Raw genomic sequence first — 57,671 nt, 5'->3', positions numbered from 1 at the left:
TCAAACCCCACTCCGTCATCTTCAATCGTCAATACAATCATATCCGGATGCTTCAACAACTGTATGGTGCATTGAGAAGCTTCGGCATGTTTGATCATATTATTGATACTTTCCTGTACAATTCTATACAACGTCATCTCTACAGAAAGTTTCACTCTTTCTTCCCCTAAATTTTCATAAAAATGAATTTCCGTAGAGGTGGTACCTTGCAAAGCAGAAATTAAAGCTTGAATTGCCGATACCAAACCGTTAGCACTAACTACTTTCGGCATTAAGTTGTGCGCCAAAGTTCGGCTTTCTTGAATGGCTTTTTTGAGATAACTGTAGGCAATATTAAAATGCTTCTCTTCTTCATCATTCGTAATCACCGCTTCTGCTCTTACCTTTTCAAGGTTGAGAATGGCCGTTGACATGGTTTGTTGCAGATTGTCGTGAATCTCACGAGAGATACGACTCCTTTCTTTATCTTCCGTTTCGAGAATAGCATCCACTATTTTTTCATCCTGATGGAGTTGTTCGGTGATATCATTAAAAGTACCGACAATGCGTGCGAGTTCCCCTTGCTGATACACGGGAGCACCGTGACATCTGTACCATCTCAGTGTTTTATCTTTCGTATAAAAACGGGCATCAAAATAGATTTTCTCTCTTGTGGCTTTATGATGTTCGATCTGTTTTTGTAAAATCTCCAGATCATCTTTATGTATATGTTCTCTAAGAAAATCTAACGTTGGAATGATCTCCTCATAAGGATAATCAAACAAGCTACAGCCTTTGGGAAACCAATTGATGGTTTTGGTTTGTGTATCAAAATCCCATATCAAAAGACCAGTGCCTTCCACGGCCAATGTGAAACGCTCATCACTTTTCTCTAGTTCCTGTTTGACTTTTTTGAGATCCTCAACGCTTTCTTTAAAACGAAAATCAATGACTTCTTGTCGCTGTAATCTTTTTCGAATCAGATAAAATGAGATGCACGAAAAGACCAGAATGAACAACAAAAATGTAAGGGAGGAATAAAAATATTGGAAGCCTTCTGCTCGGTTCAACTCCCAAACATTCTGGGTTTTTCGTATCATATCACTTTCAAACTGATCCAACTCTCGATGAAGTGTAGTGATCAGTTGCAAATAACTTTCTTGATATAAATATTGAAAAGCTGAATCACGATTGTTTTGCTGATAATGCTGGAGGATTTGTGCTTCTTTTTCGAGTTGAAGGTCTAACATTTGAAGCCCTTTCTTGATCTTTTGTTCTTCCGTTTGATCCAATCGTAATGTATCAATGCTGATGAATTGAATGTCGTTTTTTAGCTTGTTATACTCTTGGTGGTATTTTTCATCTTCACTTGTAATGTAATGCAACAACAGTTGATGCAGTTCCCGGCTACTGTCTTCAATCTCATTTTTGACGATAATACTTTCATGACGATTGAACTGCATTTTACCAAACTCTTTTCTGTTGCTTAATAAAGCGAGAAAAAGCAGTGAAAGGAAAAGGAGGGATAAAATGATTACTCCAAAGAGACCGGTAAAAGTGGTTTTGATTTTCATCATGCTTTCATTCAACTAATTTTAACACTAATGTAGAAATGTTTTACTAGAAGTCAGAGACTTCTTTTCATCACTAAAGCACAAACGACGCTCTGCTTAACATTTGCGCTAGGAAGAGGAAATCAGAACCACTGGCGCGGATGTTAAGCGACAGCGTCATTCGTGCCTAAAAGATCACTAGAAATCTCCTGATTTCTAACAAAATTATAGCATCCATCAGAACTCTTATACATGAAGAGCATGCATTAAATATCATAACGAATATACATCTGAAATCTCCAAGCACTGCCTCTTTGCCCATCTTTATTGAATCTTTCTCCTTGAACAATACTTAATCCCGTTCTGCAACGGTCAAAAGGAAACCAAAAGAGGTTGGCACTGGTGTAATAACTTTTCTCAAAAGTATGATCGGGTTGCCACTCAGCATTGTCGATCCAAGAGACGCCATTAACGAAGTTGAGGAATAAATTAGGTTTAAAATAATATTCGTAGGTGAAATAACCGCCAGCAGAAAACGGTACATAAATATCATTGGTAGGGCTTGCTACTGCATCAAGATTATAAGAAGAGAAAGCTGAAATGTATCGGGTGACACCACGGCCTCCAATGATCTGATAGTAGATCTTATGTTTATCCTTGAAAGAATTTTTACCCGAAATCATCAACCCATAACCGATTTTAGAAATCACTTGATCATCGGGGTTGTGTTGTGATAATACTCTGAAAAGCCCTGCCGCTTGAATCTGACCTCTAGGTAATGTGATTTTATATCGAGAGGCAACATCGGGCCATAATTGCCTTTGGTCAATGGCAATTGTATCAGAGAAATTGCGGGTAGGTGTTTCTAAACTTATTGCAAACTCATTGTCACTTTTACCTACTTTCTTTTCGTATCGAATTACACCTTGTCTGGTGGAAGACGAACTGCTGGGACCTTCATTATCAACTGTCAATGGGGTAGAGTAGAGGTCCGTGAAAGTGGTCCAGGTTTGCCCAACGGTGAGGTAGCCGTATTGGACATAAGCATGCCTCAGTCGAACGTAATCCAATGCATTTCCTCCACCAACAAAATCAAGTTCAATAAAAAGTTTGATATAGCCTTGGTCCGTGAGAATATTGGAAGAAATACCCAATCTTGATTGACGGGCACTTAAGTAAAAACCGGGATTCAGAATATTATCTTCACCCACTGGAATGTCGTAGGGTGGAAAACCGCCTGTTCTAGCCAGACCATGGAAATCATATAAACCATTGAGTTTGACGTAGCCTCGAATGTCAAAAGGGGTTTGAGCCATTTCAAGATCCTGAGGGTGTTTATTGTCTACAATTTTGGTGGTATCAATCTTTATTTTTGGAAGGAAAGTCAATGTCTTTTCATAGCGATTTTCCACAATTACGGTATCTACCACATGCTCTACGGGTTGAATATCCGCCATGATCACATCTTCATCTTCCGTTGTTTTGATTTGGATGATATACTCAGAACTGTCTTTTAATTCGATATCACCCCAAAATGGCAATGCACCATCTCTGTAAGCCCAAATGCCATGTTGTCCTTCGGGTAAAGCCAATTTGATTTCTTTGTAAGGAGCAATCTCATAAGGGTATTGATCTATCTCTACAATGATGGAATATTCTTCAATATTTTCAATATGAAGCAATGCTTCTTTTCTATGAATCTGTCCTTGGAAGTTGGGAACAAATAAGTCGGCCTTGGCGAGAGTATCAATGTACACTAGCTCTTTGCTTAATACAAAACCTCTTTTTCCAGTTTGATAATCCCACACTTTTACAAATTGACTTTCCTCGTGCAAGGGCAGGGCTAAAATATCTCTTCCTTTTTCCAAACGCATCAAGGCAGGGCTGTTGATGGAACGATGATCACGGAGATGTGTAGAATACTCAACAGTAGAACGCATCCATTGCCCGAAGGTATTTTGATGGATGAAAACCATTAAAAGAGTGATGAAAAGACGATATGTAGGGGATGAAAACTGCTTCATGATCATCATTAAATATCGTATCTAATGTACATTTGGAACCGAGAAGCGTAGCCTCGCTCATCGTTTTTATTTCTTCGGATTCCATAAATATATCCAACCCCTAATTGCATACGATCGAAGGCGAACCAAAAACTATTGATACTGCCGTAGTAACTACTTTTATAGCTATCTTCCGCTTGCCATTCCGCATTTTCCAACCAAGTTACACCACCCGTAATGTTACTGAAAAGCTTTTCCGACCAATGGTGTTCAAATGAAAGGTATCCACCGGACGTTTGAGGAATAAAAACGCTGTTATCGGCAGGATTCACAAAAGCGTCCATAGAATAGTTTCGAAATGCTCTAACATATCTGCTGATGCCTTTTCCATATACCGCTTGAAAATACAGGATATTGTCTTTGTTTTCGATGTACTGTTTACCACTCACCATAATGCCATAACCGGCCGTGTTGGTAACATGATTGGTATTGATATCTGTATGGGAAATGATTCTGAACAGACCAGAAAGTTGTACCTGCCCTTTGTCATATTTGACCTTATAACGGGAACTGATATCAGGATATTTCTGTCGTTGATCTACAGCAATGGAGTCCGAAAAAGCAGTAGTGGGCGTTTCAATTGCCACTCCAAATTCATTGTCTGTATATCCCACTTTCTTTTCCCAACGGACCATCCCCTGACGAATGGCAATAGAACTGTTCGGTCCTTCTCTATCTACCGTCAAAGGAATTGCTTCAAGGTTGGCGAAAGTGGTCCATGTTTGTCCGATGGTAAGAAAACCGTATTCCGCATAAGCCTGCCTCAATCGGAAGAGCATCTGAATAGTACTTCCTCCCGCAAAATCCGCTTCAATATAGATTTTCAAATAGCCCGTTTTCGCTTTGATATTAGAATAAAACGCCAAACGTGACTGCCTAGCCCCCATATAAAAACCTCTGTCGATGGTATTTCGCTCATCACCAACAGGAATTTCAACCGGCACAAAACGGTCCACATCCGAAAGCCCATTGAAATCATAAATAGCATTTAATTTTACATATCCTCTGATTCCGATTTTGGATTTCGATTCCTCCAAATCCTGAGGGTGTTTATTGTTGACAATCCTCGCCGTATCCACCCTCACTTTAGGAGTGACATTTACCGTGTCTACAGAATAATACTCCGTCAGCACTGTATCCTGATGCGATAAAATAGGATACAGTTCACTTACCAAAACCTCTTCCGTTTCATTGATTTTTAGCACATATTCCGCACTGTCGGCCAGCGTCAAACTTCCCCAAAAAGGAAACGCACCATCCCGGCTGATCCAAATACCATGTTCCCCCTCACGAATCCTCAAAGTGATTTCCTCATAAGGCTGTAACTGATACGGAATCTGATCCAATTCAAAATTAATATCCTTCTTAAACTGATTTTCCAAGTGCAAGGTCGTCCCCCCACGTTTCAGCGTACCATGATTGGAAAGCTCTTTCAACTCTACCCTAGGCAGAATCTCATACAAGGTCAGGTATTTTTTATACACAAAGCCCCGCTTTCCCGTCTGATAATCCCAAACACGTATATAAGACTCGTTACTATCAATAGGAAGTGCCAATAAGTTTCTCCCGTTTTTTAAGGTCATCATCACATGCCCATTAGGTCCATGACTATCACGCATAAATACGTCATGATTTACCTGCGCTTTCATCCATTGAGAAAAAGCTTCATTAGAAAGCAATAAAAAAACAGGAATTAGATAAATATATAGTTTAAGAGAGAATCTCATTGAAAACGAGTTAATTCAGCGTTTAGATTGATCAAAAGAAAGAAATACCTCATACAAAATACATCATTTTACCTTGAATTTGAAAATTATCCTATTGTTTGAGTCTGCTCAAGGTCGTATATTCGCACAAAACAAAAAAATGGCTCCATAGTACAACGGATTAGTACGTAAGCTTCCGGCGCTTAAGATCTGGGTTCGATTCCCGGTGGGGCTACTAGGTATGTATTTAATATGCTTAGAAAAAATGCAAACTGCGTAAACGGTATCGTTAGGGCGGTTTGCATTTTTTTGTTAAAGCCCAAAATGACCCAATTTCACCCATTTTAACAATAGTTCTGTCGCAAATCTGTCGCAATTTTTTGAAGGTATTTTGCCCTTCATTGACACAAATTTTTATTTATACTTTTGTGATCCTACGTTCCTACAGTCCTACAACTATCTTATTATTTAATTATATATCTATTTAAAGTAATATAAAGAAGATATATAGAAGAGAAAGTAGAAAAATGATGTATGATAGTGTAGGAAGTGGTTTTTTGATTGGATTGGAGGAGTTGAAGTTTTGAATTGAGGAGGTTTGAAAATGATAGGCTTCCTTTTTCCAAACATAAAATATATACACAAGCATCATTAATATTTTTGAAAAAGTATGAAACCCATCAGAAGTAAAGACAAACTTTTTGCAGTAGTCATTAACACTTTGACCGAAATAATAACCAAAAAGAATTAATGAAATTCATTGGTGATGATTCAAAGTTGTACTTTAGAATCAATATCATCTTGAAGATTATAGAAGAATAGATCACTCATTCCAAAATACTCAGATAATTTTGAGCTTATTTCTTTATCCATTTTAGCTTGATTATTTAGTAGAGCTTCCAATATGGATATTGAAATATTAGTATCTCTAGATAATTGATCAATAGTTATATCTAAAGGAGTGATAAACTCTTCTTTTAGGATCTCTCCTAAAGAGACTTTTATAGGTTGAGTTGCTTTCATTTTTTTATTGAGATATAATGAGTATAAGGTTAAAAATTAAATTAGTCCCCCAGCTTGGGGGACAAAGTACTTCAATGATAGATAAAGTACAAAACTTAGTGTTCGTAATATATTCATCATACATTCTAACTTATCCATCTTTACTACAATAACATATTATTATTGACTTTATGTTATTACCTGCCAATTTCATTAAATATCTTAAGCTCTAAAATCTGCAAAGTAGGTGGTATATGTAGCAAAAATTGTGAATGCAGAGATGTGGTTTCCTTATTTTACGATTTTGGAATTAGTATGAAAGTAGTTTTATTCATTTTCGTCACAAATTTATCAAAAAATTGTGACGATTTTTTTTGTCCTGTTTCCAATTACTGATTATTTACCCAATAAAATAAATACTAAATATTTCACGCATTTTAAACATCCGTATACGCAAAAAACTTCTAAAAAACGTAAAATGGGTTGTTTTATGTAGCCTGTTGAAATAGCCCTAGTATTGCATCATACAATAATTGTTTAATAAAAATTGATGTAATGATTTATGTAAAATCAGAACTAGGAAAAGAAAGAAAGGATGGTTTATCACGTGTTTATTTTAGATTGATCCTTGAGAAAAAGTATCATCGTATCACGACTAATATTTATGTCCCTACAACATGGTGGAAAAAAGATAGTTTGGAAATACCCGTGATGAGAAATAGGAAAGATAATCACTATCCCACTTCTATTTCTCCAAAAGTACTTAATCGTAAAATTAAGAATGAGAGAATCAGAATTGAGGAAGCTATTACTGAACTGGAGTTGAAAGGTAAAGCCATGACTTTTGAGAATCTAAATAAGCAACTTAGAGGGTTTGATGATGATAGCTTTATTGACTTTATTAATGAAGACTTTAAAAAATATGCCAAGGGTGTAAGTGATAGAACAGTAAAAGGGCAGCAAAGTAGGTTAAATGCTTTTAGAAAGTATATTGATATGCACCATCAAGGGAAAATCACTTTTAAAGAAATGAACCTTGATTTATTGCATAGCTATTTTGCATGGTGTATAAACTACTTGAAGAATAGTGAGACGACAAGCTATATCAAATTAAGGACAATCAAAGAGTTTTTGACTAGAGCAAAAAAACAAGGTATAGTTCATAATAATCCATTCAAAGATTTTCCAATCAGACAACCTGAGGTGATCAAAGAATATCTCCTACCTGAGGAGGTAAGAAAGCTTGAAGAACTATTTAGGGAAGGTAAACTACCAAGAAGATTAATGAATGTACTTACACTCTTTCTTCGTGCACTGTATTTGGGAATACGTTATAGTGATTATGAAAATGTAAACAAGCTAGAGAATAAAATATATAATCACCTTATGAAACAAACAAAAACAAAAGATGCTGTAATGTTATACTTCCCAGATCATGCGAAGGAATATTTCCTAAGAGATTGTGAATTAATCTCCAATCAAAAAATGAATGACTATTTAAAAGAAATTATGAAAATCGCAGGGATAGATAAAAATGTAACAACACATACTGCAAGACATACACTTGCTTCGATTTTAATATCTAGAGGAGCAACTTTAAAAGAGGTGCAAGAGATTTTAGGTCACGAAAGTATTTCTTCAACGATGAAATATGCGAAGCTCATGCCTAAAAGAAAGGAAGAAATCATGAAAAAATTCAGCTATTGATATTTGTAAGTTAATGTATGTTAATTTTTTAAATGCTGATTTTTATTGATTTTTGGATAGGGTATTTGGGATACATAGTTACCATAATAAATGTTGAACTCCACCTACATTTCATCCTATTTTGTCGTATTCATCCTGTTTGGTTCTTTTCATCCTGATTTGTCCTATTTGTAAATATATCAAAGTTACTGATTATTAATTAGTTGTATGTTATTGTGCGATATTTTGAGTTTTTTTTAATTATTTTCAATTGAAATTTAGTGCTTCATGCCTTTTTTGCATTTAGGCGTTGTACCTCTATGTTTGTAGTGTCAGTTCATCAGTTGATGAGCATTTTATACACAAGTAAACCAGTAATTTATGGTTAAAATTAAATTAGAGGTATCAGATATTTTGATTCAAGATGAAAGTTCAAAAAAACTAATTGAAAGCATTGCTGAGCAAGTTGTTTTAAAAATGAATCAATCTTCTGGGCAAAGGCGACAAATAGAGAAAAAGATCTACTATTTGACAGTAAAAGAAGCAAGTGAAATGGCTAAGGTGAGCAAGTCAAAAATCAGAAACCTAATTCACAAAGGAGACTTAGAAGCAGAGAAGGTAGATGAAGGACTAACTAAGAGTAAATTTTTAATCAATTATGAATCATTTAAACAGTATTTTAACCTAATGTAGAAGTATATGGAAATAGCATATTTTCCTACACTATATGAGACTTCAGCTAGCAAAGTAATAGATATCAATCAATTATTCACTTTGATTAGAGAAGGTATAGATGAGGAACACAGACAAAATTGTCTAAAAGCAAAAACTGCTACTAATAAGGAAGAACTAAACAAAATAAAGCGACGGCTTCCTTGTGTAATGATCTCAGGCACTTGTAGTTCACGTAACCTACAAGGATTTAAACAACACTCAAACTTAATTCAACTAGATTTTGATCATGTTTCAGATGTTCATCATAAATTTCATCAAATAAAGGAAGATAAGTATTCGTTCCTTTCATTTGTAAGCCCAAGTGGGAAGGGTTTAAAAGTTATAAACATTATTGATGGAAATAAGCATACTGAATCTTTTGAATTTTTAGCTAATTATTATCATGAAATGTATCAGATTAAAGCAGATCAATCCTGTAAGGATAAAACAAGATTAATGTTTATACCTTACGATACTAATATCTATAGGAACGACTCAGCAATTCAATCTAAAGTTATTAAGAGAGAAACTCAAAAAACACCTCTTCAATATCGAAGTTCACCTAGAAGCGTAGGTGATATTACTATTGAGACTTTAATTCATAAGATTGAGTCTTCTAAAAAAGATATTACTTCAGAGAGAAGTGATTGGATAAAAATAGCCTTTGCGTTAGCAAATGAGCTGAATGAATCTGGTAGAGAGTACTTCCATAGAATTAGTCAGTTTTATGAGAACTATTCGCCAGCAGAAGTAGATAAAACCTATTCTTATTGCTTAAGAGCAAATAAAGGGAAAATCAATTTGGGGACAATCTACCATATCGCAAAACAGCATCAGGTTATGTTGTTTTAAAAAGCAGACATAAAAAAATGTAATACATGAAAAATTTAAAAAAATCAAAATATTTTGAGGTGGAATCATACTGCCTAAACAATGTATTCAAATTGTTTAAAATATTCAGAAATCACTTTAATGAAGTATATGTATTTACGTTTTTCGAAAGTCAGTTATAAAATAAAAAGAGCAATGATATCGCCAAATATCATTGCTCCATTTGCAAACTCGTAATGATTAAAAGTAATATTTCCAGATACCTTTTTAATCATTACTTAAATAAAAGTAATAATGATTGAACAAAGTGACAAATCTTCACGGCAGAATAACATAGAATATCGTTTGCTAAAAGGTTGTGACGTCAAAGATGTATCAAGTGACATCTATAATTATGAATGTTTTAATTATAACAATAATACATACATAACATACAAAAAGAAAGAGGACGAAATACTAGTAATAACTGCAAAGCGGTTTGCTAATTTTATAATAGAACCGTTGTTTATGGTAAGAGATCCTAATTCACCTTTGAGGGTAATCAAAATCGTAAATGTTGAAGGGCAAACTGAGATAATGACAGTTGCTCCAAAAACATTCTCTAATTCCAATGAACTATCGGCTAGTTTTAGTGCTTTAGGAAATTTCCATATGGAAGGTACTAAAGCAGATCTTTATAAAGTTTTAAGAAAAGTGTACGATAACGTTCCTTTAGTATCTAAAGTGACACAATTAGGTTGGAACAAAAAGTATGATTCATTTTTCTTTTCTAATGGAGCTTATAATGTTAAAGAAGGGTTTAAACCTGTAAATGAGGAAGGGATTGTAAAGACAAATGAACATAAAGTAATTCTTCCCTTTGAATCTCCACTTTTTGAGGAGGAATTTGAAAATGCTGTAGAGAAAGATTTTCGTTATCAATACAGCGAAGTGAATCCTAACGAATGGATGTTAGCTTTTAATAGAGTATACAAAGAGAAAGCTATGATTGCTATTCCTTTTTTGATAGCGTCTGTTTTTAGAGATATTACTTATAAAAAACTTCATTTTACTCCTATCTTATTTTTATTTGGACAACCAGGGTCTGGGAAGAATCAAATGGGATTAAGTATGATGAGCCTGTTCGGAAAAGCAAATAATGGGTTTCAGTTAAACTCAGGTACAAATGTTTCCTTTTTCAGAAACATGTCATTGTTTAAAAATGGTCTTGCATGGTTTGATGAATACACCAATGATATTGAACCCAAAAGAATCCAATCTTTAAAAGGGGCTTATGATGGGATTGGTCATTCTAGAGGAAATAAGAACAATGAAAGTATAAATACGACTGCCGTCAACTCAACTGTTTTGATAAGCGGTCAGCATTTACCTACTGCCGATGTCGCATTATTTACGAGGTCAATTACCTTAGACTTTTTCAAGACTAATTTTTCAGAGGAAGATCGGTCAAATCTCAATCGTTTACGAGAGATTGAAAACGAAGGTTTGTCAGAGGTTTTAACTAAGTTTTTGTCCTGTCGTGAAAAAGTAGAAACACATTTTCAAGATACATACGAGGAGGTTAGAGGGGCATTGGATGAGGCTTTGAAAGGCGAATCAATTAATACTCGAATGATCAATAATATGTCTGTTGTGCTTGGTGTGTACAAAATTGTAGATGATCAATTGTCCTTTCCAATTGAGTATGAAAAAATCTTTAAAACAGTAGTTGCACAAATCAAGCAACAATCAAATATGATTTCAAACACCAAAGAAACAACCGTATTCTGGGACACATTTGAATATTTGGTTGGCCATCAAAAAGCTAATCCAAACATTGAATACAAGATCGTAATGCAAAAAGAAGTCAGAGTATTTAGTGGTAAATCTCAAATCACACTTGACTTTCCTGATGGTGCAGATATTTTGTATATCCGCTTAAACCAAATTCACCCCATGTACAAACAACATCTAAGAGCACAAGGTGATGCTGGTTTAGAGAAATCAGCAATGGAGAATTACTTGAAGCATGATCGTGCATTTATTGGGACAGTAAAAAACACAAGGTTCAACTCTGGGTCAACATCAGCAATGCTGTTCGATTTATCTCAACTTTCTATTTCAATCTATCAAAATTCAGACATCAATGGAAAATAAATTCTATGAAGAAGACAAAGCCTCTACCTCAAGATATATCAATAAGGCAGAGCACTATGGAAGGCTGTTTAGGCAACGTCCATACGGTGAGAAAAACAAATCAATCTATCAATTAACACAGTTTCTTCGGTGTGCACTGCCAATAATCAGTGTGCTAACGGGTGTGCAATTTATCAAAAATATATTTGCACAGGTTAGCACACCCCTTATAGCATGTGCAATAGCGGTGGTTTTGATCTTTTTGGTTGAATATATAAAATCACTTGTACTGATGATGTCATTTCAGAATAAGTACAGAGGTGAATCATCCTTCCTTTTATGGATAATCGTTTTGACAATAGGTTTGAGTAGCCTATTCTTATCGACAAGAGGTGGCTTTGAGTGGTTTGTCCATCAATCCAATCAAAATATACAACAGGAAAGAATACAGACTTTTAATGAAGTCCGCTATGATAGTGTGCAATTCACAAAAGCACAGGAGTATCAAACAAAAATTGATGAATTGAACCAACATCGGAAAAAAAGATGGGGAGGAATGCTAACGACAGAAGAGAATCAGCAGATTCTTTTTTATCAAAAAAAGCTAGATCAATTGGAGACAGATAAAAAATTACACTCTCAGAAGATTGATGCTTTTATCACCCACAAACAAGACGATTTATTGATTCCGATAATAGTAATTTTGTTGTGTTGTACAATCAATGATCTGCTCATATTTTGGAGCAATTGGTATGTAGTGTATTACAAATACAAAGTAGTAGAGGAAGTAAAAATAATAACCAATACATCCTTTACTTCAAAACACAGTTTCCATTCATTATTTAATGAGGTACTCAGTGTGCAAACGGATAAAAACCTTGAAAAACAAGTGATTGTACAAGGAAATCAAGGTGTGCAATCAACTAATGATACAAGTAGTGCACAAGATGCACATCAAGAACAGAAGATAATCGCTTTGAAAAAAGCAATTCAATTGGGGTGTAGAGACATGCGCAAATTATGCGGTCTTGGTTTTAATCCCAAACAAGTGAAAGAGGCTTTAAATGAGCCTAATTATTAACCTAAAAATTCACAATTAGAATGAAAACAATCAAAGAAGAAAAAGTAATCGAGCTTCATCGAAATGGTAAATCATACCGAGACATTGCCAAGATAATGGATATCTCCTTTTCATCGGTAGGTAATATTATCCGTTCAAAAAAACATGTAATCCAGCCTGAGAATATTTCGATTGAGGCTAAACTTTCTACAAACGAGGAGGTAATAACAACTCTTCCTGAACAAGATCTAGAAAGCTTGAAAAAGACTAAGTCGAAAAAGGATAAGAAAGCGAAAGCCATGAAAAAGAAAATGGTTAAGGTGCAAAATGACTTATTAAATTCTCAAAAGGAATTAGAAGAAAGTCGATTTGAGATGAAACGTTTGAATCAAACATTAGAAAGTAGAGAGCAGGAAATCAGACTTCAACAAGAACTGTCAGATTTTTTTGAAAAGGTATTAGAATTTGAAGGCAAAGCTCTTAAGTATAATACACTATTAGATGCCTATAATTTTTTATGGGAATGGAAGGAGGAAATTTCAACAGCATCCCTTTTCAAAACATTTAAAGAGGAGTATATCCTTGCTACGAAACTTTCAGACTACTTCGAAAAAGGATTACTAAAGTTTGATGAAAGCACACTTTTAAAAGAGGTAAGGTTTAATTTCTCACCCAAATTTATTTCTCAAGTTCAATCATTATTTAATTACTAATCACAATGTTAAATTTATTCATAAAGTGCTCAAAGGAGCAAAAAGAGGAATTCAGTAACGAAGAAGAAACAGTAGATACTGGAATAGAACAACCTGAAGTACTAGAGGAAACTTTTGAAGAAGATACAGAAGAAACGCTATCAGGAGGTTTTACTGATGAATATTATCGGTTAATGGAAAAGAAAAGAATAGTAGATATTTATATTGACTAATCATTGATTTATTGTTAGTGGCAGGCTTCTCGGAAGGGAGTCTGTTTTTTTTAATGTTTTATATTTATATTACAAATTATAATTAAAAATAAATAGTAATATGAAAAGATGTTTTAAATGTAATAATGAACTTGTCGATGAATCTTATTATGAAGAAAATAAATCTCAATTTAATAATGAGCCTTGTTTTGATCATAAAGAACATATCATTCAAAATGGACTTCATGGTAAATTAAAAGTTGAAGGTATATTATGTTCATCTTGTGGGGGAGAGTTAAGTCAAAGTATAGACAACAAATTCTGTAATTTATTCTCTGTATTTACAGAGCAATTAAAGGATATCCTTGTAAGAAAAGATCACGGAGCTAGTAATAAGGATAAGGATTTAAAAGGGTATTTTTATGAGGATAAGGATTTTAATGCTAAAATTGATATTACTAAAAAAAGAAATACTATATCGCCTAAACTTTCTTATAAATACCATGAAAACGATCATAAGTTAGTAATTTATGGTAAAAAGAAGATAGCTGAAAATTATAGCAATAAGGCTCTTAATGATTTAAAAGAACAAGGAGTAGATATTTCTGATATTGATGTTGTGATAAAATCTGATATTGATGATGATGAAATGGTAGCCTTACATTTTTCTGAAGGTATTATTGATTTCAATTCTATCTTTCAATCAGGTTTTGTGAAAATTGCTGTTGAATTTGCCCTTTCAAAAGGTATTTTTAGAGAAAACTTAAGTAATGCATTAAAGATAAATGCAGATGGCACATCAGAATTTATTACTCAAAATAATGTAACTCCTTTTTTCCCATATGGTGGATTTGATTTGATATATGAGTATAGTAGAGATTTAATAGAAGCTCATTATCCTTCACATGAACTAGTTCTTTTCACTGAGGAATTATCAAATGGAACTAAGCGACTTTATTGTTTTATTTCTTTGTTTAGTACTTTTCAATATTATGTCCTTCTTAATGATGATTATAAAGGAAAAGATATTTATGAAACTTATTATCAAAGTTTAATTAAGCAATCTAATTTAGAGTATGATATTGAGAAAATTAGGCTTCAATACAAAAAATCTAAAGGTTTTAAAATCGTTGATGATTCACAAAAGAACATTTATATTCTTAACCATGAAAATGAATTAAATAGAATATTAGGTGATGTGAAACTTCTTTATTCTTTTTTCAAAGATAAAAGATTAGATGGAGCTACAAACTTAAAAGAAGATGCAAAAGAGTTATTTACAATGGTAGATGAACAAGCTTTAAATTTTGATTTATCTAAATTAGAATATGAAAAATTTAACAGTTACAAAACTGTATTCTTTGAGGATGATGCTAATGGAGGACATGAATTATTATCATACCCGATTGAATTAATAAAATATTTTTCCTCTGTACAAGAGAAAGAAGGTTACAAATTATATGGTACGATAAAATTTAATCAATTAAGTCAATTTATTTTTAGGTTAAATGAATTGAAAAAGGAGAAATTTAAGAAAATAAATAAGTAAGGTTTACCTTACTTATTTGTTTTCAAAAAGGGTTATAACATATCAATTAGTTCTCCTTCATCACCAATTAATATTTCCATCTTATCTAAAAACTCTTGAGCAATTGGTTTTATCGTAGAGTTTGGTGTTATTTCAAATATATCTTTAATTCTATTATCGAAATTGGGGACAAAAAGTATTTTGATTATATCTGTTTTTTCGTTTTGGTGTAAGAATAAATAATCTTGGTATTCCACATTATTTATATTGTCTACTATTTCTTCATAAGTATCATGATCTTGAAGCCATTCTAAAACCCTTTTTTCACGTAACTGATTATAACTTGGACTTGTAGGCAAATAAGGTTCTAAGAGTCTAAATGGCTTATTTAAAAAGGGTGAATTTACTATAGTTTTATCTCCTCTTGTTAAGGTTCCTATTAATTCAAATGTCAGAGTTCTAATATCACTTCCATTTACAAGTATAAAAGCTGTATCATCTAGTGGTGTAGGAATGTCATGATGGACTATACCGAAATATGTTCCTCCAATCCCTAATTCGATTGTCTGTAGATAATGAAATGATTGAAGGTAAGCAGTAATAAGTTTCAAATTAGTTAACCTTTGTAATTCAGGTGCTAAACAATTGACATCAAGTATTACATGAACCTTTTTTTCAATGTCTTCATATAGTTCTTCTTTTATTTCCTCAGGATAGCCTCCTAAATGCACAATCTCCCCCTCTTGACATATTGTGACTTGTCCGTCATTAAAAACATTATAACAATATAAGACGACTGGCTCTCCAGTTTTTTTGATAGAGAAAAGTAATTGAATATCTTTTCTTTTTTTAGTGAAATGCTCAATAGTTCTAATAGGATCAGAATCTATCTTGGGAGATTTAACTATATTTTCAATAACACCATATGCGATATTGGCATTACCTGCAAATGCTGTTACAATTTTATCAGATACAATATTAATTTTCTTGGTAGATTCTTGCATTACAGTTAAATCATCCACATTCTTAATTGTACCCTCTCCAAAAGCAGATGCATCATGAGGTGTGTGAATTTCTTTAAAACTACTTTGATCATTAGTAACACTTGTGATTACTGAATCACCAACGATATAAACAGTATCGTTCTTTACAGTACCTAAAATATAAGTCATTTGATTAGTTTTTAGTTTAAAACAAAACCACATAACACCAAAATGCTATGTGGTACTTAATATCTATAGCTCAATATCTTCTACACTCACTTGACCATTCATTAACATTGGTAATAACCAATCTCGTAGCTTATGTAATTGTCGGTCTTCCTTTGCTGTAATTTTAAATTTTTCTAAAATTGGATCAATATGGTTATTAAATTGATGAAATACTTTGTTGTCTAATGGAGTTGGTATTAGAAGATTTTCTAAACCATTAATCCATTTGGCGTATGGTATTGAAGAACCTGTTGAGTTTTGTGTTGCAAATTCAATAGAGTCTTCTTTATTTAGAGTAAATAAGATGTAATTTTTTAAATTTTCATCCAAACTTCTTATTACCATTAATGTAGACCTTGAAATACCATCTTCTATAGCATTACAAACTCTATGGAAATAAACCCTCATTGCCCCTAAAAGAATATCATCTTCATTAAATTTTATTAAAGAAGATTTAGCTTCTTCACGATTTTCATATTCACTATAATATAATTGCTTTCTAGGTAACTTATCAATTGGAAGATAAGGTAAATATTCCTCTTCTTCAGGTTTTATCGAGTTACTAACATTATAAGCTATTTCATTAATCTTTTTAACTTCCCACCCCTCGGGAATCTCTCTTTTTAACTCCTCATTATAAACCATTTGACCACCAGATGATCTATAAGGCTTACCATTTTCATTGGGGAAATCAAACTGTACAAACCAATAATCATAAAGCAGTTTTGCCATACTTTCTAATTGGTTGTTGATTTTGTTATTGATCTCTATCTTTAGATCTAAATTTGAAAGTACTTTAGCAATTGCTTTTTGTGTATTGAAACTTGGAAAACTGAACTCAATATTCTTTAGATTAACGCCTGTTAAATGTTTAATGGTTGATCCAATAAAATATCGATCTAAACCATTTGTCCTGCCTGCTAACAACATTCGATAATACAGAAATTCATATGAAAAACCCTTCTTTACTCTAAGTCTATGTAGTGCTTTTTGGATCTTCATATTAGGCATATTATTTCGCCATATAGCACATCTTCCAGGTTCTCCACCCTCACAGATAATTAAATCACCATATTCTAATCCATATCTTTCCTCTTCATGTACCTCAAATTTCATTTCAGATAAAAAATCAAAATCAAAACCACCCCATCTTACACATTTATTTGATAGATATGGTTGGTATTCACCTTTGTTTTTTTTCTTGTCTAGCATCTTTCCTAGACAAGAGTCTGAGATTTCACCTAATCTAAATATTTGCCAATTATTCATATTTAAGACTGGTTATATTTTTAACTATTTCCTTTTCTAAGTCTTTTGACTCTTTGAACATGTATTCTAATGAATTTTCAAAATTATTCATCTTAGAAGTAAATTCATCATGAGTAATGTTTACATATTCAATCTTTACCTCAAAATATTGTCCTGCACTTAAAGAATAATTTTTAGAGGTAATATCATCATAGGAAACCTTTACAGAAAAATCATCTATTTCTTCTTTTTTATTAAAAGTATCAATGATTTTATTTTCTTCTATAGTAGTTAAAACAGTCTTTTGATTATTATTATCTTTAATTGTTTCTCCTAATTTTGAAGCATCAATTAAAACGACTTCATCTTTATTTTCTTTATCTAGGAAGAGAATACTAACATTTGTACCAGTTGTAGCAAAAATATTAGACGGCATACTAATTACTCCTGACAACATTTTTTCTTTTACCATCTTTTGTCGGATCTTTTTATCAATACCACTTTGGGCAGTGATAAATCCAGTAGGCACAACAATAGCAGCCTTACCATTTTCTTTTAGTGAAGACATGATGTGTTGAATAAACAAAAGATAAATAGCCATTGATTCTTTTTTCTTAGCAGGAACTTTTGGTATACCTGCAAAGAATCTATCATTATTTTCTTTAGAATCTAAATCATCTCTATAGTCTGAAAAATCAAGCTTAAAAGGAGGGTTACTAACAATATAATTAAACTTTCTTAGTGCATTATTTTCCTTATGATAAGGATCTAAAATTGTATTCCCTTTAATGATATTTGGAATAGAATGTACTAGGTTATTTAAAATTAAGTTTAGGCGTAAAAGGTTAGATGATTTTTGTGAAATATCTTGAGAATAGATAGTACACTTATCTTCTCCAATTTGATGTGCTAAGTTCATCAATAAAGTACCGGAACCAGCAGAAGGATCATAGCAAGATACATTTTGAACTTCTCCATGAACTAAGCATTTCGCCATAATTTTAGCTACTGCATGAGGAGTAAAATACTCTGCATATTTACCTCCACTGTTCGTATTGTAATCTTTGATAAGGTATTCAAAAATAGTAGCGAAGAAGTCAAACTTCTCATCGAACACACCTTCAAAACTAAAATTAATTAGCTTATTGATTATTGCCTTGCAAAAATCATCTCTTTTGTCTGTAACATACTTACTTACATCTTCAAATAGAGTAATTTTTTCACCTCCTTCTGTTTTTACAGAGAATAAATCAATGTTTAATGCTCCAATCTCTAATAAAGTAGTATCAAAAATCTCATGAAATTTATCTTCATTTTGTTGTTGAAATACTTTTGAGATTAGATGTTTTGGTTTTAGATGAGCTGTATTTTCATCAAGCATCATCATATTCATCTCAAGTTCATCCTCAGGGATTGAATCTAGTGCTTCATTGAAATTTTCTGCTGTAGCTAATTTTTCATCTTTCTTTTTGATCTCATGAATGAATTTGTCATTCATGAACTTATATAAAAATACTTGGGTAATTATTTTGAATTCATTCCCATCATTTCCTAATCCATAATTTGCACAAACACTTTTTAAGTCATCAATTAACTTTTTGGTTTGTTTTTCAAACTCTACTGTAGTATTCATTATTTTTCTTTATATCGTTTTACCTTGATATTCATTCATGTACTCATTGACTAAAAGGTGATTAATTCTTTTAGTTTTTGAAGGATCTAATTTTATCTGATGCTCTTTATATAACTTTTCCAGAACAATTTTCATCATCATTTTCTCAACATAACTATCGTTATCAAGAATATTTGAATTTTGAAGTACTTGGTTATCGACTTCTTTTTTAAGGCTTTGTAAAGCATTTAATAATTTAGACTCACTTTCTGTAATAGGATCCTTTTCAATTAATCTTTTATGTAAACGAGCATACTTTTCATCGTTCTCATATTTTGCTAAAAGTAACTGATTCTTTCGTTCCAATTCTTTAGCTTTATCATATATAAGATTGATCTCTTCAATATTTTCTTTAATCCATGAAACATCAATTTCAGATAAGTTCTTCTTTTTAAAAATTCTTTCTAATTCTTCTTTTAAAGAAATAAACTCAGGGTCTTTTTGATCAAAGTTATCTTGTAAAATTTCTCTAGTTTTTTGAAGATCATCTCTAAATTTATCTGCTAACACCATTTCCTCTTCACTAATCTTTGTGAAGGTAAAAACAACATCCTCTAAAGCCTGATTCAACAAGTTTGTATTATCAGTATCATTTTCTAAAGCTAACTTAGTGTTGATGTGAGCTAACCTATTATTAGCTTCACGGGCAAGAACATTTAGTTTGTTAAAATCTAACTGATCTAATAACTCGAAATTACCGGATAAACGAATAAGATTATATAAACTTTTAGCATCATTTAGAACTTTGGTAATCTCCAACATTTGTCCTCTATCATTGATCTCTGAAATTTGAGTTGAAAAGTTCTCAGCATTTTCAGTGTCATAATGCAGTAATTTATCTGATATCTCTGTGATACGTTCTTCAATTTGTTCTTCCGTAAGGAACAAGTCAGAATAAGAACTTATTTCATCACCCAATTCATTCTGGAGTTCATTGAAATAATCTTGACTAGTTTTTTTGAATTGTTCTTCAATGCCCGCAAAATCTACCACATACCCAAACCTAAAATCTTTATAAGTTCTATTGACACGAGTTAGAGTTTGTAATAGGTTATGTGCTTTAATTACTCTTCCTACGTATAGTTTTTTCATACGAGGAGCATCAAATCCAGTCAATAACATGTTATAAACAAAAACAAAATCATGCTTGCCATCTTTAAACTCCTCTACCCAATCTTTACGGTTTTGATTTGTTCCAACATCATGAAGTATAAGAATAGCAGACTTTACCTTTCTTTCATTTTCTTTTTTCTTTCCATATGTAAAAGGAGCCTCATTTAAAGACAAGGGATCATTTGAAGGTTGTGCATAATTATTCTGAAAGATTTCAAACATCATCTTTGCTTGATCAGAAGAATCACAAACTACCATTCCTCCAATTGAGTTATCGTTCATCGAAATTCTACTTCTTTCAAAATCTTCTACTATATACTCAAGCATTGGTTCAACAAACTTCTGATGAGCATAGACAAACCTTTTATCAGCGTCTCCTTTTAGAATCTCAATTTCTTCTAATGTTTTCTGGAGCTTGAGTTTATAGTTGGTCTCCACTTCTTCCCTAATCAAACGAAGAGTATAGCCATCAGCAATAGATGAATTGTAATAGTATTTATGTATGTATTCTCCAAATAAAGAACGTGAGTTATATTGATCTCCTAATAATGGTGTACCCGTTAGACCTATCTTTATAGCATTAGCATCTGATTCATTTAAGTTAGATAGAAAACTACCTTTCGGATTATAACTTCTATGTACTTCATCCATAAAGTAGATACGCTGAATATTCAAATTGTAGTCTGTATTTCTAACCACATTTGGATCATTCTCAAACTTCTGAATATTTACAACAGTTATTTCCGCTTTTCCTTGATCATTATGAATGACACTTGTTGATTTTATATCTGAAGCAAATTCTTGTTTGGAATTTACTTTATGTACTATTAAACCTCTAGCTGTAAATTCTCTTGATGCTTGAATTAATAGATCTAATCTATCAACGATAAAATAGAATTTTGGAACTATCCCTTTGTTTTTAAAATAATCTGTGAGATGTTTTACATTATAGTAGGTTAATGCAGTTTTACCACTCCCTTGAGTATGCCATATAATGCCCTTTTTTAAACCTTCCTCTAGTTTATTCTCAATTGCTTTTGTTGCAAAAATCTGAGGATATCTCATGATATGCTTTTGTAAACCTGATTTTTCCTTTACGTAAGCAATAGCATATTTCAAAATGAATTTTAGTCTTTCTCTTTGAAAAAGGGATGTACAAATTCTATTTGTAGGTTTGTCGGGGTTCTTATTTACAGCATATTCCTTTTGGTTCTTAATCGAAACAAGATTATTATCTTTTAAAAGTAAGTTTTCAACATCTTCATTTAAAGGACTCAATATTGATGATAAATCAAATGACTCTTCTTCTCTGAAATAATTGAAAATAGGTTTATAATAAGATGTTGATGAATAGAAAGCACCTTGAAGAGGAAGAGGTGAACTATCATCATATTCCATATTATTAGAGAATACCATTAACTGTGTGATATTAATGAACTTTCTAAACTTCTTATTCTGAAATCTAGTTGCCATTCTTTTATGTTCAGCCTGAACCCCATCTAAATTATTAGGTTTCTTGACTTCAATAAAACACAAGGGCATTCCATTTATTAAAAGAGTGATATCAGGCCTAAAATTATCTTCATCTTTATTTCCATGTGTTAGCTCAGTAACAACATGGAATGAGTTATTATCAAAATCTTTGAAATCAATTAATTTGAATCCAGACTGATCAACAAGTTTCTCATAGAATACTTTCCCTAAATCTTCATTTTCTAAACATATAGCAACATCACTATAAACTTTATTGATCTCATTTGGAGAGAGAGAGGGGTTAATTCTAGAAATACTTTCATTAAAAATATCTGTAAAGATATTTGTTGAAGTATCCCACTTTGCGTCTTTTAGTGAAATATAAGTATATCCTAATCGTGTAAGATGGAGTAGAGTAGGAATTTTAACTCTAGTATCTTCATTATGCTTCATTTTTGTCAGTTTTAGTACTTTCCAGTAACAGTCTAATATCTACATCTAAGATCATAGCTATCTTATATAAAATTTCCAATCTAGGTTGCTTTCTATTCTGCACATATCCATTCACCATGTTGTAACTTTTACCTAGTTTTTCAGATAACCAGGCTTGGGTAAGACCTTTTTTGCTATGATCTCTTTAATTCGATTCATTGTATTATTTGTTGAATTACTAAGATAATAGGAATATTGAAATATCTTGTTTTTTGATATTATAAATAGTTAATTCGTGTAGGTAATGTTATAAAAAACATATTAGCTAGCAAACAATTAAGCTCTATTAAGAAATGAGTACAACTGAAATCAAAAAACAAATAGCAAACACTTCTGAGGAGATACAGGAATGGTTTGAAAATGTTCAAATTAACGTATCCTATAATTTCGAAGAAACCTATAAAGAAATTAATGGTTTTATTCCAATTTTACAGTTCTTCTCAAAACAAGCCAAGGGATGGCAAGAACTAACAAGAGTACCTAATGACCTTGAAGACTCAAGTAGGCATTTTATTAATAACAGTAACTCTATTAAAGATTTTTTTGAGAGGTATAAAAATAATATGCATGCAAACAACTTAGAAAATCAATGGCGTGGCATTCAACAACAGATTTCAAGATCTGATGTATTTACATTCGATTCTTATCAAACAGAAATTATTACACATCTAAATGAAATCAACCAAGAACAAGCAAGAGGAGCATTTAATTATTTCTGTAATAGAAGTTTTCAACAAAATAAACACCATTTTATAGGTGCTATGGTAGCCTATGAAAAAGAGTACAGTGACAAAACAGCTATACCTTCTAGAAGAAAATCTGAACGTAAAGCTCTTTCTAAATTGAAAGGAGAGTACGAAGAACATACTTCAAGATTAGAAAATGACACATCAACTTTCTTTAATCAGTCCCAAGAAAAATTTAAGAATTATGTTGGTAAAATTGATGAATTTAAATCCGAAAAAGAAGAAGCTTTCAACTCTTGGTTTGAAGGAGTCGAATCTGATAATGAAGAAGAAAGAATTATTGGAGCTAAGAACAAAATAGAAGAATTAGAAAACCTTTATGAAGAGCAATTACGCTTAAAAAAGCCTGCTGAGTATTGGGCAACAAGAGCAACTAAATTACATAAAGATGGTCAAACCGCTTTAAAGTACATTGTTGGCTTAGTTATTTTTTCATGTATCACTCTATATCTTTTGCTATGGCTAACTCCTGAAGGAATGTTACTTAGTTTTCTAAAAGGAAATGCTCAAGCAATTAAATGGTCTGTCATATATGTAACCTTTATCTCGTTCTTAGGATACGGTATCAATTTAGTAAGCAAATATATGATGAGTTCATTTCATCTAGCAAGAGATGCAGAGGAAAGGGAACAACTCACTTATCTCTATTTAGCGTTGATCAAAGATGATGCACTAGAAGAGACTGATAGAAATTTAGTATTACAATCTCTATTTAGTAGATCAGAATCTGGTTTATTAAAAAGTAGTGATTCGAATGTGAAAATGCCTAATGATTTGCTTAAGATATTATCAAAAGGTAAGGTTTAAAAGGGTAATAATCGAAAAAAAATAAACTAAAACAGACAATTAATGGCAAAGAAAAAAAGAATTCGAAAAGGAGTTCCTCAAAAGAAAAACCTAAAATGGTATGATGCTTTTAATGAATTGACAAAACTTTTACTAAAAGAAAGTATAGATTCAGTTGGGTATAAATTATATAGGTTAATAATGGATTATAAATCTAATGGAGACACCACTCTTAGTCTATTTTTGAAAGACTATCAGGGTTTTAAGGAGGTAGATCCAGTTTTTATTTACTCCGTTATTAGCAGTGAACAATTTAATTATAAGAGTGCTGACTTTTTGACTTACCTCATTAATAAACTTAGCAAAACAAGAGATATCAAAATCAATATTGAAGATGACTGGTATGGACATGTTGTAGCACCTAATTTATATGAATATAACCAGAGAGATATACATGAAATTAAAAGACTTTGGAAAAACTTTTACAGACTTTTCAAAAAAGAAGATTATGAACGAGTATTTGATTATCAGGAATACTTTGGTATTAAAGGGTTGGATTTGTCTTACAGTAGTTTATTTGTCTATTGGGTAGTACCACATCAAACATTACCTTTTGTCAATTACGTAAATGACTTTCTTGAAATTGCTTCATTTCACAATGGACCAGTTAATCCTCGTACATATCATACATTTTTTGATAAAGCAAATTCCTCTTTTAAAGAAGATATACAATTTAGGTTAGATGTAGTGGATCTAGCAAATCAATTACTCAATAATTTTGAAGGTATTTCTGATAATGCTGAATTTAAAATAAAACTATCAAAGCTTGATGAATTAGATTTTTTAAATAAAGCTAATGTAGATTTTTATATCAATACTATAAGAGATACGTCATTTAAATTAGTCGCTTTAAAAGTTCATGAAAACTGTAGTTCCAATATAAGAAAAATATTGAATGAAGATGATTTATATCTATTTGATGAATCTTTTCATTTTGATATTGAAGGAGATCAAACAAAAGTTTCTATTGATAAGAACAAATTAATCGATTTATATTCTAAGGGAGACAGAAAAATTAATGTGACAGCTGTAGTAGGGAAGAACGGGAGTGGGAAAAGTACATTAATTTATTTGTTGTATGGATTTATAAATAACTTATTCTCTGCATATAGAAATAATTCATTGGATTTAGTAAATGACCTAGATTGTGAAATCTACTATACATCTCTAAATAAACTATATTCATTAAGAATCGATTTAGACTTTAATGTAACTAAAAAACAATTTACTCTTCGTCCTGATTTAACTTATAAATTGGATGAAGATTTATTGACTTTATGGGACTCTGACATCAATTTAGATGATTTCTTCTACACTATATCATTAGATTACTCACATTACTCATTAAGTAATAATGATATTATTGATTGGGCTCATAATCATTATCATAAGGTTGATGGCTATCAATCTCCATTAGTAATTAATCCAAATAGAACTAAAGAAAAGAAAACTGGTGATATAGGTAATATTGATATTAATAAAGAAAGGGAAATTTCTCAATATAGATTACTATCTCTGATTATACTAAATTCTGATTTTTTCGAAAAGGGAGATATACAGTTTATCGATGAATTATCTATTAAGAGAATTGAATTAAAATTCAAAAAGAATCCATCACTAGAGCAAAATTATTCGAGTTATAAAAAGGAAATATTATTGGTAATTCGTAAATATAATTTACCAATAAATGCAAGGAATATTTCAAGGATTAATAAAATTTTGTTATGCTACCTAATTGACAAACTTATTAATATTTGCTCAGAACATTTCTCCTTTGATAGATATATAGGTAAAGATGAACAGTTTATTGATTTTGATTTATTACTAGATGCAATAGATGAAAATAATAGTCATATCACTTTAAAAGTAAGACAAGTACTTAATTTTATAAATAACTATTCAACAAATGAAAGTACTGATAAACAATATATTGTAATTAATGATACGATTATATTAGAAAATTTCAAGGAGTTACGTGAAAGAATTTTGAGTATAGATAAAGAAAGTAATTCAGTTTTTGAGTTAGAAGAATATTTACCTCCAATGTCTTTATTTGATCAAGAAATATATTTTAAGTCAAATACTTCAGAAGTTACTTTAAAGCAGTTATCCTCAGGACAAAAACAGATGTTTTTTTCAATGGCAAGTATTTTATACCATTTGAAAAATATTGATTCTGTTGTTAAAAGCCAAGATAATATTAAGTATAATTTTGTGAATATTTTATTGGATGAGATTGAACAATATTTCCATCCAGAATTACAAAGGAATTACATAAAGAATTTATGGAGAGCGGTATCTTCATTGCGTCTAAAAAATATAAAAGGTATAAATATATTACTATCAACACATTCGCCTTTTATTCTTTCTGATATACCATCTCATAATGTTTTGAAACTAAACGAAGGTAGAGTTGAAAAAGGTAAAAATAATTCAATAAACTCTTTTGGTGCTAATATTCACGAAATGTTAGCTACTGACTTTTTTATGGGAAAGCATGGAACTATTGGAGCATTTGCACAAATAAAAATAAACGAATGTATAGGTTTTCTTAATGATGATGAAAAGGAAGGTATACATTTAACCAAGGAAAAATGTAAGATAATTATTGATAATATTGGAGAACCAGTTATCAGAAATATTCTAATTGAACAATGGAATGAAAAGTTTAATGAAGCATTGTCAGAAGAAGAAAAGCAAAAAGAAGTAATAAACTTGGCTCAGAAGTTAGGTGTAGATATTAATAAAATAAGGTTATGATTTATATTGACCCAGAACAGGCGAATATCATAGAAGCAAGAACCATTCATTATAACAATATAAAATGTTATTTATTGAAAAAGGTTGGTTCAATAAATAAGAATTGTAAAATACCAAATTGTAAAATATGTGCAAATACATTAAGAGGATATAAAAAAACGATAAGTAAGAAAAAAGGCAAGAAAACAGTTAAGACAAAAGTTACATTTTATTTTAATAAAATAATAGAAGACAAGATTAAAGAGAAAGGCTTTATAGATAAATTATTGAATAGTGATCCAGCTAGTCTTGCTTTACTAGAAAAGAAAACAATTGATGATCTAAAGAATACAATGTATTCACAGGTTTTATCAAATAATAATATATCTCCGTCAGGAATTTGTTTAGCAACATTTAGAATTGGTAAACTTACCAGCATTGATGATATAAATAAAGAGTTAGAAAAGTTGATAAATTATGAAACATGGTTTAAAAATAAAGAACCAAGTTACCAATATTCACCATACCACCTCGCAAAAAAATTAGATAGGAGAACATGTACATATTGTAATAGATTATTTACAAGTACCATAACCGAACATGGAGATAAGAAAGTAAGTAAAGTTACGAGACCCCAATTTGATCATTGGTTTCCTAAATCAAAACATCCCTTATTGGCTTTATCATTTTATAACCTTATTCCTAGTTGTTCAGTTTGTAATAGTAATATAAAAGGAAGTATTGACATGGATTTAGATATCCATCATCACCCTTATTATTCAGAGTTTTGTAACGATTTTGGTTTTTCAATAAAGCACATCCCAAAAAATATGATTAAAGTTATTACAGTGGGAGGAACTCAAAAGACAAAGGATACTGCAAAACAATTAAAGTTAGAGGAACTGTACTCAGCACATATTCCTGAGGTTAAAGATCTTATTAATTTAAGAAAGTCATATTCAGATATATACATAAAGTGTTTAGCTACATACTTGAATAAAATTAAAAAGTTATCTGAAAGTGAAATTCATAGAATAATCTTTAATGTAGAAAGTAAAAAAGAAGATTATCATAAAGTTCCTTTGAGTAAGTTTAAAAATGATATTCTTAAGGAGTTAGGTGTGATAGAGATAAAATAGATTATTGTAGGACTGTAGGAACGTAGGTTACTCATTTCCATACCTTAGTACTTTCTTGAAATACCAAAACTATGGGATTAACACTTCTACTTTCAATCTTTCTGAAAATCTGTCGCAGTTTTACTGTAAGTGCTTGAAAATCAGTTTTAGTTTGAATCCCGGTGGGGCTACTTTACGGTATAAACCTACCTTATCAATTTTACCGAAACAGCTATTTCAATAACGAAATAGCTGTTTTTGTTTTTTGCATCCTACATAAAAAGACACATTTTACATAAAGTATTCTAAAATAGTTGTTCAATTGTTGTTCAATTCAAAATCGTTGAACAACAATTCTAAAATGTTGTTTTTTGGCTCTATTAACTTGAACAACAAAAAGGCAGTCACAACAATAAAAAAAGCAGAAAGCATACTTGTTTTCTGTACCTTTAAAGATAGTTACTTCATTCGAGAGTTTACACAATCTATTTTACACTATAAATTTTGTTTTCAGTTAATAATTCAATTCTCAAGATGATCTATAAAAAAAGGATTTAGCTTTTTAAACTCAATCCTTTTTTTATACTTATACACTTAGTGAAGGGGAGTTAATTTGATCACAGTTATCATACTTTTTAAAGTACTCCTTATTTTTTTTATAATCTATTACACTGTAAACACCTCCACAATTATCATCATCAGGTTCACCTTCAATACATTTTTTATATACATCAGCGATAACCTTAAACTCTTTTGATGTAGGATGTAATTCATCATTCCATCCTTTTTTAGGATCGATTGCACCTCTACAGTCTATGTGATAAACGTTTTTGTATTGTTTTCCTAAAGAAATTAAAGTATTATTAAAACGCTCAATCATACCAAATAAAATGGCATTTTTTTCTTCTTGATTAGTATATCCTCTAAGTAATAAAGGTGTGTTAAGCCATTTCCCTGTACCTGTAATTAAATTTAGGATAGGCTTTGGTGCTTTCAATATATTAAAGCCAAAACCCTTAGATTTACTAGGAATTGCGTAGTCGTAACCTTGAGTGATAATTTTTAAATCTTTAAACTTATCAACTGATTTTTGAATACTTGTAAATAATAAATGATATTGTAATTCAAAGAGTTTTAATAAAGCATAAAATTCATTATTGAAGCATAGATCCGAAAATTGTAACTTACCTAGATCTGTAGTTAAATCAATCGGCTTTTCTTTTATATCATTTTCAATGTTTACTCTTCTTTTTAACAGATAAGCTAACCTATTATTTCCAACAATATCATTTCCTCCTCCACTTATCAAGAAAACATCAGGCTTGAGAAGTGATAAGTCTTCTATATATTGTTGTTCATATAGAATATTAGAGATCCAATCACCTCCATAGGCATGACTTTTAATAGCGTATGCTTTATTATCATTCAACTGGTCAATAATTTCCTTAATATAAATTGGAAATTCAAACCAAGAATCACCTTCAGCAAGAATTATTTTTTTTGTTTTCCCCTTTTTTATTCTTTTCCAAAATAATTTATTCTTCTTTTTATTCGCTCGTTTATTTAATTTACCCATCCAACTTTCAGCAGCATCAGAATCATTGTCTATTGATCCATTATTTTTATCAAAAAGTCGCAGTAAAATACTTCTTAGATCACTGCTGTTTAGTTCTGGAAGAGAGAGGAGTTCTCTTAACTTTTCATCAGTGAATTCTCGTGGATTTGTGATAAGTTGATCAATTAGTTGTTGCTTTGTATTCATTTTTAATTTAGGTTTTAGTTGAAGAATCTATTTGATAATATAATAGTTGAATTTAGTGTTATACTCTACTTCATCATTGTCATAAGGTTGACCACTAAATACTACCTTAAAAAACTCTTTTATATTATCGTTTGCACTTGCAGGAAGGTGCCATAATCTATGTGAGTCATTGGCTTCTTTTGCTTTACTAAAGTTATAGTATTCTATTTTTTCTGAATTTAAATTTCTAGCTGTATTACCTAATCTATTTGGATTAATAATGTCAGATATATCTAATACATCATCTGTCACATTAATAGTGACAAGGACCTTACTTTTATCAGTAAGTTTGTCAAATATTAGGTGATGGTTTACACTGTCAACATCTGCTTGATGTAATAAAATGTTTTTGAAGATACCTAACTGACCTTGGTATAAATCAGTATTGATAAAATTTTTAGTGAGATAGTTCCCTAAGCTATGTACAACTAGTGTAGAAAAAGGATTTACTCCTTTTTCAAGTATAAAAGATTCCAATCTATCGAAAAAGCGGGAATAAGCAACCAATGATCTAAATACATTTTTATTGGCTCGTTTGTATTCTTTTATTTTTCCGAAGATGTGGTTTGGACCTGGGTTTGAAGGCCAACTGAAGGCCAATACATTAAAACCATAGCTTTCGATTTCTTTCGATTTTTTGAGATTCTTGTTAATGCTTTGATTAAATCCATGTACAAAAACAACACATTTTTTGTCACTGTTTTTCAGTTTTTTCAATACTTGATCTGAAGTTGTTACTGTGATTTTGTTGTCATTGTTAGAATATTCAGCAAAAGTTAAATCATCCTGACCTGCACTATTAAATTGGTCACCAAATAATAGATCTTTGTTGGTATTTGTTGACCTGTTTGACGCAAAGAAAATCATAATAGAAAAGTTTAAATTATAAGTTATTTATTATAAATGAGTGTGTATTATTAAAAAATACATCATCGATTAAATTGTCTAATTCGTTAATATCAAAAAGGCTTTTAATATTCTCTACATCTACATTTTCATCTGTACATGGATCAACAACCCAATAGTCTGGATCACCTGAATAGGCTAATTGAATATATTGTTTTATACCTTGTTTGAATAGATCTAAGTCTTTAAGAGTTTGTACATTATCAAATGGGTCTACAATTCCATCATAATCAGTGCCAACGCCTATGCCAGACCATATTTTTCTACTTTCGCCTTCTTGTGTACCTAAAATCTCTTTTTGTACTTTCATAATGTGTAGTAACGTACTGATAAAGAGACAATAGAATAGATTCAATTCTTTTGTTGCTTCCCTGTTTCGTTGATATTCCTTTTTTAATTGCTTAAATCTTTTTCCTGGCATTCTTCCTTCATGAAGACATATACCAATTAGTCCTTTACTTAAGAATATAGTTTTGATTTCCTCATCAGTTAACCCTATTTCTTGCTGTGCTAAAAATCGTTTCTCCTTTTTGTTACTATTTATGATATTTGAGGCATTCGCTAATGTGTCTATTCCTGAAACGCTTGAATGACTGCTAACTATTGGTGTTTTGTTATTTTTATATTGCTGTTTTTTATATAATTCATGTCTTGCTTGTATCGACATATGTTTGATGTCAATAAGAATTCTTTTACCAATTGAATCATCAAGTAATAAATCTATGACCTCATTTCCAATCGTTGTGATACCAAGTCCTAATAGAGCTTTTTGATTTAACAGCATTCCTAATGCACCTTTGAAACTCTTTGCATGACCACAAATTAGGTTATTAAAGTGATGGCCAAGAGTGAGAAATAGGGGAGGGTGAGCACTTTTTTTTGTAGCTTCGATATTATTGAGTAATGATTTTCTGAGATGCTTAAGTTCACTGTTATTGTTGATATCGGAGTTATTATCTTCTGTTGGGTATAAATAAGGACTGTATTCTTTATTGAATTTGTTTTTCCTGAATATTTTTTTTCCTTCATAATCACCAAACGAATGACCTCCTTCAACGGTAAGTACTCCAATTATGGTATTCTGTTCATTCAAGTACTGTTGATATTCTGTTTTATTTTTAGGGATCTTAAAATTCCATTTTACTCCATTTGAGTCCTTAAAGGATTGGTTTTCTTTAAGTAAAATGGTTTCCAATTCGAATTGATAATCTTTATAATAATCAACTCCAAATTTTTCATTATTTCTGTAAGCCCCTACTTTATCTAAAGGTAACCCTGTTAAGACAGAAATCGCTTTATTGACACTCAGTAATCCATTAATACCTACTATTTTTCTAAAGAAGGATCTTTCAATAGGATAAATAGCAAAGAAAACAACTTTGACTTTTCCTTGTACACACTTTTGTAAATTAGACTGAGAATCTAAATAGATTAAATCTTTTAGGATGGAAGTTACATGGCTTTCTTTTTTAAAAACTTCATCAAGTTGAGTTTTATAGTTTCTCCAAATATTTCCATCTCCGTTATTAAATCTTCTTTGGAGTGTCGCTTTTAAGCTTGGGTGGCAATGTAAGTCTGAGTTCATATTTATCTATATTTTTTTATATATTTTAAACCTTTTAAATCTATAATATTGTGATCATTTTCTTCTGAATTAAATTTTAAATAACCAATTTTTTCTTCTCCATTTTTATCAAAAGAAATAAGGTGATTCTCATCATAATTTATACTAAATTGTTTTTTATGTGTTTTTTTTATTTTGACATGAGCATAAATTGTTATCTCATAAAAATCTTGTGTATTTTTAATACTATTTGAAGAATTATTGTTTTGAAAATAATGTATTAAATGTTGTTTAAAAGGGACTGTAATGACTTTATTATCTTCATAATTAAAATTATCAAATACATTTAAACTTAGCTTTGTATCAATAAGATCAAATAAACCTCTATAGAAAAGTTTATTTTGATTATTATTATTTTCTATACCCGATGCTTTTGTATATATTATATAGCTCCCACTTCCTTCAATAATAAATGATTTTTTGTCCTTAGAAATGGAATATTTTACATTTAAATTTCCTTTTGAATGAAATTTATTTCCTCCATCAGCTACTTCTAATTTCGATATACTATTGTGATATTTATTATAATGATTTTCACCTACTAGCCTTCTATAGTTTGAATCAGAATTAGTGCCTAATAGGTTGAAATTTTGTGTAAATTTTTCAGTTGAACTTATCGATGCTAGGTGTATTGGAACAACTTTACAAGAGTTTAGTATAACTAATACTAAAAGGTAAATGTAGATTTTTTTAATTAGCATATTTTATATCAATTAATGTATAATTATTATTTATTTCCTCTTTAAGTATTAAACCTTTTTCTGTAAGTAAACTATCTATTGGTGATATTATTTCCTTATAATCAGAATGATATCGAATGATAAATGATTTTCCATGATTATCATTTTTTTCAGTAAAGTGTATATTCTCAAAACCATTACTTTTAAGTATTTCTTGAATCAATCCAATATTTTGAGTATTACCTCTGATATATACAGGAATATTTAATTTTAAAGCTTCTTGATATTTTTTAAGACTATTTATGATGTCAGTTTTATTCCTTTTTAGTCGTTCTAATTTATCATTAATTGCTGGATTCTTAGTGCTAAGAATAGCAATTACTTCGTCATCAATAACTTTACTACTTTTTAATAATTCAATTACATTTCCTTTTTTCGAAAAATCACTTTTATTTGTTTTCATAACCTCATCATTGATATTATGAAAAAGTGTATTTAATTTTTCTAAACTATCCTTTTCGGGATTAAATGATAATATATCTTTGAATTTATAATCACCTTTATTAGCCAACATATCGATACATATTCGTTTCATATTTAATTTCTCTCTTTGATTATAATCATCATAATTGTCTTGATATTTCTTTACATATTTGACTATTGGTTCATATTTTTTAAAGTTATCTCTTTCCTCCTTTATCTTATCATATTCCAATAATGTTTTAGTGAATTCACTTACTGCACCTGTTAAAAGTGATGTTAAAACACCTCCTATTAATATTCCAAATAGCACATCTAAAATTTTCTTAAATCTATTTTTACCTACTTTTTTATTTTCTTGTTCTTCCATCTTATAAAATTTTATATTGCCCTTTAATATTTAATAAATAAAATTGATGTTCTTTTTGTAATTCATAGAATAGCTTTTTAAAATTTGTAAGACGAACAAATCTTTTAGGCTGTTCTTGATAAGGTCTAAAAAAATCTTCCCAATGACAGATAACTAAAGTTTTAGCATCTAAATACTTTATAATCTTATAGGGGTATTCCTCACCTTTTATATAATTAAAAGAAGCTCCTCCAATAATTGCAGTATCTACCTTTCTTTCATCTAAAATCTCTTTGGGTGGATAACCTAGGCTTGGGTAAGAAGGAGAGGATTGTATAAATAGTCTCTCATTTATGATTATATGTCCAGTATTAGGATCTTTGTCTATAAAATCAATTAGAAAACTGTAAGTATCTCCTTCTTTCCATTTATTGGCTTTCGATTCTAGAGAAGGATTTGTATAACCCTTTATTTTATGTCCTTGACCTTTGTGAAAATGAAAAGTAAACAGCAAACGAAAATGTGGACCATGTCCCGATTGAATAAATAATATCCTCATTTTATCATTTACATAAATCCATTGATCATCTGCATTCAAATGATTTGATTCTGAAGCAAATTTTTGAGAAACATCTATTACATTTGAAGTGTCTACGACTGTACTGAGTATATTTTTAGTAGAGGTAGAACCATATATTTTTATATCCTTAAAGTAATGATTCACTATATAAGGAGTATCAAATAAGTGATCATAATGTGAGTGTGAGATAAGAATAGAAGATGGTTTCGTACTACTAAAAACATCTTCTAGTCCATACTCAATGTCGTTTTTATTTGAGGTTAACTTTTTGAATGGTACAGATAATAACGGATGATATGTAAAATAAGGATCAATTAATACACTCTCTGATTTATACTTTATGTAAAAACCTCCACATCCAAGGTATTGCAAGCTTAATGAATCACTATCCTTTATGTATTGAGAGTCAACAACTAGTGTGTCTTTAATGATGGCATTAGTAAGTTGAGTATTCTTCAATTTTCTAGAATTGAATACAGACTCAATCTTCTTGGAACATGATATCCCAAACAAAAAAAGTAATGATAAAATTATATTAGTAGCATGAGACATTGAAAGTTTATAGCTTGATTTGTTTCAGTTTTAAAAAGTAAAGATTGCTTATAGTCATCAACTTACGGAAAATTTGTTAAATTATAAAATAAATGTAAATATTTATATGTAAGTCATACATCAACATAATAGATGTTGAATTACTCTGTGAGTCAACAGAGTAATTTTATTGTTTTTATAAACACTAATATTTTTTGGACTATTTGATATTGGAATTAACATGTATTCTATGATTATAAATACCAACTACTTATTTAATAAATATTAAGCAGTTTATTCCATGATTAGAAAACTTACCCAAACCCCACACAACAAACCGACCTCACTCCATCCACTTTCTCCACAACTTCCAACATCCCACTAACCTCACAAACAGAAAAAGCAACCAAAGATTCAGAGTCTTGATTCCCTACAATCAAAAGTTTTCCATCAGGAGAAATCTCAAAATCTCTAGGGGTGATGCCTTGTGTTGGTACCTCTTCGATAAGGTTTAAGGCTTCCGTTTCAGGATCAAATTTTAGGATGGAAATGCTGTTGGTACTTCTTACACCGCAATAGATAAATCGACCGCATTTTGATATTTTGATGGCGGAAGCGGAGGCAACGTTATTGTGGTCTTGCGTCATGATGGAGATGTTTTTGATCCATTGCCAAGCGTCGTTTTGCCATTTCAGGAGACTAACTTCTCCTGTCATTTCATTGGAGATAAAGCAGTAATTACTGTTGGGCTGTTGTACCAAATGCCTTGGACCTCCACCTGCGGGAACGCTCACTTCGTTGGTTTGTACGAACTGATTGTTTTGGTATTTCAGACTATAGATTTTATCATTTCCTAAATCGACTAGCAGTAAAAGATCATGGACTTCGTCGTAATAGGATAGGTGAGCGTGAGGACCTTCTTGACGGTCTTGATTGATGCTTCCTCCTGTATATTTTATGTTTTGAGAAAAGGGGAGAGGAATGCCATTTTCATCTAAATCATATTTCAAAAAATTGCCTGTTTCATAACAACTTACCATTAAGCAATTGTACTTTTTAAGGTGCAAGATATGGCAGGGTAACCCTCCATTGATTTCTAATGATTGAAGCAATTCTAGTTTCCCTTGATTGGTTTTAAAACAAAGTAATTTTGGTCCTAAGTTTTGCTGTCTTTCTTGGAAAGTGTAGAGTAATTCTTCTTTTGGGTTTAATGCAAAATACCCAGGGTTGATGGTCTCATAACTTTCCAGTAAAGTGATTTTGGAAGTGGTTGGATTGATATTAAAATATTGAATGCCGATGCCGTTTCCTGATAGACCGGGCCCAACATGTTCGGTGTATGATGATGTGTAAAAATTCATTTCATTAAGTTTGTTTGTTTGATTTTAGCTATTATTCTTGTGATATAAAATTGAAAATAAGACTTTCAAAAATACTGAAGGATTTACACCCTGTAATTTGAACAATTTCTTATTTTTGTTGAAACTAAATTGAACATATGCCTACTTATAACTCTCCCGCACTCGACAAAGGATTAGATATTTTAGAATTTTTATCTGCTCAATCGGTCCCACAATCTCAGGTGGAGATTGGAACGGGGATTAACCGTAAACCCAATGAGATCTACCGTATGTTGGTGTGCCTTGAGGAGAGAGGTTATATCAATAAAGAGCCTATTTCGGGCAAGTATCAATTGACATTACGTTTGTTCCAACTGTCCCATCATCACTCTTCCATTGATTACTTGGTGAAAGCTTCTATGCCTTATTTGGAACAGCTTTCTCAGACCATTAATCAGTCTTGTCACTTGAGCTTTTTCTACCAGAATAAACTACTGATTATTTGCCAAGCGAAGAGCATGACACCTATTTCGCTTTCTGTAGAAGTAGGGGGCGTTTTTCCAATCACTCAGACCAATTCGGGAAAGATCATTTTAGCTCATAAATCGGAGTCGGAAAGAGAGCGAATTTTGGAAGCATCGGAGGAATACCAAGCGTTATCGAAAGGGGAGAAAGCAGGTTTGGAGAAAGAGTTGTCGGCTTTGAAAGACCTTAAATGTTTTGTGCAGAAAAGTACACTGACGGAAGGGGTTACTGACTTTGCCGCGCCTGTGTATGATATCAATAATGAAGTGATGGCCGTGTTGGTGGTATCGGGGCTGACTTCCCAATTAAAGAATGTCTCTCAAGACGATATTATTAGTGAAATTTTAAAAACTGTGGAGGCTATTAATGTGTCCATCGGAGGTGTTCCTTCGGATAAAGAATAATCCCAAAATGATGTAATATACACCAAGTTGGGATGTAGATAGTTGAAATGTAGTAGGTCAAGCATTTCTTTTTTATATCGCAAGTGTTAAGCGAAAGCGTCACTTGTGATGAAACATTGGCGAAGTCTCCCGACTTCGAAACACAAAAGTGAAATATCTATTCATTTCGAAGTCGGGAGACTTCGCCAAAGAATAGTTCCAAGTGACGCTTTCGCTTAACACTTGAAACATATTTTCTCATTCTAATAATTGACCTATTACCCTTTTTTCTTTGCTAACAATATATGATCACAAACCAAAACCAATTCATCTCTTTGATTGATGACTTCTACGTGCTCAATCACCTGACCTAATTCCGGTTTCTTTGATTCTGATTTTTCAGAAATTGTCACCTTCACATGAATGGTATCACCAATATGTACCGGCTTTACAAAGCGTAAACGGTCATATCCTTTAGAAAATGCCTCTGGATTAATCTCCGTTGCGGTCATCCCAATGGCCACACTAAATGTCAATGTGCCGTGTGCAATACGTTCCTTGAAAGGTTGTGTTTTACACCATTCCGCATCCATATGATGAGGGAAGAAATCACCTGTTTGTCCTGCATGAACAACAAAGTCTGTTTCTGTAATCGTTCTACCAAGAGTTTCTCTGTAATCTCCTAGTGTGTAGTCTTCGAAAAATTGTGATTTTATATGCATGATTGTTTTTTTAAAGTTAAAATGAAGGGATTAAGTATAAGGGAAGACAGACTGAAAGTGGTTCGTGTTGTGGTTCGCGAGGACGTTGCAATGCAACGTCCCTACAAACGGTGCCTCTGTTTAATTTAACGTCCCATCCATCCGCCGTCAACAAGCATTACTGCACCTTGCATGTAGGCACTTGCTTCCGAGCAAAGGAATACTACAGGACCTGCGAAATCTTCTGGTTTACCCCAACGTCCTGAAGGAATACGTGCTAGGATTTGCTCTGATCTTACAGGGTCGTTACGTAAAGCTTCAGTGTTATCTGTGTCGATGTAACCTGGTGCTATGGCGTTTACGTTCACGCCTTTTGATGCCCATTCGTTCGCAAAAGCCATGGTCATTTGACCAATTGCTCCTTTGGATGCTGCATAACCTGGCACTGTAATGCCACCTTGGAAGGTTAAAAGTGATGCTGTAAATACCACTTTACCTGAGCCTCGAGCCACCATTTCTTTACCAATTTCACGCGTTAAGATGAATTGTGCATTTTGGTTTACCTCAATTACTTTGTCCCACATTTCGTCAGGATGTTCCACTGCAGGAGCTCTAAGGATAGTACCAGCGTTATTGATTAAAATATCAATTACGGGGTGGTCTGCCTTCACTTCTTTAATGAAAGCATAAAGTGATTCACGGTTGGAGAAATCACAAGTGTAAGCAGAAAATTTACGACCCAATGCCGTTACTGCCTTTTCGACATTACTTCCTGTTTTTTCAAGAGAGGCACTTACGCCAATAATGTCGGCGCCAGCCTCAGCTAATGCCACGGCCATGCCCATGCCGATACCTCTTTTACAACCTGTAACTAATGCTACTTTTCCTTCTAAACTAAATGTATTTAAAACGCTCATTGCTTTATTTTTTTTCTGTGTGATGTAAGTGTTTTGTGCACCACGACTGAAGTCATGGGCAGGTGATATTTACTCCAACAACACTAAAGTGTTATTTCCTTTTTTAACCTTCAAGACTTCAGTCTTGGAAAGGTTTGTTTATCACTTGCCCATAGTTTTAACTATGGTGCCTGACAGAATAAATTCTATTGACAGTCGATCAAGAATTTCATCCCCGTTGGATTGTTGTCGATGTCTTCAAATATCTGTTGGATTTCATCCAGTGGTTTTGTACCAGTGATGATCTTATCGAAATTGTATTTGTTTTCTGTGATCAATTGGATTGACTCTTCGTAATCTTCTTTTTCGTAGACACGAGCACCAATCAACTCTAATTCTTTCCAGAAGAACTTAAACAGGTCCACGGGCTTTTTCTCTCCATGAATAGCCACCATTACAATACGGCCACGGATACCTGCCACTTCCGTCATTACATCTAATGAAGCTTGCACGCCAGCTACTTCGAATACAACATCCGCTAGTCCGCCTTCCGTTTGTTGGTCAACATAAGCTACTAAATCAGTAATGACAGGATTGACAACTTCAAAGCCCATGTCTTCTGCCATTTTAATTCTAGTATCATTCACTTCTGAAATAATAACTCTAGCGCCTTTACTTTTGGCCACCATCGCAACAAGCAAACCGATAGGACCGCCACCTAAAACAACAGCCACTTCGTCTTTTTTCAATTTACTCATGCGTACATCATGGCAAGCCACTGATAGAGGCTCAATAAGTGCCGCTAACTTAAGGTCCGTTTCCTCTTTCAGTTTATGCAATGTGAAAGCAGGAACATTCCAGTATTGTTGCATGGCACCCGGACTGTCAATTCCGATAAACTTCAATGCTTTTGCAATATGACTGTGTCCTTTATCAGCAGGCGTTTCACCTCTATTGTCTAATGGACGGACTGTGATTTTTTCGCCCACACGAAATCCTTCCACACCTTCACCGACAGCGTCTACCGTACCCGACATTTCGTGCCCGATAGTTACAGGAATGCTGACACGCTTGTCCATCATACCATGATAAATATGAACATCGGTACCGCACACCCCACAATAGGCTACCTTAATTCTCACCTCACCTGCAGCAGGTGCTTCTATTTCTTTTTCAACAACAGTGAAGGTTTGATTTCCTTCGTATAATGATGCTTTCATTGTTTTATTTTTATTGCTTTTTGATCAGAATAATTTGTCGGATACAGGAAATCCTTTCTCCTAATATTTTGTGTTATCGTAGCACCTGTTTCAAGTGTTAAGCGATAGCGTCACTTGGAACTGATTTTTGGCGAAGTCTCCTGACTTCGAATATTTTTATTTTGTTTCGAAGTCGGGAGACTTCGCCAAAGTTGAATCACAAGTGACGCCTATCGGCTTAACACTTGCGATATTGTTAGGGTTGTTTCCTAGATGGAACCATATTCTGGTTTTACTCCACCCATATCGCTCGACTTATACGCTGCTTCTACCACATGCATGGTTTTCAAAATATCTTCAATAGAAGTATCCAATTGGTCAGTCTCTCCATTGGCATAACAGATCAATGAAGACATGGTGCCGATAAAGGCATCAGGGAACCATGACCCTTCCAATTGTTTGGTTTTCCACTCTGGTTTTTTCCCTTCTTCTAAAATGCAGTATTCAAAAGCGTCTGGCACACCGTCCGGGTAGTTCATCAAAAGGCCCATTTTAGCGTAGATAGCACCTTTTGTACCTTCCCATTTTACATAGCTTTCTTGATGATCAAACCCAAAAACGTGATCGTGGTTGGTACTGACTAATGCACGTACATCATCTTCATATTCCATGATGACATTGGTACGAGTAGACGACATTTCTTTGGCAGGGTGCTTTAAGGTTTTCGCCATAATTCCTTTTGGATCACCCAAAAATGACCTTACCAAATCGATGTGGTGAATACTGTGCTGTTGGATTTCTAATCTCGGGTGATACATCACATTTGGGAAAATTTCCCATGGAGTATATACCGAAACCTTCACTTCCATATCGTAGATTTTGCCGATAGCTTCTTTGTTGATCATGTCACGTGCCGCCATGATGTAAGGGGCAAAACGCAACTGACAGTTTACGGCAGCGATAAGCTTTTTTCTTCTACAGACTTCGATGATTTTTTTAGTTTGCTCAAAGTAATCACCTAAAGGTTTTTGAATCAGAACTGGGGCGCCATCCGGTAGTTTTTCTAAGGTGGCGACAAACTGATTTGGCATGAGTGTAAGGTCGAAAACGGCATTCTCCGGAGCTTGTGCAATGGCATCATCGATGCTGTCAAATACTCTAGGAATGTCATATTTTTCTGCTATTTTTTCTGCACGTTCTTTTGTTCTGTTGGTGATGCCATATACTTCAAATCCAGCTTTTCTATAAGCGGGCATATGTGCGTCGTTGACAATACCTCCAGCTCCGATGATGATGATCGGGCGGGCTGTTTTTGGTAAGGTATATTGATAATTTATTTCCATTTCATTATTGATTTAAGTACTGTGAAAGTGTTTTTTAGAGAGAAGTGGTTCGTGTTGTGGTCCGTGAGACGCAAAGCATTGCGTCTCTACAGGAGGTGTTCGTTCAATTAAAATGATATACTAAATTGAAAAGATGTTGCTGTGTAGAGCCACAATGCCTTGTGGCGCCCGAACCATCATAAAAGCCATGTATTATGTATTCACAAGCTCCAGCTGATCCACTTTCACCTGTGCAGTAGCTAAGATGTTTTCGATGTCTTCTTCTGTATTGATCACCTTCAGCACTAACTCATCGATGATGTCTGCGACCTGCGACCAATTGTTCATTCGAGGCAATGATTCGGTGTTTTGATGCAGTTCTTCCAGTTTATGATAATAAGGAATTTCTTGATTGACCTTTGGACTTCTCCAAGTCGAAACTCTACACCCGATGCCTCCTTCTAAAGTCAAGAGCTCGTCGTTTTTCACTGAAGTAGCAAATTGAATAAAGTCGTAAGCCAATTGTTGATGCTTACTGCCTGCTCCAATCACGTACATCCAATAGGCATTGAGAGAAACGCCTTCGCCACCTTCTCCGGCAGGAATGTAAGCCACATCTACTTTGCCTTTTACTTTAGAATCAGGACTCACTTCGCAGTTGGCGGCAAAGCCAAACCAGTTCACACTTAAGGCTAACTCACCATTAGCGAACGCTAAACCAGCTTCTACAGAATCAAATTCTCTTGATTTAGGATGAATGGCCTCCTTGTTTTGTAAAGCTTTACGGTAGAATTTCATGCCTTCAACAGTCGCTTTCGAATGAAGAACCACTTTATCATCTTCAGTAATCAATTGTCCACCTCTTGTCCATAACTGAAGGCAAAAGTCAAAGACGGTATTATGACCATCAGGGTAAGCTGCGAAAGTTGTTCCGTATAAACCTGCTTGAGGACGGTGGAAGAAAGAAGCGACTTCCATCAGCTCGTTCCATGTTTTTGGAACCGTCAGTGCTCTGTAGTATTTTTTCTTGAAAGCCTCTTGTTCTTTCGGGTCTTCAAAAAGGTCTGTTCTGTACATTAAGCACTCAGGACCGTTATGAAAAGGAAGCCCCATTACTGTATCTCCGAAGCGTTGTTTTCCTAAAAGAGAAGGACTCCATGCTTCTTCCAAAGCAGAGGAATCGTTCCCCATAAAAGGCATTAAATCAGCGATCGCATTATTGCTGTAAGCTTCCGTAATCCAATCGGTATTCATCAATGCAATGTCCCATTCGCCGTTTTTCAAACCATCCTCTTTTAAAATTGTATCATAAAGAGGATGTAAGTCCATGGGTACTGCTTCCAATTCAACATCACATGCACGTTGTGAACAGAAGTCGTCCCAAATTTTTTGGAGAGCACTTTCAAAAGGCCCGAATTTACGAACAGCAATTCTCAACTTTTCCTTCATGATCCAAAGCGTTTAGTTCTTTCAAAATTTCTTGCGTATGTTCTCCAATAGCCGGAGATCCTAATGTGGAAGTGAGGTATTCTCCATCAATTTTAATAGGACAACGAGTAGTTTTGTACTCGAATCCATCGCCCATTTTTACATTCTGAATCATGTTGAGGGCTTTAAAACCGTCATGATTGAAAAGGGTATTCCAGTTCAATACATCCGCACACCAGATATCGGCAGGTTCTAAGATCGAAAGCCAATGTTCAGTGGTTTCAGTCAGTAAATGATCGGCTAAAATATTCTTGATTTCATCTCTTTGTGTAAACCATGTATCAGGCTCAGGGTAGTTTGTCAATGATGGACAGCTCAGTAAATCTCCCAATACAGGAATGGCACCCATGGCTAAAGCTAAATGTCCGTTTTTAGTAGCGTAAACCCCATAAGGAGCACCTAAATAAGCATGTGCATTATTGCTTGTAGTTCGTACCGTAGGTTCGCCACCATCGTGATAATGAGTGGTGATGGTTTCGAATTGGAAATCAAGAATCGATTCCAACATACTCACTGAGACCTTACTTCCTTGATTGGTTTTGAATCTTTTGATTAAGGAGGCGATGAGACCTTGTGCCAAGTGAGCACCCGCCAAAATATCGACGATCGCAATCCCCATAGGTACCGGCCCTTTGTCAGCATTGCCACTCAGCCATGTTACCCCTGATAACGATTGCAACAAAAGATCTTGTCCCGGCTTGGCTGACCATGGTCCTTCCGATCCATATCCAGAAATATCGCCGTAAACTATCGAAGGATTAATTGCTTTTACCGTATCATAATCCAATCCTAAACGTTCGATTACTCCCGGTCTGAAATTGTGGACTAAAACATCCGCTTTTGCGATAAGCTTTAGTACTTTTTCTTTATCGATATCCGACTTTAAATCGGCTTGAAAACTCTCTTTATTTCTATTGATGGCTCTAAAAACAGAAGACTCACCATTCAGCATTACATTGGAAACATAAAGCTGACGGCAGATATCACCTGTTTCGGGGCGCTCTACTTTGATAACTCTAGCACCAAGATCTGCCAATCGGAGTGTAGCTGATGGAGCAGACAAAAACTGGCTTAGATCAACTACTAATATATCTTTTAATGGAAGCATATTTTTGTCTTTATAAGTTAAACTCTTTGGCAATCGCATCTGTATCTTGACCCACTCTAGGAGCCGGTTTTGATGCAAATAATTTCTCATCATTTAAGCGGATAGGACAACGTGTGGTGTGGATAAACTCGCCTGTATCAAGCGGTAGTTTTTGATCCATTTCCAATACTTTATAAGCCTCATGTTGTAGCAGTTGTTCGTAGTCGAAAACGGCTGAACACCAAATTCCAGCGGGTTCAAAAATATCTAACCATTCTTGAGTTGTTTTGGTGGCTAGTATTTCACGAAGTGTATTCATGATTTCATCACGCTTCGTAAACGTTTCTTCTTCAGAGTACCCTCTCAATTGATCTGTATCAAGCAATTCAACTAGTTTTTCAAAGCCACCCATTGCCAAAGAAATATGACTGTCTTTGGTAGCGTAAACACCGTAAGGAGCACTGAGGTAGGCATGTCCTGAACCTTTTTCTGCTCGTTGAGGAAGTTTATTTCCATCGTTGAGGTAAGTGGTGATGACTTCAAATTGGAAATCCAACATCGACTCCAATAAGCTGACTTCCACGAAAGCACCTTTCTTGGTTTTGGCACTTCTAAGCAAAGCTGCTAAAATCCCTTGTGCCATATGTGACCCTGTGATGATATCAGCGACCGCCAATCCGAAAGGAGTAGGGCCATCATTTTTATCGCCTGTAAGGTGTGCCAAGCCCGACATACACTGTACTAAAAGGTCCTGTCCGGGTTTCGCAGACCAAGGACCTTCAGTACCATAACCAGTAACAGTCGCGTATACAATTTGTGGGTTGATCGCCTTGACAGTAGGGTAATCCAACCCAATTTTTTCCATCACACCCGGACGGAAGTTGTGGGTCATCACATCTGCTTTGGCGATAAGTTCTTTTACTTTTTGTAGATCTTCTGCATCCTTTAAATTGGCGGCATAAGATTCTTTATTTCTATTGAGGGTATGGAAAACCAAACTGCTTCCATCTACTCTTAAATTTTTAATGGCTATCTGACGCCCCGCTTCTCCATGGTTCGGACGCTCAATTTTGATGACACGAGCCCCCAAATCTGCTAATCGCAAACCTGCGGAAGGACCTGCCAAAAACTGGCAGAATTCCAACACCAAAAGGCCCTCTAATGGTTTTGAATTAGTCATTTTGAGAAAGCGATTTGATATACAATTCATTTAACTGTGACAAGAGCGTTTTTGGGTCACCACCCTTCATCATAAACTCACGAATAGGTGCACCGGCTCTGTCTTGGAAATACATGTGACCGTTGTAACGTGGTCGTAAAAATGCACGATCCAAAGCAGGAAGTGTATCGCTAAAGAAATCCATGCACTTGCTGTTTACTCTCTGATCCGTCCATGCTTTTCTATGTCCGGGTTGACCCCCATTGTCAAAGAAAATACCCTTCTGAACATCCAAGGAACCCGCAAACTCCAAGAACTTCGAAGCCATTTCTTTTTCTTCACATTTTGACGATAAAGCCAAGCCCGTTCCACCCAATGTACTGATCAGTTTTTGATCGTTGATGGCAACCATATCATGGTATTTTAAAGGAACACGAGCATAGCCTTCACGAGAGTAATTCGTATATCCATATCCGAAAGGAGCGTATACATAATCGTCTGTTTTGGTCATGGCCTCACAAACTTTGATAGGGTTCCAATCGTAACTTTCTTCTTTAATATTTTCTCCTAAATCGCGAAGCATCTGAAGTGCTTTCAATCCAATTTCTTCTGAAACGACATACTCTTTTGTCTCACACACATTTTCACCTAACGTAGAGCAAACCATGTAGAAACTCATCAATGTATCTTGAGGAATACCAGGGATGGCCACTTTTCCAGTTTTCGATAACTCCACTAAATCATCCCACGTTTCAGGAAACTTCAATCCTTCTTTTTCAAAAAGGTCCGGACGGCTAGAAGCAACTGGAGTTGCCGCATCAATTGCCAATGCCCATTGATGATTATTGTAAGCGTAACTTTCGTGTGATCTACCCACCGTATTTTCTTCCAAATCTTTCATAAAGTCTTGAGGAAGCAAAGTATCTAAAGGCATAATCACTTGCGTTCGGGCAGCAAAACCGGCCCAAGGATGATCGATAATTAAGAAGTCATACCTTTCTGCCAGTTGGTCTATTGGTTCATCAGCAAATGCTTGAAGCGATCTTTTCTCCCAAGAGATCTGTACATCAGGATATAGTTCTTCAAAACGCTGTGAAACGGCTACTATTGAGGTAAATCCACGGCTGTGGTTCCAAGTAATTCCTTTTAATTTTTTCATTTCAGTTTAATATTTTTAGTCTAATTGTATCTTTTATTAATGCCCTATTGCTTCCGTTCCCATGCTACTTCCATAAGTCATGGTTAAGAAAGAAATGATGAGAATGCCCAAGGCAAAGAGTAATGTATTGTAAGTTCGCTTACTCACCTGCGACCATTCTTTCATCAGAATACCCAATATGTAACTGAAGAAGATGAGCATAGACATATGAATCACCCAGCTGGCAAATTTGAAATCACCCATTCTCACATGGGCCATATTGTAAAAGAAGAATTGTCCATACCATAATGCACCACTTAGAATGGACATTAGGAAGTTGGTGCCGATTGTTTTTGACCCAAGCCCTTTTACATCTACAATTTCTTTTAATGTTTTTTGCTTAATTCCTACCACCACAAACCAAACAAGATTCGTCGCAAAAGCACCCATTGTCGATAACATCAGATTGGCATTTCCTTCGAAATAACCAGCCCCATGTTGTCCTGCGATTTCAGCAATTGGAGCACCTACTTCTAATGAGATACCAAACACTGCCGAAAGCACACCGGCAATTAAAGTGAGCATAAAACCTTTCTTCATATTAAAAGAAGGTTGGTCGACAGTTTCAATATTTAGTGCTTTAAGATCATTTTCTTTTCTATAGCCCGAAACCCCACAAAGTGCAATACCTATAAGAGAGATAAACATTCCCAGATATATAATATTTCCACCCGGTTCATAGAATTTAGATACCAATTCACCATGCATAATTAACGGCACAATCGTACCCAAAATGGCAGAGATACCAATAGAAATGGTATAGGTAAGTGAGTACCCAATTTCTTTAATCGCATATCCAAAACACATGCCTCCAAAACCATAAATCGTCCCTAAAAGAAAAGCATTGAAGATCACTTCAGAAGGCGATTCTGCGAAGACTTCCCATAAATCAGGTACCGTAATGTAACCAATCACTAAAGGGAAAATAAACCAAGCGAAAGCGGCCTGAACCAGCCAATAGGAATTCCAATTCCATTGCTTTACTTTCTGAAAAGGCACATAACAAGTCGATGCTGAAACGCCTCCCACTGCATGTAATAAAGTACCGATTATTGGATTTTGTTGCATTGTTTATTTCAAATATGAATAAGTATTTTAAATATGAATGCAATAACACATATTATTTTTAAATCCGAGAGAGAAATGTATTTGTTACACATTTACCCCCTGTAAATGCATAAAAAGTTCAACTTTGTGGCCGGTTTTGGAGTGTTTTTAGGGGATAGAGAAACATTAGATATTTTCTGTAAGGTCGTTGTATTGTAACGTCCACGTGAACCATATGAAGCAGGTTCTTATTTTATATGATGCTTTTGAAATGAAGAAAACCGCACCTTTAATGATCTAAAAGTGCGGTTTTTGTTAGAAGTCAGAGACTTCTAAAGATCTTGAAAGCACAAGAGACGCTGTCGCTTAACTCTTGCGCTAGGGAGCACTGGCGCGAATGTTAAGCGCTAGCGTCATTCGTGTCCTATTGATCATCAGAAATCTCCCGATTTCTAAATACTATTTGTTTAATCTTTATTATGGTGGTTCGGCGGACGTTGCAATGCAACATCCCTACAACTCCATCACAAAACGAAACTTATACTCCTTCACCGGAACCCAATACTCCTTCAAAGGCTTCGGACCACAACTTGCATTACCAAGCCCAAGCATTTGAGCATCGATGCACAAAATGGTTTCTTTTCTCTTTTGGAGGAAAGCCGGACGGCAGGCTTTATCCAAATCTTTCGCATCATAGTGTAATGCAGAAAATATAAAAGGAGTGTCTGATTTTACCTTCAAGGAAGTTTTCTTTTTGGATGAAAGTTCTACCCAACGTATTCCGGAACGGGCACCGTTTTCTTGAGGTACAACGTAAGGAACAAAGAGGTCTGTTGCCGTTGAATTGTAGGTACCTAAGTGAGCGGATTCTTTACGATCGGGATAGTTTTCGTGAGGACCGAAACCGTACCAATTTACATTTTCAAATCCTTCTACTAGCCCAAGTTTTAGACCGACTCTCGGTAACGTTTCCATAGTTTCAAAACCTGTTGGAGTGACCTTGTTATCCATTTTGATGGTGCCGTTACCACTGATTTCATAGATGCATTCATGTTGAATACTTCCAGAATCAGAAAGGTATTGATGGACTACATTTACACGGGCAATTTCTTTGGAAATTTGTTCAGATTGGAAGGATACCACTTTTCTTTTTAATTGCTTTAGATCGGCATCATCCCAGCTTTTAACAAACAGTCTGTCGTTTTCAATCGATGAACGGTAGACGTTTAATTCAGGTCCTTTGACATCTCCATTTTGAGCAATAATTTCTTTATTATTGGATAAGATGGATTCAATGATTCCTGTTGTTTTGTTGAAGTGAATTGTAAAGTTTTTCCCATTGAGAAGCACCTTATTTCCGTTTTCTGATAAAGTGATTTTTCCTGATACTTTATCTGCTTTTGGAGATACTTTTTGAAGGAGAATTTGTTCTTTGGCTACTTCATATCCGGCCTCTGCCCAGCTAGTCGCTTCTTTTAATTTATAGCTGAAGTTAAGAGCGTATTCAGCTGTTTTATCCATTTTTGGAAGTGATAGCGTGAAGGTTTCTGAGGCTTCAGGTGCCAAATCTAATGCAGGAATTTCTCCTTCTTTTACGGCTTTTCCATCTTTTAGAAGTGTCCAGCTTCCTTCAAAATTATTAAGGTTCGTAAAAGCGTATTTATTTGTCACTTGGAATGTATTTGCCTTACTGTTATCGGCTTTGATAGAAATGTATTGCTGTACTTTTTTTACTTCGTAAATGGAAGGTTTTAGGCTTCGATCCGCAAAGACAATTCCTTTTGCACATTCGTTTTCTAATTCTAGAATATGGGAGAAGTCGCCATCTACAGGAAGAGAGTCCAGAGGATGATAATCTAATTTGTGACTTTGACGAATACTTCCATCAGACATTTTCTCATTGTAGGTCTGATTGACCCAATCCCAAATATAACCACCTAAAAACGATGGATTTTCTTCGACTACATTCCAATAATCCGTGAAGTTGCCTAATGAGTTGCCTTGTGCATGAGCGTATTCAATCATGATATAAGGCTTGTTGTATTTTGGTTCAGCCCAAAAGCTCAACTTCTTCCAATGCTTTAGATTTTCAGTATTTTCGATAAACGGATACATCGAACTGTTCATATCAAAGTAGTCTTTGGTGGTCCAACAGTCTGTTTCCCTACCGTCATAAGAGATCGGTCGAGTAGCATCAAAACGGCGAATGTAATCACTCAATAAAGCGAAGTTTTGTCCCCAACCGGATTCATTTCCTAGTGACCAAAATATAATAGAAGGATGGTTTTTAGCACGTTCTACCATGGCAACGGCTCTGTCTAATGCCGTTGCCATCCAACTGATATCACTGCCCGGTACACCATTATTTCTGATAAAATAATCGGGAGTTTCTAATGCTTCATCCATTACATAAAGCCCGTATTGATCACACAATGCATACCAACGGGAATCGTTAGGGTGATGACTCGAACGGACGGCGTTGATGTTGTTTTGCTTCATCAATTTGATGTCTTGAATCATGGATTCTTCAGTCAACGTTTTCCCTAATTCAGGATGCGATTCACCACGGTTTACGCCTTTGATTTTAATTGATTTACCATTGACGTAAAGTTGTAGGTTTTCGATTTTCACCTCACGGAAACCAAAAGCCGTTCTTGTCACTTCTACTACTTCATCTTTTGTATTTAAAAGTGACAATACTACTATGTAAAGGTTCGGGTATTCCGCTGACCATAGCTTAGGATTTTCAATCTTCGTAGAATAATCCAAAACGCTTTCAGCTCCCAAGTTTCCCATTCGCCAGCCTAATTTCGGGCTTTTATCACCCGACTCATGTATCAAAGTACCGTTAGCATCATACAACGCAATTTTTACTTTATGTCCTTTAGCGACGATGTCTGTATTATTGAACACCTTGATTTTGGCATTAAACGTCGCATTTTTATAGTTTTCATCTAAGTCTGAAGTCAAATAGAAGTCTCGGATCTGTACACCTGCACGACTTTGTAAATAGACATTTCTAAAGATTCCGCTAAACGTCCAAGTATCACCCGATTCAAAATAACTGCCCGTTGTCCATCGGTAAACTTGTACTGCCATGGTGTTTTTTCCTTTCTTCAGATAAGGCGTGATATTGAAAACCGAACTTGTCATCGCATCCTCATCGTAGCCTACCATTTCCCCATTGATCCAAAGATAAAAGGCACTAGAAACGCCATCAAAATGAAGGATTGTCTGTCTTTCTTCCCAATTCTCTGGAATCTCAAAAGTGGTTCTATAGCTCCCTACCGGATTGTAATCAGGCACATTTGGAATACGGATTTGCTCGTTCTTCACTAGCATTCCAATACCTCTATGAGAGGGCGTACCATACCCATGACGTTCCCAACAAGAAGGCACCGGAATTTCTTTCCAATCTTCTACATTATAAGAAGGTAAATGAAAGTCCTCCGGTTTTTTAGCCACACTTTCTACCCAATTAAACTTCCAGTTTCCTGCAAGACTTTTGTAATATTCGGAGGCTTTATAATCACCTTCTAAAGCTGATTGTTCATCCGTAAATTGATAATGTGTCGTGGCGTGAGGTTCAGTTCCGACGGTATAGACTTGTTTGTCTTTCCAAAATTCCTGGGCTTGTAATTGGAGAGAGGAGGCTAATAAACCTAAGAGTAATATGAAGTTGCGTTGTTTGTTTTTCATTATTATAAACGTGTTTTATGTAGTCAAATAGGTCTTATGTTATGAATAATAGTTTGATAGTGAAACATCACCCTAATTCTTAAGAATTAAAATAAGCTTTTTAAAAGGTAGATTAAGGTTAGTTTCTTTCAGAATAAAGTGAAGTATAGAAATGTCTCTCCAAATTGGATAATTATTTCCCCTCCATAAATCCTCTTAAAAAAATAAACCACCTCAATGCTTACATCAAGGTGGTTTCTATTGATTACCAAGAATGGTGTTTTCTTATTTCGCTTGCGTATTGATAAAGACAAATTGCCCGCCTTCATCTCCGACATTATGCAACGTACCAAACTGTGGGGCATTCTCACTATTGTTGGCTACGGCATCATTAAAACGATAAAACAACTTTGAAGCAGTTAAAAACTTGTCTCGATTTTCTTTCAGATTTTGAAGAAGATATTTCGCAAATACACTTTCGTCAGGAACAGTTTTTAACGTACCACTCGTCATGCCTTTTCTACTTCTTTTTTCATAATAATTGGTGATGGAACGGTTCGCGTCAGCAAAAGCACTTCTTGAAGGCTTGAAGATACTTCCTCCAAAACAAGAGTCTGAAATTAATAGAATATGCTTTGCATCAATACCTTTTAGTTTGGTGCTCAAGTTGGCATTCGCGAGCCAATTAGAATCATCTCCTTCCACCGCATCAGATGGCAACCAATAGCCTTCTTTTACTTTTTGATCATAGTAACCGTGGCCAGCATAGAAGATAATAACGTTGTCATCGTGCTTTACATTTTCTCTCAATTTATTGAGTGCTTGTAGGACTTGCGAACGGGTAGGGTCGGCAAGGAAAATGATATTTTTAGGTTGAAAACCGTATTTCTGTACTAGTATGTCATTGAAGTTTTGTGCATCTCTTAGTGGAAAACGGAGATCATTGATAGAGTTGTCTTTGTAATTTTGAACACCGATAATCAATGCATGATAATCACCTGCTTTTTGATAATTACTTGTATTGACTGGGTTAGTGATGACCAATCCTCTAGCATCATTATTATTAGAAGGTTGTGAGGCTACTTCTGGAGTCGGTTGTGTATAAGTTTGTATTTGATCTGTATTGATCTTAGAAACTCTGATGTAATCCACACGAATTGAAGTTCCTTTCGCAAAGAAACCCGTGATATCCTGATCTTGTTGTAGTGGTTGAAAAGGAAAAGAATAGACGTATTTTTTATTGATAAAGATATGATACCAATCGCCTATTTTTCGGATTAAGAAATGGTTGAAATCATCCTTGTGAAGAAGGTCTGAATAAGTTTGCTCTACAAGGTTATGTTCAACGCCATTCGTCATCTGCTGGATTGTATAATAACCTGTTCTTGTGAAGCCAATACCATAAGCATTCTGACCATCAGCCGACATACCCCATATCAATCCGTTATCATTATTTTTTTGATAGTCTTCGTGTTTGATACTGGTTTCAATTTCAAAATCTTTCAGCTGTGTATACCCAAAACCCGATTTGATTTCTACTACCATCTCATCCTTGGAGTAAGAAGTCAATCGATATTCCCCTTTTTTGATTTTACTTTCACGAACCTCATCCGATAAGTAGTTTACAATGGTCCATTCATTTCTATTGTCATCGAAGTTTTCAGAAAGTACGGCTTGCTTGGCATACTGTGGTATGGTTTCAAACTTCCTGAAATCTTGAGCAAGTGAGATTTGAGTGAAGAATAATAAGAGTAAAAAGAGTAGCTTAGTCAATTTTTTCATAGTAGAGGAGCTGTTTTTAAATCTAATAAGTATGTAAGTGCTAAGACAAAATTATTGAATACTCATTCTATTTGTAGTTTTGCGATTATTTACTTTTAAAAAACACTAAATAGAACTACTATTTTTGACTTAGTACTTATTTCTGGAATTATGGAAAATTGATTCCATCTAAACGGTAAGTTTGCCAATTTTATTGACTATTGTACTACTATATCTTATTCATTTTTTTCAACGCTGAGAAAACGAAGTGAAAAAGTAAGTTTTTAACGTTAAAAGCTAGTTTTCACTCCTGTTGTACCCGTTATTTAAATAGTTAATTTAGTGATCTTTTAAAAAGAGGATTATATAAATAAAGCGTTACTGATGTGTGTTACCTCTTAGTGCCTTCCTTAATATTTTAAATTTTATAAATAACATTGAAAATCAGTTATCTAAATCAGTGTATTTTTTGATTTTTTTAATGATAATTTACTCTTTTCGACTTATATTTAACACGTTAACTGTAGTATCACCCAATTTCATATTACAATGAAAACTAAACAACTATTCTTATTATCATTTTTGATAATGACTTTTTTCTCATGCCAAAAAAGTGAGGAATCTTTACTCGATGGATCAGCTACTTTAAATCTTTCTGTCCAACAAGAAAATGTAGTATCAATAGGTAGAATTAAGACTGTCTCTACTGATAATTTTGCTATTTCAATCGTGGATAAAAGTAACGACCAAGAGGTTTTATCTTATGATCGTTATGCCGATATGCCTGCAACGGTCACACTTCGTCAAGGAGAATACAAGGTCATCGCCACGTCAGGGACTGCAATATCTGCTGATTTTGATAATCCGGTGTATTATGGCGAATCGGACTTATCCATTACTGCTGGAGAAACAAGCGATGTTTCTATCGAATGCCTGCTTTCGAATGTAAAAGTAAAGATTACACATACGGAAAACGCTAAAACTCGTTTTCCTGATGTATTTACAAGAGTTACAACAGGAGGAGATACTCTAGATTATTCACAGACAGAATCTCGTTTTGGTTATTTTGCTTTGAATGGAACCCCTTCTACAATGACCGTAGCGATCCATTATACTCAAAATGATGTTGAGCGTGTCACTTCCAAAACTTATGAAGCAAATGCTAATGACTTCTTCAATATCACAATCAATGCTTCTTTAGACGGTGAAGGAACAATCGGTATTTCTATCGGAGAGGAAAATGTAATTGATGATGAAATCATCATTGGAAGTAAAGACAATGGTGAAGAACTGACTTTTGAAAGGGAAATTTTAATGACCCTCTATAATGCTACCAATGGAGCTAATTGGACGAATAATGAAAACTGGGGAAGCGATAAACCTGTTGGAGAATGGTATGGTGTGTCTACCAATTTATCTGGTAATATTGATAGCTTGAATTTATTCCTCAACAGATTATCAGGAGAGATACCCTCTGAGATAGGAGACTTGTCTGAATTAGTTTATTTAGGGTTGGGAGCGAATCAACTCACGGGACAAATACCCTCTGAGATTGGTAACCTTTCGAAGCTCAATATTTTATCTTTGGGTTCTAATCAACTCTCCGGAACAATCCCTACTACACTGGGTAATTTGACTGAATTACAATGGTTTTCCATGCCACTGAACCAACTATCAGGAGAGATACCACTTGAAATTTTTGAGTTAAGAAAACTCACATTTCTTGCTTTACGAGATAATGAATTATCAGGGTCAATACCTAATGAATTAGGTAATTTGACGGAGTTGGTTTCTCTAGAGTTAAGTAGGAATCAACTTACCGGAACAATTCCTTTAGAGATCGGTAATCTTACCAAATTGAAGTACGTCTATTTGAATCAAAATCAATTGTCAGGATCAATTCCTTCAGAAATTGGTAATTTAACTGAACTATACACTCTATCATTAATCGAAAATCAATTTACAGGTCCTATACCATCAGTGATCATTGATGTTGTAGCGAACAATTCGGGTTCAGTGACTTACGACCCTGAAAATGCACCATTGTAAAAATAAAACATCAAATCTTTATTATATGTGTAAGGATTTGATGTTTTACTTTTTTATTGAATCCCTGTATAGTAATTACTCCTTTATGGGCTTTAGATCGGCATTAAAGTAGATCAATAATAAACCATCACCCACGTTAAATACTTTTTCTCCTTTTATTGTTTCTTCTTTGATAGGAAGAGTGAGATCAAGACCATACTTTAGTAATACTTCATAAATGATATCCTTTTCAGTGCAGTGCTCATTTAGATGTTGAGGTGTGATGGAAATAGAGTTGTCTTCATTTTGAATCCATGATTTGATATTGGAGGAATCGAGTTTGAAAACGGCAAATCCTAAATCCATTTTATTCGCATTTTCGGGGTCCTCCTCCCTTATTTTTTGCTGCACTTTGTTGATCCTGTCTATGCCCACATCAGAGATGAGTTGGTAGCCTCTTTTGTAAGCCTCATGTTTTTTTGCAATGGGTTCTGGTATCTGAACCATGATAAAATTGAGTTGCTTTTCCTCGCTTTGATTCAACTCTAATACAGCATGAGCAGTGGTGGCTGAACCTGCAAAAAAGTCGAGGACAATATCATGAGGTTGGCAGGTAGGCTCAATAATTTTTTTGCAAACGTCTACGACTTTTGGAGTATCAAAAGAGACATCAAGTTCTTTTAATTTTGCATCATCGCTGCCCCCATGATAGATCATAGAAGAAACGTTTTCATACATATTTTCCTCCAAAAAATATTTCCGGTTGGGCTGAGTTGTTTCATCCGCTCCAAATAAAATTAAATCGTCTTTCAAAAGTCTTTCCATCGTAGCAGGTGGGTTTCTCCAACCACGAGCAGGAATTGGGCATGCTTTTTTTGTGACAGGGTGGATCAAAGGAATAAAATAGTCGTCAGGTGCTTGTTTTTTGTTGGGCCAAGCCATAGAAACCGGACGGTAGACTTTACCTTTTTCATCAATGAGTTGATAGGCTTTTTCTCCACCGCTAAAATCTTGTTTTCTCATCCAAACTTTCAATTCCTTTCGCGCTGTTGAAAGTCCTTTGGTTTTGACTAATTCATTGGCTTTGGCTATGATTTTCCCTGCATTTTCTTTTACTCTTTTAAAAGCATTTTTCTTTTTGAATTCATGAATGTCTTTACAGTAAAGCAATATGGATTCATGTTGATAGGCAATGCCTTTAGAATCCCCTTTAGGATTGCGCTTATCCCATACAATAGTACCCAATCTATTATTTTCACCATAAAGCTCATTCATGATTTTTTCAAGATTGGCGTACTCATGTTCATCAATATGAATGGCAATCACTCCATCTGCTTTGAGTAAGTTCCTTGAGATGCTCAATCTTGGATACATCATATTCAGCCAATTGGTATGATACCTTCCTGTAGTGTCAATATTGGTAGAAGACAGTTTACCCTTTTTGTTTTTTTGAGTCGTATGTTCAAGGTAGTTTTTGATGTTGTCTTTATAATTATCCTTATAGATAAAGTCTTTCCCTGTATTATAAGGTGGGTCGATATAGATAAGTTTTATTTTCTCTTGGTAACTTTTTTGGAGTACCTTGATCACCTCAAAGTTATCGCCTTCAATAAATAAGTTTTTGGTATTTCTGTCTCCATAGTTTTTCACTTTTCTCAGCGTTCCCGCCGAAGGTTCTTGAGTAGATTTTATGGCCTCTTTTTTTCCTTTCCAAGTGAAATTATACAACTCCTCATCATCATGATCATTCGCTAAACCCAAGTGATGAAGTAATGAGGTCACATCCACCTCACCATCTTTTACTGTGTCGGGGAAAACTTTACTCAACTTATCAATATTATCTCTGATGATATTCAAGTTGCTCATCATTTCACTCGGTGCTTTACTCTTCATGTTTCATTTTTTTCTACGAAAACGTTCCTAAAATTATACAAAATGAACGTATTCTCGTTATGGTGTCCTTATTTATTTAAATAGTTGATGAATTCTGTCATGCTCATTATTCCAATTTCCTTAATCTCGAATTTTGAAGAAGGAAGGGGAGTGTTGAAAACTTTTACAGTATTAATATCATCGATGTAATCCGGCTTTTTGGTATGGTAGTTATAAAGGTATTCTAACTTAATTCCGGTGTTGAGAATGAGTTTCGCAATGAGTTTGAAATTGGGATAGTCATCTTTATACGGTGCCCATTTTCTGATATGAATCTTTGATCTTTTAAGCTCTATGATATGTGAGATCTTGTGGTTGGCATCCAGTTTTATCAAATCAATATCCGTGACTTTGATGGTGCTGCCAAGGTTTTTTCTTTGCCATTTATGATAAAAACTTGAGGTCTTGTCATTGAGGTATTTTGCTGTAGCGTTGTTGGTGATGGGTAGGCCGTATTTCTTAAAGTATTCCGGTAAATCTGCTAGTGCAATTTTCCTTATCTCTTTAGAAGTTTTCAAATCCACAATAGCTACATCTTGCACTTCCGGTTTTGTGATAACAAACCGAAGTAAAATCAAAGGGATATTGGTCCTTTTATACAGTTGTTTTAATGGAAGCCAAAGGTCTGTTTCTGTTGACATCAGTTGGGGATGTAAAAGTTCTTTTTCAGAAGGCACACCAGAGACAGCCACAAGAAGTTTGGGAGCACTTTGATGATCACCGTAGATCAATTGCCATTGGTTTTTGATGACAAACTTAAAGTCTTCGATGTCGTTTTCTCTGATGTAGTCAATAGCCGCATTGGAATTGTAATAATCCATAAGTTAGAGTTTTGAGGTAGATTTTGAGAAAATAGTTATAGTGTACACCTTTCAGCAAGGGCTTGAAATGTGTCAAAAAGCTAGGGTATATTGAAGAGGCAACAGGAAGCAACTGTTGATGAATAACTAGAACATATCTTAAGTTCTAAGCCAAGTAAAACCAGTGTTTTGATGAATCATGTCTGCCTTCTTTGATCGTTAAGTCTTCAATAAATAGTATTAGTTTATGCTTTTATGAGCATAAGTTTAGCTTTTAAGTTTTTATAGTCTACAAGCTAGTAATTATTTTTAATAATACAATATTACTATGCTGTAAACTAAGTTTTTGAATATTTATGGTATTTAGAAATCAGGAG

At 33.9% G+C, this 57,671-nt stretch carries 42 protein-coding genes and 1 tRNA gene (1 of these 43 running past the window's edge); 14 read left to right on the top strand and 29 right to left on the bottom strand.

Going from position 1 to position 57,671, the window contains the following annotated elements:
- From PL77_RS24510 to PL77_RS24500, 3 genes are all read right to left on the bottom strand, one after another.
- On the bottom strand, positions 1–1,556 hold the 5' portion of the coding sequence (locus PL77_RS24510) for a PAS domain-containing protein (RefSeq protein WP_044211303.1). The gene continues 130 nt to the left of window position 1, outside the view; the window shows 1,556 of its 1,686 coding nt (coding positions 1–1,556); it begins with the start codon at positions 1,554–1,556; its stop codon lies off the left edge, out of view.
- Positions 1,557–1,798: 242 nt separating this feature from the next.
- On the bottom strand, positions 1,799–3,556 hold the full coding sequence (locus tag PL77_RS24505; protein WP_156152522.1) for a DcaP family trimeric outer membrane transporter: 1,758 nt from the start codon (positions 3,554–3,556) through the stop codon (positions 1,799–1,801).
- Positions 3,557–3,564: 8 nt separating this feature from the next.
- Positions 3,565–5,322 (bottom strand): DcaP family trimeric outer membrane transporter, encoded by a 1,758-nt coding sequence (locus tag PL77_RS24500; RefSeq protein WP_044211298.1) that lies wholly within the window; start codon positions 5,320–5,322, stop codon positions 3,565–3,567.
- Between the two features lie 141 nt (positions 5,323–5,463).
- Here PL77_RS24500 and PL77_RS24495 point away from each other — a divergent pair.
- A tRNA-Arg gene (locus tag PL77_RS24495) sits at positions 5,464–5,536 on the top strand.
- A 536-nt stretch (positions 5,537–6,072) separates the two neighbouring features.
- On the opposite strand, the gene PL77_RS24490 is transcribed toward PL77_RS24495, so the two are convergent.
- On the bottom strand, positions 6,073–6,324 hold the full coding sequence (locus PL77_RS24490) for a HigA family addiction module antitoxin (protein ID WP_044211295.1): 252 nt from the start codon (positions 6,322–6,324) through the stop codon (positions 6,073–6,075).
- A 534-nt stretch (positions 6,325–6,858) separates the two neighbouring features.
- On the opposite strand from PL77_RS24490, the gene PL77_RS24485 reads away from it, so the two are divergent.
- The 8 genes from PL77_RS24485 (at position 6,859) to PL77_RS24450 (ending at position 15,162) form a co-directional block, all read left to right on the top strand.
- Positions 6,859–8,010: a site-specific integrase gene (locus PL77_RS24485; protein ID WP_044211293.1), complete on the top strand. Its 1,152-nt coding sequence runs from the start codon at positions 6,859–6,861 to the stop codon at positions 8,008–8,010.
- 360 nt (positions 8,011–8,370) lie between these two features.
- The gene (locus tag PL77_RS24480; RefSeq protein WP_044211291.1) at positions 8,371–8,682 is read left to right on the top strand and encodes an excisionase family DNA-binding protein; all 312 of its coding nucleotides are present in this window, start codon (positions 8,371–8,373) and stop codon (positions 8,680–8,682) included.
- A gap of 6 nt (positions 8,683–8,688) precedes the next feature.
- Positions 8,689–9,555, top strand: a complete 867-nt coding sequence (locus PL77_RS31005; RefSeq protein WP_052444695.1) for a BT4734/BF3469 family protein — start codon at positions 8,689–8,691, stop codon at positions 9,553–9,555.
- Between the two features lie 273 nt (positions 9,556–9,828).
- Positions 9,829–11,670: a DUF927 domain-containing protein gene (locus tag PL77_RS24470; protein WP_156152521.1), complete on the top strand. Its 1,842-nt coding sequence runs from the start codon at positions 9,829–9,831 to the stop codon at positions 11,668–11,670.
- A complete protein-coding gene (locus PL77_RS24465; protein ID WP_044211287.1) occupies positions 11,660–12,730 on the top strand; it encodes a hypothetical protein in 1,071 nt (356 codons plus the stop codon). Before PL77_RS24470 ends, PL77_RS24465 begins: the two co-directional genes overlap by 11 nt.
- A gap of 20 nt (positions 12,731–12,750) precedes the next feature.
- The gene (locus PL77_RS24460) at positions 12,751–13,422 is read left to right on the top strand and encodes a helix-turn-helix domain-containing protein (protein WP_044211286.1); all 672 of its coding nucleotides are present in this window, start codon (positions 12,751–12,753) and stop codon (positions 13,420–13,422) included.
- 5 nt (positions 13,423–13,427) lie between these two features.
- Complete coding sequence (locus PL77_RS24455) at positions 13,428–13,634, top strand: hypothetical protein (protein WP_044211283.1); 207 nt, start codon at positions 13,428–13,430, stop codon at positions 13,632–13,634.
- 100 nt (positions 13,635–13,734) lie between these two features.
- Positions 13,735–15,162, top strand: coding sequence for a hypothetical protein (locus PL77_RS24450; protein WP_044211281.1), 1,428 nt, complete (start codon positions 13,735–13,737; stop codon positions 15,160–15,162).
- 32 nt (positions 15,163–15,194) lie between these two features.
- On the opposite strand, the gene PL77_RS24445 is transcribed toward PL77_RS24450, so the two are convergent.
- The 5 genes from PL77_RS24445 to PL77_RS32425 all read right to left on the bottom strand — a co-directional run bounded on the left by PL77_RS24445 (position 15,195) and on the right by PL77_RS32425 (position 22,429).
- The gene (locus PL77_RS24445) at positions 15,195–16,313 is read right to left on the bottom strand and encodes a hypothetical protein (RefSeq protein ID WP_156152520.1); all 1,119 of its coding nucleotides are present in this window, start codon (positions 16,311–16,313) and stop codon (positions 15,195–15,197) included.
- A gap of 63 nt (positions 16,314–16,376) precedes the next feature.
- On the bottom strand, positions 16,377–17,621 hold the full coding sequence (locus PL77_RS24440; RefSeq protein ID WP_044211275.1) for a restriction endonuclease subunit S: 1,245 nt from the start codon (positions 17,619–17,621) through the stop codon (positions 16,377–16,379).
- Positions 17,614–19,233: a class I SAM-dependent DNA methyltransferase gene (locus tag PL77_RS24435; protein ID WP_044211271.1), complete on the bottom strand. Its 1,620-nt coding sequence runs from the start codon at positions 19,231–19,233 to the stop codon at positions 17,614–17,616. Before PL77_RS24435 ends, PL77_RS24440 begins: the two co-directional genes overlap by 8 nt.
- A gap of 9 nt (positions 19,234–19,242) precedes the next feature.
- On the bottom strand, positions 19,243–22,311 hold the full coding sequence (locus PL77_RS24430; RefSeq protein WP_044211269.1) for a type I restriction endonuclease subunit R: 3,069 nt from the start codon (positions 22,309–22,311) through the stop codon (positions 19,243–19,245).
- Entirely contained in the window at positions 22,301–22,429 is a 129-nt protein-coding gene (locus PL77_RS32425; RefSeq protein WP_253274016.1) for a hypothetical protein, read from the bottom strand. The genes PL77_RS24430 and PL77_RS32425 overlap by 11 nt, the downstream gene beginning before the upstream one ends.
- A 214-nt stretch (positions 22,430–22,643) precedes the next feature.
- On the opposite strand from PL77_RS32425, the gene PL77_RS24420 reads away from it, so the two are divergent.
- The 3 genes from PL77_RS24420 to PL77_RS31000 are packed head-to-tail and all read left to right on the top strand — an operon-like array spanning position 22,644 to position 27,820.
- Positions 22,644–23,903 (top strand): DUF6161 domain-containing protein, encoded by a 1,260-nt coding sequence (locus tag PL77_RS24420; RefSeq protein WP_044211266.1) that lies wholly within the window; start codon positions 22,644–22,646, stop codon positions 23,901–23,903.
- Between the two features lie 42 nt (positions 23,904–23,945).
- Entirely contained in the window at positions 23,946–26,702 is a 2,757-nt protein-coding gene (locus tag PL77_RS24415; RefSeq protein WP_044211264.1) for an AAA family ATPase, read from the top strand.
- Positions 26,699–27,820 (top strand): hypothetical protein, encoded by a 1,122-nt coding sequence (locus PL77_RS31000; RefSeq protein WP_052444694.1) that lies wholly within the window; start codon positions 26,699–26,701, stop codon positions 27,818–27,820. The genes PL77_RS24415 and PL77_RS31000 overlap by 4 nt, the downstream gene beginning before the upstream one ends.
- Before the next feature lie 565 nt (positions 27,821–28,385).
- Here the strand turns inward: PL77_RS31000 and PL77_RS24405 are convergent.
- From PL77_RS24405 to PL77_RS24375, 7 genes are all read right to left on the bottom strand, one after another.
- Entirely contained in the window at positions 28,386–29,561 is a 1,176-nt protein-coding gene (locus PL77_RS24405; protein WP_044211262.1) for an SGNH/GDSL hydrolase family protein, read from the bottom strand.
- A gap of 27 nt (positions 29,562–29,588) precedes the next feature.
- Complete coding sequence (locus PL77_RS24400) at positions 29,589–30,467, bottom strand: alpha/beta hydrolase (protein WP_044211261.1); 879 nt, start codon at positions 30,465–30,467, stop codon at positions 29,589–29,591.
- A gap of 16 nt (positions 30,468–30,483) precedes the next feature.
- Positions 30,484–32,091: a hypothetical protein gene (locus PL77_RS24395; RefSeq protein ID WP_044211260.1), complete on the bottom strand. Its 1,608-nt coding sequence runs from the start codon at positions 32,089–32,091 to the stop codon at positions 30,484–30,486.
- Between the two features lie 2 nt (positions 32,092–32,093).
- Positions 32,094–32,831 (bottom strand): hypothetical protein, encoded by a 738-nt coding sequence (locus tag PL77_RS24390; RefSeq protein ID WP_044211258.1) that lies wholly within the window; start codon positions 32,829–32,831, stop codon positions 32,094–32,096.
- Positions 32,821–33,660, bottom strand: a complete 840-nt coding sequence (locus PL77_RS24385) for a hypothetical protein (protein WP_044211257.1) — start codon at positions 33,658–33,660, stop codon at positions 32,821–32,823. Before PL77_RS24385 ends, PL77_RS24390 begins: the two co-directional genes overlap by 11 nt.
- A gap of 1 nt (position 33,661) precedes the next feature.
- The gene (locus PL77_RS24380) at positions 33,662–34,678 is read right to left on the bottom strand and encodes an MBL fold metallo-hydrolase (protein ID WP_156152519.1); all 1,017 of its coding nucleotides are present in this window, start codon (positions 34,676–34,678) and stop codon (positions 33,662–33,664) included.
- A gap of 386 nt (positions 34,679–35,064) precedes the next feature.
- On the bottom strand, positions 35,065–36,111 hold the full coding sequence (locus tag PL77_RS24375) for a beta-propeller fold lactonase family protein (protein WP_044211254.1): 1,047 nt from the start codon (positions 36,109–36,111) through the stop codon (positions 35,065–35,067).
- Positions 36,112–36,248: 137 nt separating this feature from the next.
- Here PL77_RS24375 and PL77_RS24370 point away from each other — a divergent pair, with 137 nt between their 5' ends.
- The gene (locus PL77_RS24370; RefSeq protein WP_044211252.1) at positions 36,249–37,019 is read left to right on the top strand and encodes an IclR family transcriptional regulator; all 771 of its coding nucleotides are present in this window, start codon (positions 36,249–36,251) and stop codon (positions 37,017–37,019) included.
- A 257-nt stretch (positions 37,020–37,276) separates the two neighbouring features.
- Here PL77_RS24370 and PL77_RS24365 read toward each other — a convergent pair whose 3' ends face one another.
- The 11 genes from PL77_RS24365 to PL77_RS24315 form a co-directional block, all read right to left on the bottom strand.
- On the bottom strand, positions 37,277–37,720 hold the full coding sequence (locus PL77_RS24365; protein WP_044211250.1) for a MaoC/PaaZ C-terminal domain-containing protein: 444 nt from the start codon (positions 37,718–37,720) through the stop codon (positions 37,277–37,279).
- Positions 37,721–37,845: 125 nt separating this feature from the next.
- Positions 37,846–38,616, bottom strand: coding sequence for an SDR family oxidoreductase (locus tag PL77_RS24360; protein WP_044211247.1), 771 nt, complete (start codon positions 38,614–38,616; stop codon positions 37,846–37,848).
- A 185-nt stretch (positions 38,617–38,801) separates the two neighbouring features.
- Positions 38,802–39,815, bottom strand: a complete 1,014-nt coding sequence (locus PL77_RS24355; protein WP_044211246.1) for a (R,R)-butanediol dehydrogenase — start codon at positions 39,813–39,815, stop codon at positions 38,802–38,804.
- 248 nt (positions 39,816–40,063) lie between these two features.
- Complete coding sequence (locus PL77_RS24350) at positions 40,064–41,137, bottom strand: Gfo/Idh/MocA family protein (protein ID WP_044211243.1); 1,074 nt, start codon at positions 41,135–41,137, stop codon at positions 40,064–40,066.
- Between the two features lie 192 nt (positions 41,138–41,329).
- Entirely contained in the window at positions 41,330–42,565 is a 1,236-nt protein-coding gene (locus tag PL77_RS24345; protein ID WP_044211240.1) for a sugar ABC transporter substrate-binding protein, read from the bottom strand.
- Positions 42,534–43,712, bottom strand: a complete 1,179-nt coding sequence (locus PL77_RS24340) for a CaiB/BaiF CoA-transferase family protein (RefSeq protein WP_044211238.1) — start codon at positions 43,710–43,712, stop codon at positions 42,534–42,536. The genes PL77_RS24345 and PL77_RS24340 overlap by 32 nt, the downstream gene beginning before the upstream one ends.
- A 10-nt stretch (positions 43,713–43,722) precedes the next feature.
- A complete protein-coding gene (locus PL77_RS24335; protein ID WP_044211236.1) occupies positions 43,723–44,871 on the bottom strand; it encodes a CaiB/BaiF CoA-transferase family protein in 1,149 nt (382 codons plus the stop codon).
- A complete protein-coding gene (locus tag PL77_RS24330; RefSeq protein ID WP_044211235.1) occupies positions 44,864–46,009 on the bottom strand; it encodes an extracellular solute-binding protein in 1,146 nt (381 codons plus the stop codon). Before PL77_RS24330 ends, PL77_RS24335 begins: the two co-directional genes overlap by 8 nt.
- Positions 46,010–46,045: 36 nt before the next feature.
- The gene (locus tag PL77_RS24325) at positions 46,046–47,116 is read right to left on the bottom strand and encodes an L-rhamnose/proton symporter RhaT (protein WP_044211234.1); all 1,071 of its coding nucleotides are present in this window, start codon (positions 47,114–47,116) and stop codon (positions 46,046–46,048) included.
- 492 nt (positions 47,117–47,608) lie between these two features.
- Positions 47,609–50,794: a glycoside hydrolase family 2 TIM barrel-domain containing protein gene (locus PL77_RS24320; RefSeq protein WP_044211233.1), complete on the bottom strand. Its 3,186-nt coding sequence runs from the start codon at positions 50,792–50,794 to the stop codon at positions 47,609–47,611.
- A gap of 264 nt (positions 50,795–51,058) precedes the next feature.
- Positions 51,059–52,555, bottom strand: coding sequence for a caspase family protein (locus tag PL77_RS24315; protein WP_044211232.1), 1,497 nt, complete (start codon positions 52,553–52,555; stop codon positions 51,059–51,061).
- 528 nt (positions 52,556–53,083) lie between these two features.
- On the opposite strand from PL77_RS24315, the gene PL77_RS30995 reads away from it, so the two are divergent.
- Entirely contained in the window at positions 53,084–54,583 is a 1,500-nt protein-coding gene (locus PL77_RS30995; protein WP_082026715.1) for a DUF4493 domain-containing protein, read from the top strand.
- 75 nt (positions 54,584–54,658) lie between these two features.
- Here the strand turns inward: PL77_RS30995 and PL77_RS24305 are convergent, their stop codons facing one another.
- Positions 54,659–56,455 carry a site-specific DNA-methyltransferase gene (locus PL77_RS24305; protein ID WP_052444692.1) on the bottom strand — a complete coding sequence of 599 codons (1,797 nt, stop codon included), beginning with the start codon at positions 56,453–56,455 and terminating at the stop codon, positions 54,659–54,661.
- Positions 56,456–56,523: 68 nt separating this feature from the next.
- The gene (locus PL77_RS24300) at positions 56,524–57,315 is read right to left on the bottom strand and encodes a hypothetical protein (protein ID WP_044211230.1); all 792 of its coding nucleotides are present in this window, start codon (positions 57,313–57,315) and stop codon (positions 56,524–56,526) included.
- Between the last annotated feature and the right edge of the window lie 356 nt (positions 57,316–57,671).

The organism is Flammeovirga sp. OC4, from assembly GCF_000812565.1.
Taxonomy (GTDB): domain Bacteria; phylum Bacteroidota; class Bacteroidia; order Cytophagales; family Flammeovirgaceae; genus Flammeovirga.
This window is presented reverse-complemented; position numbering and strand designations above follow the sequence as displayed.

Excerpts from the sequence above, each read along its gene's own strand:
- PL77_RS24305 (WP_052444692.1), bottom strand. The coding sequence starts at position 56,455 with ATGAAGAGTAAAGCACCGAGTGAAATGATGAGCAACTTGAATATCATC.
- PL77_RS32425 (WP_253274016.1), bottom strand. The coding sequence starts at position 22,429 with ATGGTGAATGGATATGTGCAGAATAGAAAGCAACCTAGATTGGAAATT.
- PL77_RS31000 (WP_052444694.1), top strand. The coding sequence starts at position 26,699 with ATGATTTATATTGACCCAGAACAGGCGAATATCATAGAAGCAAGAACC.
- PL77_RS24455 (WP_044211283.1), top strand. The coding sequence starts at position 13,428 with ATGTTAAATTTATTCATAAAGTGCTCAAAGGAGCAAAAAGAGGAATTC.
- PL77_RS24400 (WP_044211261.1), bottom strand. The coding sequence starts at position 30,467 with ATGATTTTCTTTGCGTCAAACAGGTCAACAAATACCAACAAAGATCTA.
- PL77_RS24440 (WP_044211275.1), bottom strand. The coding sequence starts at position 17,621 with ATGAATAATTGGCAAATATTTAGATTAGGTGAAATCTCAGACTCTTGT.
- PL77_RS24430 (WP_044211269.1), bottom strand. The coding sequence starts at position 22,311 with ATGAAGCATAATGAAGATACTAGAGTTAAAATTCCTACTCTACTCCAT.
- PL77_RS24330 (WP_044211235.1), bottom strand. The coding sequence starts at position 46,009 with ATGAAAAAATTAAAAGGAATTACTTGGAACCACAGCCGTGGATTTACC.
- PL77_RS24480 (WP_044211291.1), top strand. The coding sequence starts at position 8,371 with ATGGTTAAAATTAAATTAGAGGTATCAGATATTTTGATTCAAGATGAA.
- PL77_RS24485 (WP_044211293.1), top strand. The coding sequence starts at position 6,859 with ATGATTTATGTAAAATCAGAACTAGGAAAAGAAAGAAAGGATGGTTTA.
- PL77_RS24350 (WP_044211243.1), bottom strand. The coding sequence starts at position 41,137 with ATGGAAATAAATTATCAATATACCTTACCAAAAACAGCCCGCCCGATC.
- PL77_RS24315 (WP_044211232.1), bottom strand. The coding sequence starts at position 52,555 with ATGAAAAAATTGACTAAGCTACTCTTTTTACTCTTATTATTCTTCACT.
- PL77_RS24500 (WP_044211298.1), bottom strand. The coding sequence starts at position 5,322 with ATGAGATTCTCTCTTAAACTATATATTTATCTAATTCCTGTTTTTTTA.
- PL77_RS24450 (WP_044211281.1), top strand. The coding sequence starts at position 13,735 with ATGAAAAGATGTTTTAAATGTAATAATGAACTTGTCGATGAATCTTAT.
- PL77_RS24420 (WP_044211266.1), top strand. The coding sequence starts at position 22,644 with ATGAGTACAACTGAAATCAAAAAACAAATAGCAAACACTTCTGAGGAG.
- PL77_RS24300 (WP_044211230.1), bottom strand. The coding sequence starts at position 57,315 with ATGGATTATTACAATTCCAATGCGGCTATTGACTACATCAGAGAAAAC.
- PL77_RS24460 (WP_044211286.1), top strand. The coding sequence starts at position 12,751 with ATGAAAACAATCAAAGAAGAAAAAGTAATCGAGCTTCATCGAAATGGT.
- PL77_RS24375 (WP_044211254.1), bottom strand. The coding sequence starts at position 36,111 with ATGAATTTTTACACATCATCATACACCGAACATGTTGGGCCCGGTCTA.
- PL77_RS24395 (WP_044211260.1), bottom strand. The coding sequence starts at position 32,091 with ATGAACTCAGACTTACATTGCCACCCAAGCTTAAAAGCGACACTCCAA.
- PL77_RS24370 (WP_044211252.1), top strand. The coding sequence starts at position 36,249 with ATGCCTACTTATAACTCTCCCGCACTCGACAAAGGATTAGATATTTTA.
- PL77_RS30995 (WP_082026715.1), top strand. The coding sequence starts at position 53,084 with ATGAAAACTAAACAACTATTCTTATTATCATTTTTGATAATGACTTTT.
- PL77_RS24355 (WP_044211246.1), bottom strand. The coding sequence starts at position 39,815 with ATGAAAGCATCATTATACGAAGGAAATCAAACCTTCACTGTTGTTGAA.
- PL77_RS24490 (WP_044211295.1), bottom strand. The coding sequence starts at position 6,324 with ATGAAAGCAACTCAACCTATAAAAGTCTCTTTAGGAGAGATCCTAAAA.
- PL77_RS24415 (WP_044211264.1), top strand. The coding sequence starts at position 23,946 with ATGGCAAAGAAAAAAAGAATTCGAAAAGGAGTTCCTCAAAAGAAAAAC.
- PL77_RS24340 (WP_044211238.1), bottom strand. The coding sequence starts at position 43,712 with ATGCTTCCATTAAAAGATATATTAGTAGTTGATCTAAGCCAGTTTTTG.
- PL77_RS24390 (WP_044211258.1), bottom strand. The coding sequence starts at position 32,831 with ATGCTAATTAAAAAAATCTACATTTACCTTTTAGTATTAGTTATACTA.
- PL77_RS24435 (WP_044211271.1), bottom strand. The coding sequence starts at position 19,233 with ATGAATACTACAGTAGAGTTTGAAAAACAAACCAAAAAGTTAATTGAT.
- PL77_RS24405 (WP_044211262.1), bottom strand. The coding sequence starts at position 29,561 with ATGAATACAAAGCAACAACTAATTGATCAACTTATCACAAATCCACGA.
- PL77_RS31005 (WP_052444695.1), top strand. The coding sequence starts at position 8,689 with ATGGAAATAGCATATTTTCCTACACTATATGAGACTTCAGCTAGCAAA.
- PL77_RS24320 (WP_044211233.1), bottom strand. The coding sequence starts at position 50,794 with ATGAAAAACAAACAACGCAACTTCATATTACTCTTAGGTTTATTAGCC.
- PL77_RS24465 (WP_044211287.1), top strand. The coding sequence starts at position 11,660 with ATGGAAAATAAATTCTATGAAGAAGACAAAGCCTCTACCTCAAGATAT.
- PL77_RS24325 (WP_044211234.1), bottom strand. The coding sequence starts at position 47,116 with ATGCAACAAAATCCAATAATCGGTACTTTATTACATGCAGTGGGAGGC.
- PL77_RS24385 (WP_044211257.1), bottom strand. The coding sequence starts at position 33,660 with ATGGAAGAACAAGAAAATAAAAAAGTAGGTAAAAATAGATTTAAGAAA.
- PL77_RS24470 (WP_156152521.1), top strand. The coding sequence starts at position 9,829 with ATGATTGAACAAAGTGACAAATCTTCACGGCAGAATAACATAGAATAT.
- PL77_RS24445 (WP_156152520.1), bottom strand. The coding sequence starts at position 16,313 with ATGACTTATATTTTAGGTACTGTAAAGAACGATACTGTTTATATCGTT.
- PL77_RS24345 (WP_044211240.1), bottom strand. The coding sequence starts at position 42,565 with ATGAAGGAAAAGTTGAGAATTGCTGTTCGTAAATTCGGGCCTTTTGAA.
- PL77_RS24505 (WP_156152522.1), bottom strand. The coding sequence starts at position 3,556 with ATGAAGCAGTTTTCATCCCCTACATATCGTCTTTTCATCACTCTTTTA.
- PL77_RS24360 (WP_044211247.1), bottom strand. The coding sequence starts at position 38,616 with ATGAGCGTTTTAAATACATTTAGTTTAGAAGGAAAAGTAGCATTAGTT.
- PL77_RS24335 (WP_044211236.1), bottom strand. The coding sequence starts at position 44,871 with ATGACTAATTCAAAACCATTAGAGGGCCTTTTGGTGTTGGAATTCTGC.
- PL77_RS24365 (WP_044211250.1), bottom strand. The coding sequence starts at position 37,720 with ATGCATATAAAATCACAATTTTTCGAAGACTACACACTAGGAGATTAC.